The 40,415-nt window shown below is 59.9% G+C and carries 33 protein-coding genes, 1 tRNA gene and 1 pseudogene; 15 read left to right on the top strand and 20 right to left on the bottom strand.

The window, feature by feature from the left end; all coding sequences use genetic code 11:
- Positions 1-160: 160 nt before the first annotated feature.
- Complete coding sequence (locus BN1117_RS19960; RefSeq protein ID WP_280136007.1) at positions 161-295, top strand: hypothetical protein; 135 nt, start codon at positions 161-163, stop codon at positions 293-295.
- A 72-nt stretch (positions 296-367) separates the two neighbouring features.
- On the opposite strand, the gene BN1117_RS16345 is transcribed toward BN1117_RS19960, so the two are convergent.
- A complete protein-coding gene (locus BN1117_RS16345) occupies positions 368-865 on the bottom strand; it encodes a GNAT family N-acetyltransferase (protein ID WP_040099098.1) in 498 nt (165 codons plus the stop codon).
- A 553-nt stretch (positions 866-1,418) separates the two neighbouring features.
- Here BN1117_RS16345 and BN1117_RS16340 point away from each other — a divergent pair.
- Positions 1,419-2,024 (top strand): DUF6338 family protein, encoded by a 606-nt coding sequence (locus BN1117_RS16340; protein ID WP_040099096.1) that lies wholly within the window; start codon positions 1,419-1,421, stop codon positions 2,022-2,024.
- Between the two features lie 276 nt (positions 2,025-2,300).
- Here the strand turns inward: BN1117_RS16340 and recD are convergent, their stop codons facing one another.
- From recD to BN1117_RS16310, 6 genes are all read right to left on the bottom strand, one after another.
- Entirely contained in the window at positions 2,301-4,364 is a 2,064-nt protein-coding gene (recD, locus tag BN1117_RS16335) for an exodeoxyribonuclease V subunit alpha (protein ID WP_040099095.1), read from the bottom strand.
- Positions 4,361-7,969 carry an exodeoxyribonuclease V subunit beta gene (gene recB / locus BN1117_RS16330; RefSeq protein WP_040099093.1) on the bottom strand — a complete coding sequence of 1,203 codons (3,609 nt, stop codon included), beginning with the start codon at positions 7,967-7,969 and terminating at the stop codon, positions 4,361-4,363. The genes recD and recB overlap by 4 nt, the downstream gene beginning before the upstream one ends.
- Positions 7,969-11,349, bottom strand: a complete 3,381-nt coding sequence (recC, locus tag BN1117_RS16325; RefSeq protein WP_040099091.1) for an exodeoxyribonuclease V subunit gamma — start codon at positions 11,347-11,349, stop codon at positions 7,969-7,971. The genes recB and recC overlap by 1 nt, the downstream gene beginning before the upstream one ends.
- Before the next feature lie 257 nt (positions 11,350-11,606).
- Positions 11,607-11,999: a DoxX family protein gene (locus tag BN1117_RS16320; RefSeq protein ID WP_040099089.1), complete on the bottom strand. Its 393-nt coding sequence runs from the start codon at positions 11,997-11,999 to the stop codon at positions 11,607-11,609.
- 39 nt (positions 12,000-12,038) lie between these two features.
- On the bottom strand, positions 12,039-12,725 hold the full coding sequence (locus BN1117_RS16315) for a pirin family protein (protein WP_040099088.1): 687 nt from the start codon (positions 12,723-12,725) through the stop codon (positions 12,039-12,041).
- A gap of 30 nt (positions 12,726-12,755) precedes the next feature.
- Entirely contained in the window at positions 12,756-13,088 is a 333-nt protein-coding gene (locus BN1117_RS16310; protein WP_040099086.1) for a hypothetical protein, read from the bottom strand.
- A gap of 258 nt (positions 13,089-13,346) precedes the next feature.
- On the opposite strand from BN1117_RS16310, the gene BN1117_RS16305 reads away from it, so the two are divergent.
- Both BN1117_RS16305 and BN1117_RS16300 read left to right on the top strand, forming a co-directional pair.
- On the top strand, positions 13,347-14,261 hold the full coding sequence (locus BN1117_RS16305) for a LysR family transcriptional regulator (RefSeq protein ID WP_040099085.1): 915 nt from the start codon (positions 13,347-13,349) through the stop codon (positions 14,259-14,261).
- 106 nt (positions 14,262-14,367) lie between these two features.
- On the top strand, positions 14,368-14,787 hold the full coding sequence (locus BN1117_RS16300; RefSeq protein ID WP_040099083.1) for a hypothetical protein: 420 nt from the start codon (positions 14,368-14,370) through the stop codon (positions 14,785-14,787).
- Positions 14,788-14,975: 188 nt separating this feature from the next.
- Here BN1117_RS16300 and BN1117_RS16295 read toward each other — a convergent pair whose 3' ends face one another.
- On the bottom strand, positions 14,976-15,326 hold the full coding sequence (locus BN1117_RS16295; RefSeq protein WP_040099082.1) for a hypothetical protein: 351 nt from the start codon (positions 15,324-15,326) through the stop codon (positions 14,976-14,978).
- A 199-nt stretch (positions 15,327-15,525) separates the two neighbouring features.
- Here BN1117_RS16295 and BN1117_RS16290 point away from each other — a divergent pair, with 199 nt between their 5' ends.
- The 3 genes from BN1117_RS16290 (at position 15,526) to BN1117_RS16280 (ending at position 19,172) form a co-directional block, all read left to right on the top strand.
- Positions 15,526-16,248 (top strand): response regulator, encoded by a 723-nt coding sequence (locus BN1117_RS16290; RefSeq protein WP_040099080.1) that lies wholly within the window; start codon positions 15,526-15,528, stop codon positions 16,246-16,248.
- A gap of 33 nt (positions 16,249-16,281) precedes the next feature.
- A complete protein-coding gene (locus BN1117_RS16285) occupies positions 16,282-17,643 on the top strand; it encodes an ATP-binding protein (protein WP_040099078.1) in 1,362 nt (453 codons plus the stop codon).
- A 140-nt stretch (positions 17,644-17,783) separates the two neighbouring features.
- Positions 17,784-19,172, top strand: a complete 1,389-nt coding sequence (locus BN1117_RS16280) for a transporter substrate-binding domain-containing diguanylate cyclase (RefSeq protein WP_040099076.1) — start codon at positions 17,784-17,786, stop codon at positions 19,170-19,172.
- Between the two features lie 67 nt (positions 19,173-19,239).
- Here the strand turns inward: BN1117_RS16280 and BN1117_RS16275 are convergent.
- The 10 genes and pseudogenes from BN1117_RS16275 to BN1117_RS16230 all read right to left on the bottom strand — a co-directional run.
- Positions 19,240-20,070, bottom strand: a pseudogene (locus tag BN1117_RS16275) (TonB-dependent receptor domain-containing protein); the annotation flags it as partial.
- Between the two features lie 199 nt (positions 20,071-20,269).
- Positions 20,270-20,346, bottom strand: a tRNA-Pro gene (locus tag BN1117_RS16270).
- A gap of 155 nt (positions 20,347-20,501) precedes the next feature.
- A complete protein-coding gene (locus BN1117_RS16265) occupies positions 20,502-21,206 on the bottom strand; it encodes an MOSC domain-containing protein (RefSeq protein ID WP_040099075.1) in 705 nt (234 codons plus the stop codon).
- 45 nt (positions 21,207-21,251) lie between these two features.
- The gene (locus BN1117_RS16260; RefSeq protein WP_209435250.1) at positions 21,252-22,097 is read right to left on the bottom strand and encodes an ABC transporter permease subunit; all 846 of its coding nucleotides are present in this window, start codon (positions 22,095-22,097) and stop codon (positions 21,252-21,254) included.
- 73 nt (positions 22,098-22,170) lie between these two features.
- Positions 22,171-23,076 (bottom strand): ABC transporter permease subunit, encoded by a 906-nt coding sequence (locus tag BN1117_RS16255; RefSeq protein ID WP_040099073.1) that lies wholly within the window; start codon positions 23,074-23,076, stop codon positions 22,171-22,173.
- Positions 23,073-24,227, bottom strand: a complete 1,155-nt coding sequence (gene potA, locus BN1117_RS16250) for a polyamine ABC transporter ATP-binding protein (protein ID WP_005340704.1) — start codon at positions 24,225-24,227, stop codon at positions 23,073-23,075. Before potA ends, BN1117_RS16255 begins: the two co-directional genes overlap by 4 nt.
- Positions 24,228-24,305: 78 nt before the next feature.
- Positions 24,306-25,391, bottom strand: coding sequence for a polyamine ABC transporter substrate-binding protein (locus BN1117_RS16245; protein ID WP_040099071.1), 1,086 nt, complete (start codon positions 25,389-25,391; stop codon positions 24,306-24,308).
- A 118-nt stretch (positions 25,392-25,509) separates the two neighbouring features.
- The gene (locus BN1117_RS16240; protein ID WP_082032619.1) at positions 25,510-26,607 is read right to left on the bottom strand and encodes an extracellular solute-binding protein; all 1,098 of its coding nucleotides are present in this window, start codon (positions 26,605-26,607) and stop codon (positions 25,510-25,512) included.
- Positions 26,608-26,660: 53 nt separating this feature from the next.
- On the bottom strand, positions 26,661-28,022 hold the full coding sequence (locus tag BN1117_RS16235; RefSeq protein ID WP_040099068.1) for an aspartate aminotransferase family protein: 1,362 nt from the start codon (positions 28,020-28,022) through the stop codon (positions 26,661-26,663).
- A gap of 265 nt (positions 28,023-28,287) precedes the next feature.
- On the bottom strand, positions 28,288-29,619 hold the full coding sequence (locus tag BN1117_RS16230) for a glutamine synthetase family protein (RefSeq protein ID WP_040099066.1): 1,332 nt from the start codon (positions 29,617-29,619) through the stop codon (positions 28,288-28,290).
- A gap of 468 nt (positions 29,620-30,087) precedes the next feature.
- Between BN1117_RS16230 and BN1117_RS16225 the strand changes: the two genes are divergently transcribed.
- The 5 genes from BN1117_RS16225 (at position 30,088) to yegD (ending at position 34,694) form a co-directional block, all read left to right on the top strand.
- Positions 30,088-30,474, top strand: a complete 387-nt coding sequence (locus BN1117_RS16225; RefSeq protein WP_005356952.1) for a TraR/DksA family transcriptional regulator — start codon at positions 30,088-30,090, stop codon at positions 30,472-30,474.
- A gap of 147 nt (positions 30,475-30,621) precedes the next feature.
- Positions 30,622-31,476, top strand: coding sequence for a type 2 periplasmic-binding domain-containing protein (locus BN1117_RS16220; protein WP_040099065.1), 855 nt, complete (start codon positions 30,622-30,624; stop codon positions 31,474-31,476).
- 84 nt (positions 31,477-31,560) lie between these two features.
- Complete coding sequence (locus BN1117_RS16215; protein ID WP_040099063.1) at positions 31,561-32,031, top strand: CreA family protein; 471 nt, start codon at positions 31,561-31,563, stop codon at positions 32,029-32,031.
- Between the two features lie 74 nt (positions 32,032-32,105).
- Positions 32,106-33,095: a 2-hydroxyacid dehydrogenase gene (locus BN1117_RS16210; RefSeq protein ID WP_040099061.1), complete on the top strand. Its 990-nt coding sequence runs from the start codon at positions 32,106-32,108 to the stop codon at positions 33,093-33,095.
- A gap of 174 nt (positions 33,096-33,269) precedes the next feature.
- Positions 33,270-34,694: a molecular chaperone gene (gene yegD, locus BN1117_RS16205; RefSeq protein WP_244463557.1), complete on the top strand. Its 1,425-nt coding sequence runs from the start codon at positions 33,270-33,272 to the stop codon at positions 34,692-34,694.
- A 45-nt stretch (positions 34,695-34,739) separates the two neighbouring features.
- Here the strand turns inward: yegD and BN1117_RS16200 are convergent, their stop codons facing one another.
- Together BN1117_RS16200 and BN1117_RS16195 are read right to left on the bottom strand one after the other, a co-directional pair.
- A complete protein-coding gene (locus tag BN1117_RS16200) occupies positions 34,740-35,558 on the bottom strand; it encodes a formyl transferase (protein ID WP_040099060.1) in 819 nt (272 codons plus the stop codon).
- Positions 35,559-35,569: 11 nt separating this feature from the next.
- Positions 35,570-36,898 carry a DUF4910 domain-containing protein gene (locus BN1117_RS16195; protein ID WP_040099058.1) on the bottom strand — a complete coding sequence of 443 codons (1,329 nt, stop codon included), beginning with the start codon at positions 36,896-36,898 and terminating at the stop codon, positions 35,570-35,572.
- A 268-nt stretch (positions 36,899-37,166) separates the two neighbouring features.
- Between BN1117_RS16195 and BN1117_RS16190 the strand changes: the two genes are divergently transcribed.
- From BN1117_RS16190 to malZ, 3 genes are all read left to right on the top strand, one after another.
- A complete protein-coding gene (locus BN1117_RS16190) occupies positions 37,167-37,583 on the top strand; it encodes an META domain-containing protein (protein WP_040099057.1) in 417 nt (138 codons plus the stop codon).
- Positions 37,584-37,683: 100 nt separating this feature from the next.
- Complete coding sequence (locus BN1117_RS16185; protein WP_040099055.1) at positions 37,684-38,514, top strand: HDOD domain-containing protein; 831 nt, start codon at positions 37,684-37,686, stop codon at positions 38,512-38,514.
- A 5-nt stretch (positions 38,515-38,519) separates the two neighbouring features.
- Positions 38,520-40,349, top strand: coding sequence for a maltodextrin glucosidase (gene malZ, locus BN1117_RS16180; protein ID WP_040099053.1), 1,830 nt, complete (start codon positions 38,520-38,522; stop codon positions 40,347-40,349).
- Positions 40,350-40,415: the final 66 nt, after the last annotated feature.

Raw genomic sequence — 40,415 nt, 5'->3', positions numbered from 1 at the left:
TTAGCGAAGCGTAATCGGACAGCGGTAACGGCATTGTTCCCTTCTCCCGTTTATTAAAAAAGAGGAGAAGGGCTGGGGATGAGGGGGAGGAAAAAAGAGATGACGCGGTAAACGTTGGGCTTCGCTACGCTCAGCCACAACCTACACAATCGGTAGGTTGGTGCTGAGCCTGCGAAGCCCAACATACGAGATGGGGCTGCGCGTCAGCGAAGAGGAAGAGCTGATGGGCGTGGATGTCCACGAGTGCGGCATCGACGCCTACCCCGAGTTCGTCACCGTCAAATCCAGCATCTGACGCAGCACCATCAACAAGCGCGGGGCCGAAGGTTTACCTTCGGCCCCGCTCTTTTTCCGGGTGCGGGGTACTTTACGGGCAGGGTGACGGATCCCCCGCCAGTGCCAGCCGATAAAAATCGGTCTGCGGATGTTTCGGATTGGGGCGCAGAAATACCCAGCCGAAGCGCCGGTAATGGTTCAGCGCCCGCAAATTGGTTCGACTCACGGAGAGCATCGCCCATTTGCAGCCAGCCCCCAGCAACTGCTGGCGGATATAGGCCTGCAACACGTCAGCCAAACCGGTGCCACGATATTCGGGGAACAGATAAATCAGCTGCACATAGCCGGTCTCGGGCTCATCGGAAAAGCTGCGAAATTCCAGCTGGCCCACAAGTTGTTCACCCGCCCAGACATGGAGGTAGTGCCATTGCGCTTGCCCCAGCCTTTCGCGGATCCGCTCCCGATAGCCGTCGATAAAGTCGGCAAAACCGTCATGAGTATGAAAGCTGCAAAAATAGGCATCCCTGCGCGCCAGCACACAGAGCTCGTAATCGCGATCCAGAACGATGGGGTTAAATTCAAGTCTCAAGCAATGACATCCTGTCATGTATGGGTTGGATGTAGGGTGTAATAAGCGCAGCGCATTACACCTTTTGGCAGATAAATAGCAGCGGTGCAATTCACTTCGTTGATTGCACCCTACCGGATTTCACGAAGCGGGCAAAATGGGCATTGTGCCAACCTGCACCCCTCACCCTAGCCCTCTCCCGGAGGGAGAGGGAATAAATCAGCATCGGGGATATGAGATTGGCAATCGCGTGTATATCCACGAAGCCGAATCTCCCTTCTCCCCTTGCGGGAGAAGGGTCGGGGATGAGGGGAAGGAAAAAAGAGAGCACGCGGTAGACGTTGGGCTTTACTACGCTCAGCCACAACCTACACAATCCGTAGGTTGTGTGCTGAGCCTGCGAAGCCCAACATACAAGATATATATAATGCGCAAGTTATTATGTTGACCGCATGTAAGAGAAGGAAAGTTTACATTTCCATCTAAATACGCATTGACTCACTAAGCGTTTTTTGGTGATACTGCCTTATAAATCAATCATAAAAAACCACTATATGGCCAAGAGTTTTAAAATATGGATTTCAGTTCGGAGCTACTAGAGTTATTGAGGCAATTATTACCTGGATTTTTAACTGCTTGGGTTTTCCACGCATTAACTGCATACCCCAAACAGTCTCAGTTCGAAAGAGTAATACAAGCTTTGATTTTCACACTATTGGTTAAGGTTCTTTCAGATTTATTCAAAGAGATAACAATCTACATTGGTGGATTTTATAAATTTTTTGAATGGTCTGCTGGGAAAGAGCTGGCAACATCTATCATCATTGCATTTCTGTTGGGCTTGGTTCTCTCTTATTACACAAACAACTCTAAATTTCATGGACTCCTACAAAAATTAAAGATAACCAACCAGTCATCATTTAATAGTGAGTGGGAAGACATATTTAATAGCGTAACATCTTTTGTAATATTAGATCTAAGGGATGGGCGAAGAATTTTTGGTTGGCCTAGTGTATGGCCATCAGATCCATCCAAAGGTCATATTGTTTTACAAAATCCAGAGTGGATATCAGAACAAGGTGAATATATACCTATGTTGAGCGCACAATACATAGTAATCAAAGCCGAAGAAATAGAATTCGTTGAATTTTTGAAGGAGGGTAATTCTGATGAGCAATGAGAATAAAAAGCCTATTGAAAAGTCCGGAAAAAACCCACCACCACCATTAAATTACGTAAAACCTAAACCAACACCAACCCCTCCAACTCCAACCAAAAAGTGATGGTGATTTATGTCTGATAAGAGAACATATCCAGGCCCAGATACACAAAAGAACAGTAGAAATCCACCACCCCCAACAAGATATGAAAAACCATCGCCAACCCCACCGCCACCACCTAAAAAAAATTAACTTCAATTATGTGTTTAGCAGGCAATTATGCCTGCTAAACACAATCACTCCCCCAACCTCTCAGCCAATCCGGAATAACGCTCGGTCTTTTTCCGCACCGCTTGTGCCAGCAGGGCGCGATCGCCGTAGAGATCGAGGCGGGCCTTGGCGCGGGTGATGCCGGTATAGACCAGCTCGCGGGTGAGCAGCGGGCTGGGGCTGTCGGGCAGCACCAGCACGGTATGGGCAAACTCCGAACCCTGGGATTTGTGGATGGTCATGGCGTAGACCGTCTCGTGAGGTGGCAAGCGGCTGGGCAACAGGGCGCGCAGGGTGCCGTCCGGCTGCTCAAACCATACCTTTAACCGGCCAGTTTCGTCGGGCAGGCAGAGCCCCATATCGCCGTTATAGAGGCCGACCCCGTGGTCATTGCGCACCACCATCACCGGACGACCGGCATACCAGTCGCCATCGCGGGCAATCAGGCCAGCCCGTGACAGGGCCAGTTCGAGCCGCTCGTTTAGCCCCAGCACCCCGAACGGGCCATCGCGCAGGGCGCAGAGGATCTGGAAGCTGTTGAATGCCTTGAATACGGCGGCGGGCGCCTCCCCCGCGCGGGCCGCCTGCAGATAGCTGCCGTAACCGGCCACCCCCTGGGCAATCAGGGCATCGTAGGCCTCCCCCGCCCAGGGGTGCAGGCTGATATCGGCGAATCCTGCGCCCCAGACTGATTCCACCGCCGTGGCATCGCCGCTGTTGCAGGCGCGCGCCAGCTGGCCGATGCCCGAATGCTGATCAAAGCGCCAGCTCTTGGCCAGCAAGCAGAGGCTGTCGCGCACCGGCGCCCCTGCGGGCGAACCCTGCAAGCGGTAGCCGGTCTGGCGGGAGAGCCACTCCGCCTGCGCCGGGCTGATGCCCTGTTCGATAAAGCTGCAGATATCGCCGAGCACGGCCCCCGCCTCCACCGAGGCGAGCTGATCCTTGTCGCCGAGCAGGATCAAGCGGGCGTGGCTCGGCAGCGCATCGAGCAGCCGCGCCATCATCGGCAGGTCGACCATGGAGGCCTCATCCACCACCAGCAAGTCGAGGTGTAGCGGGTTGCCCGCATGGTGGCGGAACTGGCTGCGCCCCGGAATGACCCCGAGCAGCCGGTGCAGGGTGCCCGCTTCGGTGGGGATCGCTTCCACCCACTCGGGGGGCAGATCGAGGGCCTGCAGGGCAGAGCCGATACTCTCGGTGAGGCGCGCCGCCGCCTTGCCGGTGGGGGCCACCAGCCGGATCGCCGGGGCCTTGCCCGCTTGCAGGCCGGTCTCCACCAGAATGGCGAGCAGTTTGGCGACCGTGGTGGTCTTGCCGGTGCCGGGGCCGCCGGAGATCACCGCAAAGGGGCGTGCCGCCGCGGTGGCCGCCGCCAGCTTCTGGCCGTTGCAGCAGAGCGCCTCGGGCACCAGCGTATCCAGCTTGCTCAAATCACTCGCCGCCTGGGCGCTGGCCAGCAGCGCCTCGATGGCGGGCCAATCCACTTCATTGGGGTACACCAGATCGAGATACTTCTCGATAAAGTGGCGGGCCGAGAAGTCGGGGGCGAGGCGGGCCTTGAGCAGCGCAGCGAACACCAACCCGTAGTCGCGGGCAAACAGCCGCGACAGGGCCGGGGCTATCTCCGGCCATTCGGCTCTTTCACTCAAGGCGCGCAGATGGCGGGCCACCCCCAGCTCAAAATCGTGGTAGCGGGTGAGATAGAGCCGCCCGTGCCACAGCCGCAGCGGCCAGCGCGGGGTTAGCCCGTCATCCTGTTCCGTACCCACGAGCGGGCTTGCCGCAAACAGGGCGGGCCAGCGGGCAGGATCCGCCAGATCCAGCAACAGATCCCGGCTCTGCTGGGGATCCAGCCCGAACGGCCGCAGGGATCCGGCAGCGAGCATCTCCAGCGGCAGACAGACATGGCCGCGGCCCAACTCGAAGCAGGTGAGCGCAGCCCCCAGCACCAGCTCGGGGCTACCGCCAAGGTCGGCCACCAGCCTGGCAAATTGCAGATCCAGCTGGCGGATGCGGCCAGCCAGCGCCAGTGTTTTGAGCCGTTCAACCATCATTGCGCTGGTCGCGGTGCTGATCATGGTGCCGCTCATGCTTCTACCTCGTTCAATGCTTGGGATCCCGCTGCGGGCGACTCACTGCCTTCGCGAAACAACTTATCCAGCCCCAGCACCAGTTCACGGCTCGGGCGGGTATGGAAAATGCCCCCCTGCGGCATACCGCGCAGGAACAGATAGAAAACGCCGCCAAAGTGCTGCTCGAAGTCGTAACCCGGCAGGCGCAGGGTGAGCAGCCGGTGCAACGCCAGCGAGTAGAGCTGGTATTGCAGGTCGTAGCGGTGCTCGGCCATCGCCCGCTCCAGCGCCGGGCGGCTGTAATCGGCGGGGCTCATGCCGAGGTGATTCGATTTGTAGTCGAGCAGATACCAGCGCCCCTGCCACTCGAACACCAGGTCGATAAAGCCCTTGAGCATCCCCTGCACGGTGGCAAAGCTGAGGGGCTTGTTGCCCCGCGACAGCGGGTCGTGCTGCTGGCAGAGGGCCGTCAGCGCCGGTGCCGTCACCCGTCCCATGGGTAGGAAGAACTCCAGCTCCACCTGCTTGCGCTCGGGGGCCAGATCCCGCAGCCGCACCGGCTCGCCAAAGCCCGTTTCAAGGGGAGTATCGAGCACCGCCTCCACCTGCTGTTGCAACACAGGGGCCCAGCTCTCGTCGAAGCCGTCTTGCAGCAACAGACTGGCGATATGCTCGGCCAGCGGCTCGCCACCAGCGCTCTGAAAGTCGATAGTCTCGAACAGGCTGTGCAGCAGGGTGCCGGGGCGCGCCCCTTTCGGGAAGGTGAAGATGGAGGGCTGGGGTGCCTCCTCCGGTTGCTCGCCAGCCAGCGCGGCTGCCTCGGTTACCACCTCGTCATCGAAGCCGGGGTTGGCCAAGACACCCTTGCTGTGACCGTGGCCCTGCGCCGCCAGACCAGAGTAGGAGCTGATCCACCAGTCCCGCTCAAGGGAACCGCTAAAGTGGCGCACCTGCGGCTCGCCCAACTGCTCCTCCTCTGGCGGCAGCGGGGCCGGACGGGTGAGCGAGGGCTCACCGACAGCCACCCCGGGCAGCGCCTGCGCCAGCTCGGTCAGAGCTGTCGCCAGTGTCTGCGCATCCCCCTCTTCGCCCTTTTGCAGCAGGTAGCCGATGGCGGTGTGGTGCAGGTCGGTCTTCTCCGACTTGCCCGCCCCCGCCCGCACCGGCGCCAGCCCCAGCCAGGTGGCGTAAACGCCCCGGGTCAGCGCCACATAGAGCAGCCGCAAATCTTCCGCAAGGCGCTCCCGGTCCGCTTCCGCCAAAGACCCTTCGGCGCCGGTCAGATCGAGAATGGTGCGATTACCCGCCTCGTCCGCCTCGTGATAGAGCGGGGTCTCGGCGGTTCTGTGGCTGCAGATAAAGGGCAGGAACACCAGCGGGTACTCCAGCCCCTTGGATTTGTGGATGGTGACGATCTGCACCAGTTTGCGCTCGGATTCGAGGCGCAGTACCTGCTCCGCATCTTGCCCGTTGGGGCGGCTCACCGCCTCCCCCAACCAGCGTAGCAGGGCATACTCCCCGTCCAGCTCGCTGCTCACCTGTTGCAGCAGCTCGCCAAGATGGAGGAAGTTGGTCAGCCGCCGCTCGCCATAGGGGCTCGCCAAAAGCGAAGAGGCGAGATTGCGCCGGTGCAGCAGGGCCCGCAACATCGCCAGCACGCCGCTGCGATGCCAGATCGATCGGTACTCCATAAACTCCTGCACCGCGCTCTCCCACGCTCGCTCGTCGCTGGCCAGCCCATCGAGCGCCTTGGCGTCGAGGTCAAACAGGCCGGTGGCCAGCGCCGCCCGCAGGCTGCGCTCTTCGCTCGGGTTCTGGCAGGCGTGCAAAATCAGCAAAATCTCCCGCGCCTCCGTCTGCTCCAGCACGCTCTCGCGATTCGACAGATAGACGGAGGCGATGGCGAGACGCGCCAGCTCCTGCTGCACCAGCTTGCCCTCGGCGCCGGTGCGCACCAGCACGGCGATATCCCCGGCCTTGACCGCCTTGTCGCCGATCAGCGCCTTGCCCTCGCGGGCCAGCGTCAGCAGACGATGGATCTCGGCGGCGGTGGCGCGCGCCATCTTGCTCTGGTAATCCCCCCGATTGAAGGTGGGTTGGCCGGTCAGCTGCCAGCAGTGGAGCACGGGTGCAGTGGCGCCATCGAGCAGCAGAGCCTTGCTCTTGCCCTGCGCCTCCACCGGCAGAAAGGGGATATCCGCTTCGTAGATAAAGGGATCCTTGGCCCGCTCGAACAGGCCGTTGACCGCCCCCACCAGCGCACTGCTGGAGCGCCAGTTGCGCCCGAGGGTGTAGTGGGCGCTCACATTTCGCCGCGCCTGAATGTAGGTAAAGATGTCGGCGCCGCGAAAGCCGTAGATGGCCTGCTTGGGGTCACCGATCATCAAAAGCGCCGTGTCGCTATGGCCGCCGTAGAGGCGATGGAAGATGCGGTACTGCTGGGGATCGGTATCCTGAAATTCGTCGATCATCGCCACCCGGTAGGTGGCGCGAATGCGCTCGCAGAGCCGCTCACCAAGGCTTGAGCCAAGCGCTCCGTCGAGATCTTTGAGCAGGTCATCGAACGAGAGCTGATGGGCCTGCCGCTTGCTGGCCTGCATCCGGCTGCGCACTACTTTGGCCGCCCGCTGCAGGATCAGATCCCGAATACCGGGGCGACTCGCCAGCAGTTCATCGATCTGACTGAACAGTGGCAGGGTCGGCACTGCGCCCCCCTTCTTGAGGTTCTCCTCCAGCACCCTCTGGCCGAAGCGCTCCAGCTCCTTCGGGATGGCGTAGCCGCTGCTCTCGTCCTGTGCCCAGTCAGCTATCTTGGCAAGCCACCCTTCGTAGTTCTTGCCGGTGTAGCGGCTGATCTGGCCGTCAGTCTGGCGGCGGATCTCGTCCATCTGCGCCAGCCATTCGCCCTTCACCGCCGCGATGCGACTCATGGCAGCCTGATGGCGAGCGGCGAGGGTCTCGTCCCCCAGCGCGGGGTGGATCTCCAGCTCGCTGTTGTCGAGCCAGCTACCCATCTCCCGCAGCAGGGCGGCGGGGCTCGGCCAGAGCGCGCGCACCGCACTGGCGAGGGCTTTATCCACCGGATAGAACTCGGCGCGCCAGTAGTCGCTCACCGCCTGCAACCTGAGCTGGCTGTCGTCGGTAAGAAATTCGGTTTCAAAGAGGGCGCCCGACTCGAAGGCGTTCTGCTTGAGCATCCGCTGGCAGAAGCCGTGGATGGTAAAGACCGCCGCCTCGTCCATCTGGCGCTCGGCGGCCAGCAGGCGGCGGGCCGCCAATTCGTGATCCTCTACCTCTTCCAGCAGTTGGGCCAGCAGGGTGTCACTGCTATGGCCGCGCATAAAGGCGAGCCGTGCCTCGTGGATGCGACCGCGGATCCGCCCGCGCAGCTCGGCGGTGGCCGCTTCGGTAAAGGTCACCACCAGAATTTCGGTCACCGAGAGCGGCCGCTCGTGTGCACTCGGCTGACCGGCATCGGCCCCCTCCTCAATAAGCAGGCCGTGACCCAGCAGCAGGCGCAGGTAGAGACCGGCTATGGTGTAGGTCTTGCCGGTACCGGCAGAGGCTTCGATCAGTCGTTCACCATGGAGGGGAAAACGCAATGTATTGAGCGGGTTAGCCATTATTTCAGCTCCTCCAGGGTGTTGAGCAGCGGGGTCAGGTGTTCGCGGGCCAGCGCCTGCAACTGCCCCAGCACCTCGTCATCGAGTTCGGGGAAGCAGCGGGCAACGTAAGGGTCTGCCCCTTCCCCATTGATCATCCAGCCGCCGTTGAAACGGGTGAGAGCCGCCTTGTCGGCCGCCTCCGGCTTGTCGGGATCCTTCTCGATCGCCTTGAGCCAATCCCAGGCAGTGTTGGGGAAAAACGGCAGCGGCCGCTTCATCCCCTGCGCCCAGCACGCCACCAGCGCCGCCAGCTTGGGCCGCGCCTCGTCGGCAGCGAGCTTGGCTAACCGCAGGCTCTGTTTGGCATCGAACAGCAGGGTGTCGCCGGGGGCGCCGCTCAATGAGAAGCAGAGGTGCTGGATCCAGCCCAGCAGCAGATCCTTGCCGTTGAAGCTGCCGGGTTTGACCACCAGCAAGCGCCCCTTCTGGGTGTCGATCCACCCTTGCAGCTGGCCCTGAGTGAGGGAGATATCGATCTCCACCGCCTGTTTTTCTGACTCATTGGCCGCAACCCATGGCCGTAGCCGATCCGCCAGCTTGCCCATCTCGGCATCCAGATCGTCCAGCAGCAGGCTGCCGAACCACCCTTGGGGCAGCAGGCCGGTGAGCTGCAACCGCTCGCGCCGCTCGGTACTATCCCCCTCTGCCAGATGGGCATCGAGCAGCAGATCTTTCAGCTGATAATGTTGCAGGCCATCCAGCTCGAACGGCTCGCTGTCCTCGATGTTGGCCTCGTTCAGTTCAAACCACACCTTGAGGCGGCGGTTGAGGAAATATTTGGTGGGCTGGCGATAGAAGCGCAGCAGCTCCGCCAGCTCCAGCCCCTGCTCCTTGCCCCATTCGGGAGGGAGCGGCAGCTCGCCGCTCTGGAAGTTGGCCGCACCGCGCTCTGGCTTGAGGGCGGGCAGCCAGTCTGCGGCATAGGTAAAGAGGCGTGAACCTGCCGCCGGGTAGAAGTAGTCGCGACTGTAGGGGGTGAGCGGGTGCGCCACCATCAGGTGGTTGAGCAGCCGCTTGCCGGAGGTTTCGTCGTCGAGGCTCTCATCCCCCGCCAGCACAAAGCCCTGCCGCACATAGTCGATCAACTCTGCCAGCAGCACCGAGGGCACCTTGTCGCTGTTGTCCTGCGCACTGAAACCCTGATAGCTGATATAGAGCCCCTGCTGGGCGCTGAGCAGTGCCTCGAGGAAGAGGTAGCGGTCATCATCACGACGGGAGCGATCCCCCCGCCGCGACGCCACCGCCATCAAGTCGAACCCCATGGGGGCCAGGGTACGCGGGTAGACGCCGTCGTTCATGCCAAGCAGGCAGACCTGCTTGAAGGGGATGGAGCGCATCGGCATCAGGGTACAGAAGTTGACCTGACCGGCGAGGAAGCGCTGGCTGGAGCGGGACTCCCCCAGCACGCTGCCGAGGTAGTCCTGCAACAGATCGGCGGTGATGGGCTGCTCGAAACGGGCTTCGCCAAGCCGGGTCTGCCACTCGGCCAGCTGGCTGCGAATAAGCTGAAGCTGACGCTCTTCATCCTCGTCGGCCAGATAGAAGCGCTCCAGCAGCGCCAGCAGGCAGGCGTTCCACTCGGCCAGCGGCTGGGCCTGTTGCAGACGGGGCAAAAACTCGGCCAGCGAATCGACAAACCAGGCGAGCTTGCCAAGTGCCAGCCCCTGCTGACCCTCGATATCGGCATAGGGCAAGATGCCCGCCACCGGCTCGCCATCCCCCATGGCAAAGCCGAGCAGCATGCGGCGCAGGCCGAACAGCCAGCTGTTGCCGGACATGGGCGGCAGATCGAAACGGACGGGGTAGCCGTCGTCCAGACCCCAGCGGATGCCGCTCTCCTGCACCCAGACCCGCAGCTGGTTGAACTCGTCGTCATCCAGCTCGAAGCGGCGCAGCACGGCGGGCACCTCGAGAATGGCGAGCAGCTCCCCTGCCCCGAAGCGGGCGTTGGGCAGCCTGAGCAGGGCGAGGAAGCTTTGCAGCAGCGGGCTCTCCTGACTCGCCGCCCGATCCGATACCGCAAACGGGATCTGGCCGCGCGCCCCACTCTTTTCTTTACCAAACACGGCCTGAATGTAGGGGCCGTAGCTGTTCACGTCCGGCATCATCACCACCACATCTTTCGGGGTGAGGGTCGGGTCCTGCTCGAACAGCGCCAGCAGCCGATCGTGCAGCACCTCGAGCTCGCGCATCGGGCCGTGACAGGCGTGGATCTGCAAGGATCCATCCGCCGGGCTGATGGGGCTCTTGTGATGGCTGCTGTCGAGATCGAACTGACCGGCGCCCCGTTCTGCCAGCTCCAGCACATCCTTCTGGATGGCGCGCAGCAGGCTGACATTGCCCTTGCCATCCACCTCGTCTATATCGACGAAGGCCTCGATTTGCGGCACCTCCAGCTCCATCAGCTGATGCAGGTAGTCGCGCCCCAGCTTGCCCATGGAGGCGAGCAGCGGGTTGGCGGGGCCCTGCAACGTCTCGATATCGGTACCGGGTTTAAGCTTGTTTTCGAGGCGCGCCAACGTCTTGCGATCCAGCAGATCCCCCCAGTAGTAGCGGCAGGGGTTGGTAACGAACAGGTGCACCTCTACCTCCGGCCGGCTGCCGAGGGCCAACAGCGCCTCCACATAGCGCGGCGGCAGCGCCGAGATGCCGAACACGAAGACCCGCTGCGGCAGCTTGCCCGGCAGCGTGGCGGTACGCGCCAGCTCGTGGATAAACTCCTCGTAGAGGTTGGCGCGGTGGTAGCCGCTCGGAGAGAGCGCCAACGTGCGGGCCACCAGCTCGCGCCACAGCTCGGGCTGCCAATCCTGACCGCTCACCCCAGCCAGCTCCTGACTCAATCCTTCCCCCTCTTCCCAACGGGCGATCCAGTCCGGCCGGTAAACCAGATACTGGTCAAAGAGATCCGCCACCTTCTGGCAGAGCTGCCACAGCCGAACTTGCTCGGGCGCCTGCGCAAGTTCACGGGCAGGATCCTCGCCACCCCCACCGCCCAGATAGGCGGCCAGCGGGGCAAAGGCGGGCCTGCCCAACATCTCGGGAAGAATGGTCATCAGCTGCCAACTCATGGAGCCCTTGTTGTAGGGGCTCTGGCGCGGCACATCCGCCAGCACCCGGGTGAACATCTCCCAGATAAAGCTGGCGGGCAGCGGAAAGTCGATATTGGCGGCGATGCCGAAGGCCTTGGCCAGCTCCAGCTTGAGCCACTGGGCCATGCCCGGACTCTGCACCAGGATCTGCTCCCGATCGAAGGGGTGAGAGAGAGGGGCCTGCCGGATGCGGCTCACCAGCAGCTCTTTGAGCAGATCCAGCTGATTGGAGTGGTAGAGGGTAAACATGAGCAATTCCCGCCTGTGGATGAGAGGGGGCGAGGGAAAAGGCGAGCCATTTCCGTCACTTCACAAGAGAGGGAATTGTCGGGGATCGGGGGATAAGATGCAAAAGGCACTTGTGGCCAGCAGGCGGGCAAACCGCCGAACCATGAGGGGGACCGCAGATTTGTGCCGCCGCCTCACCTATCCGGAAAATACAGACATAAAAAAGCCGGTGCAGTTGCACCGGCCAAAAGGCTTGGAAAACTCAAACTGACTGGCTGTTACCAGTTTTTGCCGAGACGGGCATCCACACTGAAAGCCCCTGCTCCGGCCGCCGCCAGCGCCAGGAAACCACCGGCGATGGAGATATTCTTCATCAACATCAGCATCTGCATCTGGTCGGCAGGCTGATAGTGGAAAATAAAGGCAGCCATCAGGGTGAAGCCAGCCAGCAGCACGGAGAGGCTGCGGGTAAAGAGACCCAGCACGACGGCAAGGCCACCACCCAGCTCAAGCAGGATCACCAGCGGCAACATAAAGCCCGGTACTCCCATCGCTTCCATATAGCCCTGGGTTCCGGCATAGCCGCCGATCTTGGCCCAACCCGCCTTTACGAACATCAGCGCCAGCAGTACACGACCCGCCAGCAGCGCTACATCTTTCATCTTGTCCATTTCATCTTCCTCGTTTGTGTCACATCACCGCTGACGGCTTCAGGGTAGGTCAAATAACAGGGCTTGGCTGGCACTGGTCGCAACCAGCTCCCACCGGTATTCATCACGACTGAGTACCCCGTCGCCGGGTCGGGCAGCCAGACCGTTGGCGGCAAGCGAACCTGAAATCATCTGCAGGTAACCGTGTCGGCCAGCCAGTGCCCATTCGAGCGTCTCGCCCGGGGCCAGTTCCAGCCGCCATACGCGGGCCTGTTGGCGGATCTGCAGCGATCCATCCTCGCCATCCGGTGACGCCACCAGCGTCATGCCCGGTCTGGACTCGATCTTCTTCTGCTGATATCCGGGTGGCGTGCCGAACTCGTTCGGCTCGATCCATATCTGCAACAGGGAGAGAGGCTCCGTCTGCGAGGGGTTGTACTCGCTGTGGCGGATCCCGCTGCCTGCACTCATCAGCTGGAAATCCCCTGCCGGGATCTGCTCGGCATGGCCGAGACTGTCCTTGTGCTCTATGGAGCCTTGCAGCACGCAGGTGAGGATCTCCATATTGGCGTGAGGATGGGTGGCGAATCCGCCACCCGGCGCAACCAGATCCTGATTGATCACCCGCAGTACCGAGTGTCCCATCCACTGTGGGTCATAGTAGTGACCGAAGGAGAAACTGTGGCGCGCGTCCAGCCAGCCAAAGTTGGCCTTGCCCCGCGCTTCTGCGGCTCTCAATTGCATCATGGTCTGCTCCTCATCTAACCGGGGTTCGACTTAGCGTTGGTTGCCACCACCGATGCCGAACGGAATACGGTATTCGCTGCTCTGGCCAGCCAGGCTGACGGTCACTGTACCTTGCGTGCGCAGCGGCATACGCACTTGCTGTGTGCCAGTCAGGTCGGCATGAGCGGAGGTGATCAGGTCACCGGCCTCATCGCGCACTTCCAGCATCGGATTGGCTTTGCCATCCATTGCGGCAGTGGCGTTCCACTTAACAAACAGCACGCCGGGCATGGCATTGAAGTCTGCTGGCACAGAAGCCTGGGCGAAACCTGTGGTCATCAGGGCTGCAACAGCCAGCATCTTGATTACGTTTTTCATGTTCATTCACTCTCTTGTTTTATATGTCATTGCCAAGGCCTTTTCGGCCAGAATCAATGCATCCATGCAAGAGGTTATTCAAATAGTGTGTTGTTCTTTCACCGACGTCAGACAGACCGATTTGGTCTGTCACAGTGCGGAACTTCCCGCATATTTGGCCGCTCGACGTTCCTGCCTAAGCGTTGATTGAATATTAAAGTGACATGACCTAACTTGTTAGCGAGATAAACTGGCAAACATATTCAAAAAAATTGAAGGTGAGCAATGGCCAAGGAATCGAACAGGGAACGGGCGCTGACCCTGGAGGCAATCCGGGTGCTGGACGCCATCGACCGCCGCGGCAGCTTTGCGGCGGCGGCCGACGAGCTGGGCAAGGTGCCCTCGGCATTGAGCTATACGGTGCAGAAGCTGGAAGACGAACTGGATGCCATGCTGTTTGACCGCAGCGGCCACCGCACCAAGTTCACCCCGGCGGGACGCATGCTGCTGGAGCGCGGCCGGGTGCTGCTGGAGGCAGCCGAGCACCTGGTAGGCGAAACCCGGGCGCTGGCCCGCGGCTGGGAGACCGACATCACAATAGCCGTTGATGCCCTGGTGCCGGCACAAACCCTCTACCCCTTGGTGGAGCGGCTAGCCGAGCAGACCGATACCCGGCTGCGACTGCGGGCCGAGGTGCTGGCAGGGAGTTGGGAGTGTCTGGAAGATGGTCGTGCCGATCTGCTGATCTCCTCCATCAACCCGGACATCATGATGACCGGCATCAAGCATCAGGTGCTCAAAGAGGAGGTAATGCTCTACGTTGCCCATCCCGACCACCCTCTCCACCAGGAACCAGAACCCCTGGCAGATGAAACCCTGCGCCGCTATCGCGCCATCGCCGTCGCCGATACCGCCCTGCGCAAGCCGGTGCTCACCTATCGCCTGCTGGACAAGCAGCCGCGCCTCACCGTCAGCACCATGGCGGAGAAACGGGATGCCCTGCTGGCAGGGATTGGGGTCGGCACCATGCCACAGAGCTGGATTGAGGAGGACATCCGCGCCGGGCGGCTCAAGGTGATCAGCCCCGAATATCGTCATCAATTGCAGGTGGTGCTCGCCTGGCGGCGAGACACCATGGGCAAGGCCAAAAGCTGGCTGGTGCGGGAGATCCCCAAACTGTTTGCGGCAGGTGAAAAATGAGATCCAGTTAACAGAAATGTTAATTACGTGCCTCGCTTGACACCTAATATCTTTGCTGATTTCATAGCCAGCTCATTTGCATACCTACCAATGGAATCTGTAAAAAATGAAAAAAAGTTTGCTGGTTGCCCTCACCACCCTGCCCCTGTTTGCCAATGCTGGCCTGATGGATTCGCTGACTAACAGCGTCACCAGCAGCGTCAAGGAAGCGGCCAACACCGCCGTGTCTGGCGCCATTGACAGCGCATCCAACGAAGCCATCAAGCAGGCGCTGGATATCAAGGAAGGCGGCTCCAACAAGCAGGCTATCAAAGAGAAGCTGGGTGCTCCGGCCTCTACCAAGACCGAAGCCGGTCTGGAAGTGTGGACCTATGACCTGGATGCCCTTAACAAGGCGTCTCCCATGCTGGCAGAGACCACCAAGACCCTGCTGAAAGATACCGACGCAGCCAAGAAGAACGTCGTTATCAAGTTCGAAGGCGAAACCGTCAAGAAAGTAGACCTGACCGACAAGGCTCAGGGCTAAGTTCGCTCGTCCGGTGGCGTGGACTGAACGCCCGCACCGGCACAGATAGCAAGAGGGGGGAGCATCAGGCTCCCCCCTCTTTTATTGGACAATCGTCTGCATTCAGCCCAGCGCAACATCGTCAGTGTAGCAAGGGTAACCCCTGCCACCCTTGGGTTTATCACTGTGCCATGCAACCGCCATCGTACTCACTGGTTCGCTTCGGCGAACTGCTTCATCGCGTCAGCATGCTTGGTCATGCCATCCGCCCGCTCGTTGAGCTTTTTGATAAATTCCGCCTTCTTGGCAGGATCCTCGATGCGGTCATAACGTGTTTGCAGGTGGGCCTGGATCTGCTCCGGGGTCATGTTGTGCATCCGGGCCATCTTGTCGTGGCGACCACCGTGGTGCTTGCCACCTTTCATACCACTACCATCCATCGGGCAATCCATCATGGTGCCAGGCTTACCAGTCGGGGCCGCTTCACTGGCTGCATAGGCGCCCAGCGGCAGGCCAAGGATCAGGGTGGCGGTCAGCAGGGTTTTGGTCAGTTTTTTCATGGTTTGTCTCCTGTAGGGATGATGCTGGTTCGGCGCTCTTGCCTTGCCCTCAAGTAAACACCCTATCGGTGTCCGAACTTTGCCAGCATCGCCCTTTTTTGTAGCAGAGTGTGGCATCGTGCGGATCTGGCACACTTTGACACAAACCGCCGGGCGGATTTTCGTATACTCGGGCCAATGCCAAGCAGGGGAGGTATTCATGAACCAGGGCAACACCCACATTCTGGTGGTCGACGACCACAGCGAGATCCGCGATCTCTTGAAACGCTTTCTGGAACAACACGGCCTGCGGGTCAGTTGCGCCCGGGATGGCAAGGAGATGAAGCGACTGCTGGAGGAGCGGGAGTTCGACCTGCTGGTGCTGGATCTGATGATGCCGGGTGAAGATGGCCTGACCCTCTGTCGCGAGCTGCGGGTCAAATCGAACCTGCCCATCATCATGCTCACTGCCATGGGGGAAGAGACCGACCGCATTATAGGGCTGGAGATGGGGGCCGACGACTATCTGGCCAAGCCCTTCAACCCGCGCGAGCTGCTGGCGCGCATCAAGGCGGTGATGCGCCGTACCCAGGCCGACACCCAACCCGCCGCCGAGACTCTGACCCGGGATCTGCGCTTCGATCGCTGGTTGCTCGATATCAACCGCCGCGAGCTGGTCGATGAGGATGGAGTGGGGCTGAGCCTCTCCACCGCCGAATTCGATCTGCTCAAGGTGTTCCTCGAGCGCCCGCAGCGGGTGCTGAGCCGGGATCAACTGCTGGATCTGGCCCGCGGCCGCGAGGCGGTGGCCTTCGATCGCGCCATCGATACCCTGGTGAGCCGCCTGCGTCGCAAGCTGGAGCGGGACCCCAAGAATCCGGAGCTGATCAAGACCATCTGGGGTGGTGGCTATATGTTCTCCGCCGACGTGACGCAGGTTTAAACAGTGGGTGCCTTGCGACGACTGTGGGCACGGATGTGGCCCAAGGGGCTGACCGGCCAGATCATTCTGGTGGCGCTGGCGGGGCTGATCCTGATCCAGCTGCTCAGTATCCAGATTTACCGCTCGGATCGGGAGGAGGCGCTCGGCTTCGTCAACAGCCGCAACGCCATGCAGCGGATCATCTCTGTGGTCAGGCTGCTCTCCCTCTCCCCCCCGTCCCTCTATGACGAGATCCTCAAGGCGAGCCGCAGCGAGACCCTGCTGCTCAGGCTCTCCGACGAGCCAATGCAACCAGACAACCGCAGTCACCGCTTCGAGCAGCTGGTGCGCTCACGCCTCAACTATCCCCCCGGCCTCACCATCGAGATCAGCGCAGAACTCAAGGAGGATGCCCAACGCAGCAAGGCGTGGGAGCATCACGCCCGCATGATGCGGGATCGCAAGGGGCCACCCCCGCCGCGGGATATGCGGCTCTACGGCTCCATCGAACTGCCTCAGGGGGGCTGGCTGCAGTTCAGCTCGCTGGTCGACAAGGAGGCGGGCAGCTGGTCGTGGCAGACCACCCTCAACCTGATGCTGGTCGCCAGTCTGGTGATCGGGCTGATGGTGCTGCTGTTTCGCCGTGCCACCCGCCCGCTCAAGCAGCTGGCAGGCAATGCAGAACGGCTCGGACGGGGCGAGGATATCGAACCCTTGCAAGAAGTGGGGCCGACCGAGATCCGCGAATCGATTCAGGCCTTCAACCGGATGCACACCCGGCTCGACCGCTTCGTGCAAGACAGAACCCGGATGCTGGCGGCTATCTCCCACGATCTGCGCACCCCCATCACCAGCCTGCGGCTGCGCACCGAGTTTCTGGCCGATGGCGAGGACAAGGAGCGGATCCAGCAGACCCTGCAACAGATGGAACAGATGCTGGCGGCAACCCTCAGCTTTGCCCGCGAGGAGGGGCAGCAGGAGGCCACTCGCGAGCTGGATCTGGTCAGCCTGCTGGTCAGCCTGTGCGATGACTATGCCGATACCGGCCAGCCCGTCACCTGTCTGGCGGAGGGCAAAGAGGTCTACGCCTGCCGGGCCAACACCCTGCGTCGGGTGCTGCAAAACCTGATCGGCAACGCCATCAAATATGCCGGCAGCGCCGAAGTGTCGCTGGAGCGACGCAAGGAGGAGCTGTTGATCCGGGTCTGCGACAACGGGCCGGGGATCGATCCGGCGCGGCTGGAGGATGTATTCAAACCCTTCGTGCGGCTCGACGAGGCGCGCAACACCGAGTCGGGCAGCGTGGGGCTGGGGCTCTCCATCGCTCGCACTCTGGTGCATCAGCACGGTGGCGAGCTGACCCTGCTCAATCGGCCACAAGGGGGACTGGAGGCGCGGCTCAGCCTGCCACTGTAAGTAGTCACTCTATCCATAAACCTTGCCATCGCACCATTTGTATCATGCTAACTTCATCATTTGAGCGCTTGTTCTTCGATACGAAAGACAGTGATAATCGGTGGACACAGGACGCTATACGGCAACGGAGTGGAGCAAGGATGGCCTCTTCCAGGACAGGAGTCATAGTCAGTATCGGATGGGGGCTCCTGCTGCTCGCCCTTGCTCTGCCTGCCTGGGCCAAAGCCCCGGAAGAGCCGATCATCATTACCAACTCCAAAGCCTGGCAGCCCTTCTCCTATATCAATGAGTCGGGCCAGCCGGATGGCCTGCTGATCGATTTGTGGCGTGAATATGCCCGGGTGACCGGCCAGAAGATCGAGTTCAGGCTGGTCGACTGGCAAGGCTCCCTCGACCTGCTCCATGAGGGGAAAGCGGACGTTCACGCCGGACTACTCTGGTCACCGGAGCGAAACAAGCTGTTTGACTATGGTCAGCCCCTCACCCAGCTCGACTCCCAGCTCTTCTTCTCTAGCGAACTACGCGGCACCGATGTGCAACATTACTTGCGCCATGAAACCGTCGGGGTAGTAGCCGGTGGCTACGAGGAGTATTACGCCAGACGCTACTTTCCGGGTACCAAACTGCAGACCTTCGATGACAATGACACCCTGCTGGCGGCAGCCTTCAAGGGGAGACTAAAAGCATTTATCGCCGATCTGCAAGTTGCCAACTTCTACATTTATACCTCGGCTGACCCCACTCGCTTTATTCCGGTGCGCCATCTCTATACCAATCAGGTTCGCTTTGCCGTCAAGAAGGGCGATCAGGCCTTGCTGACACAGCTGAAAGAGGGATTCGCCCAAATAAAGGAGAGCGATCGAGAGCGGATCATCCGCAAATGGATGCATGTCGAGACCGTCTACCCTGTCCACCTTGGCCGCTGGCTGTTGTTGGGTGTGGCGCTAATCATGATGGCCTACATAGTGCAGCTGCGCCGCGCCGTTGCCAGCCGTACTGCCGAGCTGATCCGCGCCAACGCCAGACTGGAGAAACTGGCCCATACTGACCCCCTGACCGGCATGCTCAACCGACGGGCATTCATGCCCGCCATGGAGCAACGGCTGGCAAACGGGGAGCCTTGCGCCCTGTTGCTGTTCGACGTGGATCACTTCAAGAAGATCAACGACCGCTTTGGTCATGGCATCGGGGATCTGTTGCTGGAAAAGCTGGCTACCACTGTGACCAGCATGTTGCCCGAGAGTGCCCTGCTGGCCCGCATCGGCGGGGAGGAATTTTGCCTGCTGCTGCCACTGGCCACATTGGCAGAGACAGAACAGTGGGCCGAGCGCATTTGCCTGGAGAGCAACCGGCAAACCCTGCACACCAGCGATGGCGAGGTGACCCTCTCCATCAGTACCGGGGCAGTCTGGGTCGCCGCAGAGAGAGAGACCGATGCCGACCAGCTACTGCGGCAAGCTGACGCCCTCATGTATCAGGCCAAGAGACTGGGGCGCAATACCTGGCAAGCCGCCCCTTATCAGGCATAGCCCCCTGACCGACACGCAATAAAAACGGCCACCATCGGAAGATGGCGGCCCCATGACAGGTTCCCTATCAGAAGTTGTAGGTCACCCCCAGGTTGTAGCGGCGACCATCCAGCACAGTGCCATAGCTGCTGTAATCCACCGTCTTGTCGAACAGGTTGTAGACCCCGGCGGTCAGATCCAGATGCTTGTTGGCCTTGTAGACCAGGCCCATGTCAAAGAAGGTGTAGGAGGGGGTCCCTTCCGCCATCTTGACCCGGCTCAGGTACTCGGAGGTCTCGCCACGGAAGTTGACCCGTGACCAGAGGCTCAGCTGCTCGGTGGTCTGCCACTCTACGCTGCCGTTGAACATGTGGCGGGGCATCTGGTTGAGGGCATGACCCGCCAGCGGGCCACTTTTCTGTTCGGACTGGGTAAAGGTGTAGCTGGAGCTGACCGACCAATCCTCATTGATGGCCCAATCCATCATGCTCTCGACGCCGCGCATGTTCGCCTTGTCGACGTTGACCCGATCACTGATGAAGTCATAACTGTGACCGTTGAGGGTGCAGGCGGGATCACTCTTGCTGGTACAACGACGTACTTCGGAGATCTTGTTCTTGAAGTCGGTGTTGAACAGGGTCACCCCGGCGTTAAAGCCCTGATGACTATTCCACAGCAGGCCGATCTCTTCACTCACGCTGGTCTCGGGTTTGAGGTCCGGGTTACCGACCAGCATGCCATCCAGGCTGCCACCACCGGTGACCTGGCCCCAGTTGGCCGCCGACATCCGCAAGTCAGGGGAGCGGTAACCGGTTGATACGCCCCCTTTCAGGGTCCAGCTCTCATCCAGATGCCAGACGCCATAGAGTCGTGGGCTCCAGTGAGAGCCGTAATTCTGATCCCGATTCATGCGAGCGCCACTGTGGCGCACTATAACCATTGCCCACACTTGCCGCCTTCCACCGACTCTCCCCCTCTATTTTTTCAGCGGAGATCAGAATGGGTCGCCATCGCAATCTGAAAAGGGAGAGCAGGTCAGCAGGTCAGCAGGTCAAGGGGAGGGTGTGACGGAAAGCAAATGCAAAAAGGCCGCTCTGTTGAGCGGCCTTTTTTAAATCTGGTCGGTGTGAGAGGATTCGAACCTCCGACCCCTTCGTCCCGAACGAAGTGCGCTACCAAGCTGCGCTACACACCGATGTCTGCGGGACGGGAATTTACCGAAAGCCCAGACCCGACACAAGCCTTTTTTGCATTTGCCAGGAAAAAAACTTCCGTTCGCTCAACTATTCAACATTATTTTCAGTTATTTACCGAGATGCAGCCAGCGGGTGACATTCCGGTAACCCAGCGTCAGGCCAGGCGCAGGGATGCCGGCCCCAGCAGACGGCGCTGCCAGTCAGCCACAGTGCCATGCTCCAGCCAGTCGGCTGCATGCTGGCGCCAGTTGGGGGAGAGGGCCGGATTTTCCAGCAACAGCAGCAGATCTGCTTCATTGCGCACCTGATTGAACAGGATATCGGCAGTACGCTTCACCGTTAGCTCGGGATAAGGCCGATCCACCAGCTCCATGGTCCGCTCCGGCGACACTATCCCCTCCTCCAGCACCCGCAGCAGCCAGCCACAACGGCCATTTAGCTGCATTACCTGGGACATCTGGCCATAGCCAAAGCGCTGGTTGAGCTTGAAGCAGGGGGATCTCGGCTGGCTGATCTGGATCAGTGCCTCACCGAGTCGATAGACATCGCCGATGCAGGCTTGCGCCTCGGTCAGCCCGATACCGGAGAGGTTCTCACCAAAGGCGGCAGGTTGCCAGGGAGTACGTGGTGCAGGAAGATCCAGCGCGGTTTGCCAGGTCTGCCACCAGAGATAGTGATCGGCAGGATAGTAGTGGAGTGCCCGATCCGGGCCACCATGGTGGCGCTGATCACACTGCTCATCCCCTTCCAGACCGGCAAAGGTACAACGAACTGGCGCAGCGATCGGTTGCTTGTGAATGGCGCTGGTGAGGCCGGGCACCAGCTCGGTGCCACGGCCGCTAAAAAGGGAGATCCGCATACTCATCCTCCAGATTGACGAGAGAATGCGGATCTTATCATGCCGTCAAACGACAGCCTGCATCTGGTTGCTCATGGCGATTTCGGCGCGACGGCGCTTCTCCGCCCTGGCCATCAGATACCAGCTGCCGAAGGTAAAGAGCGATACCGACAGCAGGATCAGGCTGGCCACCGCGTTGATCTCGGGTTTCACGCCGAGCCGCACCGCCGAGAAGACCTCCATCGGCAGGGTGGTGGAGCCCGGGCCGGAGACGAAGCTCGCCAGCACCAGATCATCGAGCGACAGGGCGAACGACATCATGCCGCCAGCCGCCAGCGAGGGGGCGATCATCGGGATGGTGATCAGGAAGAACACCTTCCACGGCTTGGCGCCGAGATCCATTGCCGCCTCCTCGATGGAGAGATCCAGCTCCCGCAACCGCGCCGACACCACGATCGCCACGTAGGCGGTACAGAAGGTAGTGTGGGCGATCCAGATGGTCAGCATGCCCCGCTCGGCGGGCCAGCCCACCAGCTGGGCCATCGCCACGAACAGCAGCAGCAGCGACAGACCGGTGATCACCTCGGGCATCACCAGCGGCGCCGTCACCATGCCGCCGAACAAGGTGCGACCACGGAAGTGGGGAATTCGGGTCAGCACGAAGGCTGCCACCGTCCCCAGCGCCACCGCGGCGATCGCGGTGTAGAAGGCGATCTCCAGCGAGCGGAACACAGACCCGATCAGCTGTTTGTTGTCGAGCAGGCCGAAATACCACTTGAGCGACCAACCACCCCACACCGTCACCAGCTTGGAGGCGTTGAAGGAGTAGATCACCATGATGATCATGGGCAGGTAGATAAACAGCAGCCCCAGCCAGAGCATCAGTTTGGCAAAACCGAAACGCTTTATCATGCCTTACCCTCCAGCGCTCTGAACTGGTTACGGTTGCAGCGGCTGGATACGGGATTGAACAACGCTGTTTTCATCATGCTTTACCCTCCAGCTCTTTGGCCTGGTTACGGTTGAAGAGGATGATCGGAATGATCAGCACCGCCAGCATCACCACCGCCAGCGCAGAGGCGACCGGCCAGTCGCGGTTGTTGAAGAACTCCTGCCACAACACCTTACCGATCATCAGGGTCTCCGGGCCGCCCAGCATTTCCGGGATGACGAACTCCCCCACCACCGGAATGAACACCAGCATGCAGCCGGCGATGATGCCGTTCTTGGAGAGCGGCACCGTGATCTGCCAGAAGCGGGTCAGGTTGCGGGCACCCAGGTCGGAGGCCGCCTCCAGCAGACTCTGATCGTGTTTGACCAGATTGGCGTAGAGCGGCAGCACCATGAAGGGCAGGTAGGAGTAAACGATACCGATATAGACCGCCAGGTTGGTGTTGAGGATCTGCAGCGGTTCGTCGATCAGCCCGATCCCCAGCAAGACGCTGTTGAGCAGGCCGTTGTTGCTGAGGATCCCCATCCATGCATAGACCCGGATCAGAATGGCAGTCCAGGTCGGCATCATGATCAGCAGCAGCAGAACGGTCTGGGTCTCCTTGTTGGCCCGGGCGATGGAGTAGGCCATGGGATAACCGATCAGCAAACAGAGCAGGGTACTGATGAATGCAATCTTGAGGGAACCCAGATAGGCAGCGATATAGAGCTCATCCTCCTGCAGCAGGAGGTAGTTGCCCATGTTAAGCAGGATGGTGAGCTGATTGTCGGCCCAGCTCACCACGTCGGTGTAGGGCGGGATCGCCACATCCGCTTCCGCAAAACTGATCTTCACCACGATGACGAAGGGCAGCAGGAAGAAGAGGAACAGCCAGAAGAAGGGGATGCCAATCACCAGTCGGCGCCCCCCGACCCGCTTCACGTGTTGCAGGAACGTCATGATTGCAGCACCACGCCGCTGTCATCTTCCCAGTAGAGGAACACCTGGTCATCCCAGGTTGGCCGCTTGCCGTGGCGTTCGGCATTGGCGATGAAGGCCTGAACGATTTTGCCCGAGGGCAGCTGGATGTGGTAAACCGAGTGCCCACCCAGATAGGCGATGTCATAGACCTCACCCTTGGTCCAGTTGAAGTCCGGGTGCTCGATCTCCTCCGGTTTTTGCAGACTCATCAGCAGTTTTTCCGGCCGCAGGGCATAGGTCACCTTCTTGTTCTCGGCGCGGGAGCTGATGCCGTGGCCCACATAGATGGGCTGCTCCAGATCGGCGCAGGCGATGGTGGCGTGGTCCTGCTCATCCTCCACCAGCAGGCCGTCGAACAGGTTGACGTTGCCGATAAACTCGCACACCAGCCGGCTGGCCGGGGTTTCGTAAATGTCCATAGGGCTACCGATCTGTTCGATGCAGCCCAGATGCATGATGGCGATCCGCTCCGCCATGGTCATGGCCTCTTCCTGATCGTGAGTCACCATGACGCAGGTCACCCCGACCCGCTCGATGATCTCAACCAGCTCCAACTGCATCTTGGAACGCAACTTCTTGTCGAGCGCCCCCATGGGTTCGTCCAGCAGCAGCAACTTGGGACGCTTGGCCAGGGAACGGGCCAGCGCCACCCGCTGGCGCTGGCCACCGGAGAGCTGATGCGGTTTGCGGCGGGCATACTGGGTCATCTGCACCAGCTTGAGCATCTCTTCGACCCGGGCATCGATCTCGGCCTTGGGTAGCCCATCCTGCTTGAGACCGAAGGCGATATTCTGCGCCACCGTCATATGGGGGAACAGGGCGTAGGACTGGAACATCATGTTGATGGGGCGTTCATAGGGGGGCATATCTGTGATGTCGACCCCGTCGAGGAACAGCCGCCCCTCGGTCGGGCGCTCAAAGCCCGCCAGCATCCGCAGCAGAGTCGATTTGCCGGAACCTGACCCGCCGAGCAGGGCGAAAATCTCCCCCTTGTGAATATTCAGGGAAACATTGTCTACCGCCAGGGTCTCATCGAACTGCTTGCTGACCCTGTCAATTTTTACCAGCACTTCTTTGCGTTGCTGGCTGCCCTCAAGGGCTTTCTTATAGGCACTGGAGGCTATCGCCATTACCAAACTCCCGAACGTGATACCGGCCTCACGGCCAATCCATTAAAGCGATTTGGCGCCCCCGAACGGGCACCAAGGTTAGGTACCGGACTTGATCTTGGTCCAACTCCGGGTGATTTGACGCTGCACTGCACGGGGGTGTGCTTCCTGCACATAGAGCCGCTCCAGCACAGCTTGAGGTGGATAAACTCCCTCATCGTTACGTACTGCCTCATCCATAAACTCGCCCGCCTTGGCGTTGGGATTGGCATAGCCCACATAGTTGCTGACCTTGGCGATCACTTCAGGCTGCAGAACATAGTTGATGAGGGCGTGCGCCTCTTTGACATTGGTGGCATCGGACGGGATGGCCATCATGTCGAACCAGAGGTTGCCCCCCTCTTTCGGAATGCTGTAGGCGATATGCACTCCCTTACCCGCTTCATCGGCGCGAGCTGCTGCTTGCAAGATGTCACCAGAGAATCCTGCCGCCACACAGATGTCGCCATTGGCCAGATCGCCGATGTACTTGGACGAATGGAAATAGGTGACATAGGGGCGCACCTTGAGTAACTGCTCTTCGGCACGCTTGATGTCGTCAGCCTTATGGCTGTTGGGGTCGAGCCCCAAATAATTGAGTACGGCGGGGATCATCTCATCGGCAGAGTCGAGGAAGGCGACGCCGCAGCGAGAGAGTTTTGCCATGTTTTCCGGTTCGAAGATGGTGGCCCAGGAGTCAATCTTGTCGACCCCCAGCACCGCCTTGATCTTGTCGACGTTGTAGCCGATGCCGTTGGTCCCCCACAGATAGGGCACTGCGTACTGGTGACCCGGATCCACCTTGTCGAGCTGCTTGAGCAGCACAGGATCCAGATTGGCCAGATTGGGCAGCAGGCTCTTGTCCAGCTTCTGGAAGGCCCCCGCCTTGATCTGTTTGGAGAGGAAGTTGTTTGAGGGCACCACCAGATCGTAACCGGTACGGCCGGTCAGCAGCTTGCCTTCAAGGGTCTCGTTAGAGTCAAACACGTCATAGACAGTCTTGATTCCGGTCGCCTGCTGGAAATCGCTGAGGGTGGTCTCGCCGATATAGTCAGACCAGTTGTAGAAGTGCAGCACAGGGGCTGCCTGAACTGTATTCGACAATCCAATGGTCAGGGCAATGGCTGCCAGTCTGGTTGTATGCACGGTGTCAGTTCTCCTGTTCAGTGGTTGACCGTCTGCGCATCCTGTCGCGCGGCCCATCCGGATGGATGGCATCACTCACCTCCCGGCCGAACTGCGGACCGGGAGGGGCATTCGTTACTTACTTGCCGGACTTGATCTTGGTCCAGCTACGGGTCATCACTCGCTGCACCTTGGCCGGCAGATCCGGGAAGGTGTAGATCTTCTGCAAGGTCGCGGAGTCCGGATAAACACCCGGATCGGTACGGATCGCTTCGTCAACCAGCGGGGTGGCCGCCTTGTTGCCGTTGGGAGCGTGTACCTGGTTGGTGATATTGGCGATCACCTCGGGCTTCATCAGATAGTTGATAAAGGTGTGGGCGGCCTCGACGTTCTTGGCGTCCGCCGGAATGGCGATCATGTCAAAGAAGCTGCCCGCCCCCTCTTGCGGAATGATGTAGGTCAGTGCCACGCCATTTTTGGCTTCCTCCGCCCGCGCTTTGGACTGTTGCAAATCCATGGAGTAACCGACCGCCACGCAGATGTTGCCGTTGGCCAGATCCGAGATGTACTTGGAGGAGTGGAAATAAGCGGTATAGGGGCGGATGGAGAGGAACAGCTCCTCAGCCTTCTTCAGCTCGTCCGGCTTCTGGCTATCCGGTTTGAAGCCCAGATATTGCAGGGCGGCCGGCAGCATTTCGGTCGGCGAGTCGAGGAAAGAGACGCCGCACTCTTTCAGCTTGGCCATGTTCTCCGGCTTGAATACCAGATCCCAGGAGTTGACCGGCGCATCGGCCCCCAGTACAGCCTTTACCTTATCGATGTTGTAGGCATAACCGATGGTGCCCCACAGGTAAGGGATAGAGTACTGGTTACCCGGATCACTCTGGTCGAGCGCCTTGAGCAGGTCGGTATCCATGTTTTGCCAGTTGGAGAGTTTGGACTTGTCCAGCTTCTGGAACACACCCGCCCGGATCTGTTTGGCCAGGAAGGGGTTGGACGGCACCACGATGTCGTAGCCAGACTTGCCCGCCAGCAGCTTGGCTTCCAGCACCTCGTTGCTGTCGAACACGTCATACACCACCTTGATGCCCGTCTCTTTCTGGAAGTTATCCAGAGTATCCGGGGCGATATAGTCGCTCCAGTTGTAGACGTGCAGCACCTTATCGTCAGCCATTGCTCCGGCACTTGCCATGACCAGCGCCACAGAGGCAGCGATCACTCCTGTTTTGAAAGACATCATCCTTGTCTCCTAAGCAAATTGTATGCGCATGCCAACCTGCCCGACCCACCTTAACCCTTCAGCTTTTCGGCTGTCAGATCCAGACTGAGCCTGGCGAGCTTGACCAATTCATCAACCTGTTCCTCGGTGATGACCAAGGGGGGCGATATGATCATGGTATCGCCTACCGCCCTCATCACCAAGCCATTGTTAAAGCAGAACTCCCGGCACGTCATCCCGGCATTTGCCTCGGCCGGAAAACGCCGGTTGGTCTGCTTGTCCTCAACGATTTCCAGCGCGGCGACCAATCCTTTGCCTCGGGTTTCTCCCACCAGCGGGTGATCGGCCAGCTCGGCCCAGCGGCGCTGCAAATAGGGGCCGATGTTATCATGGACGCGCTTAACTATGCTCTGCTTTTGCATAAGCTGGATATTGGCAACCGCCACCGCACAGGAGACCGGGTGACCCGAATAGGTGAAGCCATGGTTGAACTCGCCCCCCTCCTCCACCAGCCCTTTGGCAACCCGGTCACTGACCATCACTGCGCCGAGCGGCAAATAGCCGGAGGTGATCCCCTTGGCCAGACACATCAGGTCCGGCTTGATGCCAAACCCTTCGCTGGCAAACCAGTGGCCGGTGCGACCAAAGCCGCAGATCACCTCGTCAGCGATGAGCAGGATGCCGTATTGATCGCAGATGCGCTGGATCTCCGGCCAGTAGCTGTCAGGCGGAATAATGACGCCGCCCGCCCCCTGGATCGGCTCGCCGATAAAGGCGGCCACCTTGTCCACCCCCAGCGCCAGAATCTTCTGCTCCAGCTGACGGGCCCGCTCCAGCCCGAACTCGTGGGCGCTCATCCCTTGCCCTTCACCGAAGTGATAGGGCTGGTCGATGTGCACTATGCCGGGAATGGGCAGGCCACCCTGGGCATGCATCCCCTTCATGCCGCCCAGGCTCGCCCCCGCCACGGTAGAGCCGTGGTAGGCGTTGTGGCGGCTGATGATCACCTGTTTGTCGGGCTGCCCCTTGCTGGCCCAGTAGTGGCGCACCATCCGCAACACGGTATCGTTGCACTCGGAGCCGGAGCCGGTGAAGAAGACGTGGTTAAGATGGGCGGGTGTCACCTCGGCCAGCAGGGTAGCCAGCTCGATCACCGGCGGGTGAGCGGTCTGGAAGAAGAGGTTGTAGTAGGGCAACTGCTGCATCTGGCGGGTAGCGGCATCCACCAGCTCTTGTCGGCCATAGCCCATATTGACGCACCAAAGCCCCGCCATACCGTCGAGAATACGGTGGCCGTCGGAATCTTCCAGATAGACGCCGCTGGCGTTGGTAATGATGCGCGAGCCCTTCTTGTTCAGGGCCTGAAAGTCGGTAAAGGGGTGCAGGTGGTGGCTGGCATCCAGCTGTTGCCACTCACGGGTTGTCTGCTGCATGTGTTGCTCCTCGGTTCCTTCGATTTAGCAGGATTATTTTCTCAATTCATCAGGAGGGCTGGCACATTCGCAGCCACTCCCCCCACGGGCAGCCATCTGCATTCGTTGCTCCCCTGTGCCTTCGATTTTCGTCAAATAGTCAGGCGGGCTGGCATACTCGCAGCCACAACCACTCACAGGTGACTGCCGCCACCTGACTCGCGTTCCGGTCTCTTCGATACAGGAAGCGGAGAGGCCGACTCCGGCCTCTCCGTTACAGAGGGGGTCAGACGTTAAGCAGCAGGAACTCCCGCTCCCAGCGACTGATCACCCCGAAGTAGGTCTCGTACTCTTTGCGCTTGACCGCGACGAAGGCGCGGGTGAAGCGCTCCCCCAGCATCTCTTTGATGGGTTCGCACTGCTCCAGATGGCTGAGGGCCTCCTCCAGCGAACGGGGCAAACTGTAGGGCAGGTCATAGGCGCTCGATTTCATCTCCTGCATGGGATCCAGCTTCTCCATCATGCCGAGGTAGCCACAGGCCAGGGTGGCGGCCAGCGCCAGATAGGGGTTGGCATCAGCACCGGCGAAGCGGTTCTCCACCCGGCGCGCACCCGGCTCGGAAAAGGGGACACGCAAGCCACAGGTGCGGTTCTCGACCCCCCACTGCACGTTACGCGGCGCGCTATCACCAAACGCAAGACGACGGTATGAGTTGACATTGGGGGCCAGCAGGGCGGTCACCGCCGGGGTGTATTTTTGCAAGCCGGCGATAAAGTGCATAAACAGCTCGGAGTTGCCCCCTTCCGCAGTGCCGAACAGGTTGTGGCCATTCATGTCTTCCAGACTCTGGTGGATATGCATGGCTGAGCCCGGTTCATTACTCATCGGCTTGGCCATAAAGGTGGCATAGATACCGTGCTTGTGGGCCGCTTCACGCATGGTGCGCTTGAACAGGAACACCTGATCCGCCAGATCGATGGCATCACCATGCAGGAAGTTGATCTCCATCTGGGCGGCACCCGACTCGTGGATCAGGGTATCGACCTCCAGCTCCTGCGCCTCGCAGTAGTCATACATATCTTCGAAAATGGGGTCGAATTCGTTGACCGCATCGATACTGAACGACTGGCGGGCGGTCTCAGGGCGCCCGTTGCGCCCCACTGGCGGCATCAGCGGATAGTCGGGATCTTCGTTGCGGGTAACCAGATAGAACTCCAGCTCGGGAGCGACTACCGGCTTCCAGCCCTGCTTCTCGTAAAATGACAGAACCCGACGCAGCACGGAGCGCGGCGCGATGTCGATCAGCTTGCCATTGACGTCATAGCAGTCATGGATTACCTGAGCAGTGGGCTCCAGTGCCCAGGGGACAAAACGGATGGTATTGGGGTCGGGATAGAGCTGCATGTCCCGCTCCAGCGGGTCGATCATGCTGTCATCGTCCGGATAGTCGCCGGTCACCGTCTGGGTGAAAATCACCTCGGGCAGACGCATGCCCCCTTCGCGCAAAAACTTGTTGGCTGGAATGATCTTGCCCCGGGCGTTGCCGGTGAAATCCGGGAACAGACACTCCACTTCCGTGATGCGATTGCTCTCCATCCAGCCTTTGATACTGTCCATGTTAAACCCCGACTTTACGGTTGCCGTTGACAAGGGTGTCTAATATATGGAACACCCTTGTTATAAAATTGTAATCAACACCACCATAAAAGCCCGCTATCAAGGGCAATGTCAAGCGGGTGTGTTTAAAAAATTATAAATAACGGCGCATATAATGACCAACCCGACACCAAATACTAAACACTCAAATCCGGACTAAGAGCACTGCAAAGGCGATGCCAACAGAGGGGGATGCGGGCGCCAGATCCCGACCAATCCCCCGCAGGAACGGGCCATTTTTTTGCAAAGGCGCACAATCCTTATCCTATTTGCTTTGCTTGGCTGCATTTTTTTGGTACAAGGCCCGCCCTGATTTGCACTCTCTTGCATGAAACTGGTGCAAATCTGGATACAAGGGCTTGGTCTGTAGGCAGACAGCCCCCATAAACAGGGATAATTGGGTTAGTAAACTGACTGGTAGTTAATCGTATGTGTGATTTCATGACTGAAGACCAACTGGCCTTTTACAAGGGGCAGATCGAGCGACAGATCGTCGAGCTCGAAGAGCGCCTGAACTCCCAGGCCAGCCAGGCCATCGCCACCGACACCAACGAGATGGCTGATGAAATTGACCGTGCCAGTATCGAGGAGGCCCGCCGTCTGGAGCTGAACCGCATCGAGCACGACAAGCTGCATCTGCGCAAGCTGCGGGGCGCATTGAAGCGCATCAGCGAAGGGGATTTTGGTTACTGCGAATCCTGTGGTGACGAGATCTCCCTCAAGCGGCTACATGCCCGTCCAGAGTCCCGTTTCTGCGTCGAATGCCAGAGCACCAAGGAATTTAACGATACCCACGTGTTCCGGCGCGTCGCCTGACGCTTCGAAGAACCGTCACCATTCTGGTGCAACAGGTGCCAGCAAGGCAGGGCCCCGCGCTCAAACCTTGTACAACACCTCGCAGCAAGATGGTGACAACTTCTGTTAGACTCCGGACACCTTGCGGAATCTACAGGAGAACAGAGAGTGAAATGGCTCATCAAGCTGTGCTTGTGCCTGCCGCTGCTGGCACAAGCACAGGTTTTGACGGTCAAGGTTCCCAGCCGACCCGTCAACAATCTTGACCAGGAGTACCAGTACAAGCTGCTGGAACTGGCCCTGACCCGATCCGGGCAACCCTTTCGTATCCAGCCTGTCGAACTCGACCTCAACCAGTTCACCCTCCAGCAGCAGCTGAGCAAGGGCAAGACCATCAACGTCTTCTGGATGGGTACCTCCAGCGCCCTCGAATCCTCCCTGATTGCCATCCCCATTCCGCTGTTTCGCGGGCTGGAAGGATTACGGCTGTCGTTCATCCACGGGAATGATCAGGAGAAGTTCAATCAGATCAATACCCTGGCTGACCTAAAACAGCTGAAGGCGGCGCAAGGGGTGGGATGGGCTGACAACAAGATCCTGGAAAATGCCGGCATCCCGACCTATTCAGGCCGCTACAGCAGTCTGTTTCGCCTTATCAACGATGGCGACAAGCTGGACTTCTTTCCCCGTGGTCTGGTGGAGATCTTCGCCGAGCGCAGTGAGCTGGTGGCACAATATCCCAACCTCGCCATCGAGCAGCATCTGCTGATCCGCTACCCCTTCGCCCAGTTCTTCTTCGTCAGCCCCGAATACCCCAAGCTGGCCAAAGCGCTCCAGACCGGGCTGGAGCGGGCCTATGCCGATGGCAGTTTTATGACGTTTTTCAACGAAAACCCCAAGATCCGCGAGGCCCTTGCCAGCGCCAACCTCGATCAGCGGGTCACCATCAATCTGCCCAATCCTGACACGACCCCATTGCTAAAGAGCATTCCGGCCCAATATTGGCAATATCCGCCCCAATAAGCGCCAGCTTGGTGGCCAGAGAGGGTTGCCCATCGGATAGCCCTGCGCCAGATTGCGCATCTCGGGGTATAACAAGGAACCGATATGAAAACACAGAACACGGCACTGCTGCTGGCAACCTCACTGCTGGCCATGCCGGTACTGGCCGACAAAGCAGACAATGTTGGTGAGGTAAGCACCGCCTTCAAGCTGTTTGGCCCCAACCACAAAATCCTGGTGGAGGCGTTCGACGACCCGCGCATCGACGGCGTCGCCTGCTATCTGGCGCGCCCCAAGACCGGTGGTGTAAAAGGCGGGCTGGGGCTGGCGGAAGATCCCTCTCACGCCTCCCTGTCGTGCCACCAGATCGGCCCCATCACCCTGCCCGAAAAGCTGAAGGCGGGGGAAGAGGTGTTCGATGTCAGCACCTCGCTGGTGTTCAAGGAGCAGAAGGTGGTGCGCTTTTACGACCAGAAGCGCAACGCGCTGGTTTACCTGACCTACAGCACCAAGTTGGTAGATGGTTCGTACAAGAGTGCAGTCAGCGCGGTGCCCATCATGCCATGGGGACAATAACCAGCCGGTTTGTCCGGTGATAGTTAACAAGCTTTGTTGTAATTTAACGACAAATTATCTGCGGAGAGCACACCATGAAAGTCGCCGTATTCAGCACCAAGAGCTATGACAAAGAGCATTTCAGCCAGACCAACAGCCAGTACGGCTTCGATCTGGAGTTTTTCGATGTGCGGCTGGAGGCCAAGACAGCCCGGCTGGCTCATGGCTTCCCGGTGGTCTGTCTGTTCGTCAATGACGATGCCGACCGCGAGGTATTGACCGAGCTGGCTGCCAACGGCACCCAGATCATCGCCCTGCGCTGCGCCGGTTACAACAACGTGGATCTGGTTGCCGCCAAAGAGCTGGGGCTGAAGGTGGTGCGAGTGCCCGCCTACTCCCCCGAGGCGACGGCCGAACATGCGGTGGGCATGATGATGTGCCTCAACCGCCGCATCCATAAGGCTTATCAGCGCACTCGCGACGCCAACTTCTCGCTGGAAGGGCTGGTCGGCTTCAACATGCATGGCAAGACGGTCGGCGTCATCGGCACCGGCAAGATCGGTCTGGCAGCCCTGCGCATTCTCAAGGGCTTCGGGGTTCGCCTGCTGGTGAACGATCCTTACCAGAATCCGGCCGCCATCGAGCTGGGGGCCGAGTATGTGGATCTCGATACCCTGTTCCGCCAGTCCGATATCATCAGCCTGCACTGCCCGCTGTTCAAAGAGAACTACCACCTGTTGAACAAGGAGGCATTCGCCAAGATGAAGGATGGGGTGATGATCATCAACACCAGCCGTGGCGGCCTGCTCGACTCCAACGCCGCCATCGAGGCGCTCAAGAGCTCCCGCATCGGCGCACTGGGGCTGGATGTCTACGAGGAGGAAGAGGATCTCTTCTTCTCTGACAAGTCCAACGAGGTGATCACCGATGACGTGTTCCGCCGCCTGTCCGCCTGCCACAACGTGCTGTTTACCGGGCATCAGGCGTTCCTGACCCGCGAGGCACTGCACGCCATCGCCGATACCACCCTCGGCAATATCCAGGCCATCACCAACCAGGGTCGCTGCGATAACGAAGTGGAGTAATCCTCTCGCACCCGTAGCCATGAACGACAGAGGGAGCCATTCCCTCTGTTTTCCACACCAATATGCTCCCCCTGTGTATTTTCCCCTGCGCCCTCAATATCCGGGGTGCCGGGTTGTGAGACCCGGCGCCTTCGGGTAGGCTAGCACCCCTTTTTATTCAGGAGTCTGGCGCCCATGTTTATCGGATTTGATTACGGCACCTCCAACTGTGCCGTGGCCGTGATGGAACAAGGTAGCCCCAGGCTGCTCAATCTCGGCGCATCCCGCTATCTCCCCTCCACCCTGCACGCCCCCCACCGGGATGCTATCGCCGGTCTGTTGGCCGAAGGGCTGGCCCCCACCCAGCAGGCGGAGTACCTCAAGCTGCGTGGCCCCGTGGTCACCCGCGCCCAAGCCGTTCGCCGCCAGATGCGCGAAGAGGGGCTGATCGACGAGCTGAGCTTTGGCGCTGCCGCGCTGGAGCGCTATCTGGAAGAGCCGGACGACGGCTACTACATCAAATCGCCGAAATCCTTCCTCGGCGCCTATGGCCTCAAGGCCCCCCAGATCGCCCTGTTTGAAGATATCGTCTGCGCCATGATGCTCCACGTTCGCCAGCAGGCGGAGCAGCAGCTCGGCGCCCCGATCCGCCAGGCGGTGATCGGCCGGCCGGTCAACTTCCAGGGGCTGGCGGGGGAGGAGAGCAACCAGCAAGCTATCGCCATCCTGACCGAGGCAGCCCGTCTGGCCGGTTTCGAGCAGGTGGAGTTCCTCTATGAGCCGGTAGCTGCCGGGTTTGAATTCGAGGCGCGCCTGACCGAAGACGCCGTGGTACTGGTGGTGGATATCGGCGGCGGTACCACCGACTGCTCCATGCTGCGGATGGGCCCCAGCTACCGCGATCAGCTGGATCGCAGCGGCGATCTGCTCGGCCACAGCGGCCAGCGGATCGGCGGCAACGACTTCGATATCCGCCTGACGGTGGAGGGGATGATGCCGCTGCTCGGCATGCACGAGACCCTCAAGACCGGCAAGCCGCTGCCCCACCCGCTGTTCTGGGATGCGGCCGCCATCAACGACGTCAGCGCCCAGAGCCGCTTCTACAGCCTCGACACCGCCCGCCAGCTGCAGGATCTTCAGCTCGACAGCCAACCCGGCAGCAAGCTGGGTCGTCTGGCCAGCCTGCGGGCCCACAAGCTGAGCCACCAGCTGGTATGGCGTGCCGAGCAGGGCAAGATCGCCCTCTCGGAGCAGGATCTCACTCGCCAGTCGCTGGCCGAGCTGGAAAAAGGGCTGGAAGCTGAGCTGACCCGCGAACAGCTGGCCAACGCCTCGGCTCTGCTGCTGGAGAAGATTGGCGAGCTGATGGACGAAGCGATCGCCGCTGCCGGTGTGCAGCCGGACCGCATCTTCGTCACCGGCGGTAGCGCCCGCTCGCCGCTGATCGCCAGTTTTATCCGCCAGAAGCTCCCCTCCATCCCGCTTGAGGGTGGCGATGACTTCGGCTCGGTGGCTGCCGGCCTTGCCCGTTATGCCGAACGGTTGTTCTTTTCGGTAAATCAGGCCGAAATAGCCGCTTCAGGCACAGGCACACTAGGAGCCCCTTCCACGGAGCCCTAAAACAACAGGGAGGCCATCGGCCTCCCTGTTGTTGATCCTGCGCCCTCAGCGCGAAGCAGTTATGTCGAGCCCATCGACACAAAGCAATTTGGCTGGCGGCATAGTAATACCTGAGTCGAAACAGTAATCGACTATCTTGTCCTCGAACTGGCCGTATACCACCTCAAGATGCTGAGGCTGCCACATGCGCGCAGTCCAGATACGCCCCGAACTGATGGGCACTATGCCTGATACCGGTTGCTCATGAGCCAGCAGGGTTCCCAGCACTGTGGGCAACGTGTCACAAAACTCCCTTACGGCCCGACAGGCTAGATCATGCAGCCGATCACCACGTCGTGGTGTAACTGCCGTCTGGTAGAGCACATTACCGCCATCGATGGCCTCGGTCGTTTCGTGCAGCGTCATCCCCGTCATCTGGGGTTCAAGCATGTAACTGGGCCAGAAGTGAGTGATGCAGCCACGGTACCAGGGCGAAAGGCCACCGTGTACGTTCCACGCCATACCGCCAAAACAGCGCAGCAGCTCAGGGGAAAGTTTGTGGCAGCCATAAGATAGCAGCAGAGTAGGCTGTAACTGACTAATCCGACAAATCATCTCGGGGCTGTTCAGCTCGCTCGGCCCGATGCTGATGGCCATATCCAGCGGCGCACCCTGAGTCGCAAAGTAGTGCTGTTCGCACTCGTCACGCAAATTGAAATGGTGTTGCCACAGCGTGGTCAGACGGCCATTGAGTTGAGCCGGTGGCGTCGGGGTAAAGTGTTCCCGCCGTTCGGCAAACCAGGTCACCGGCAAACCGCAAGCCATCACCTGACGCGCCAGATAACGGTGGCGGGGATGATCTCCGGTAATCAGAACTATCGACATATTTTCTCCTGTCAGCGGCACTGCGGGGCCGTAAATCGGATCAATTCAGCCTCTTCTAGTAAGGGAATGACGGCCAACAAGGTCGCCAGTGGCATCCGGGCACGACGAGCCATCTCCAGTAGCGTGTGCTGGCCGTCAGCCAGATTCAGGATCCACTGCATCGCCATCAACTGGGTACGCCCATCCAGCAGTTGATCACTTGACTTGCCATAGCTCGTGGGCGAATTCAGATTTGGGTAAAGGCCCCGCTTGCCTAGCTGAGGTTCTCCATAGGGGTTGGTACGTTCGAAGACGCCGGCATTTTCGTGCTGTAACAATAACTGTTCGAGCTGATCAATGGCTTCGATCAGGCGTGATATCTGCATAAATGCCTTGGTGTCACCGCTGGTATGGTATTCGGCAAAGTTGCCATAGACGGTGCGAGCCGCCTGTGCCACCGGCAGGTTAAAACCCGGCGAGCAGTACTGGCGCTCGTCAGAGCCATTACAGGGGGTAAACTCACGGATTGCCCAACGCTCCGGCTGCTCGTTGGCCAGCTGACGGACCAACTGGTTGAGCAGACACTCTTCCTGCCTAGCCAACTTGATGGAGAGGGCACTGGCCGGCCCCCCCAGACAAGTCAACACCAGACCACCGATACAGTGAGACTTCAGATATTCACCATAACGATGCAAGTAACAGAGGCTCCCTATGGTCTCGGGTGCCAGCACAAAACGGTAACTAAAGCGACGCTTCGGCCAACGAGCCAACCTGTGATACAAGCCAAGTAGCACCAGCGGACCGCTCAACTCGTTATTCGCCATGCTGGGATGACACAGATAGCTCGAGAGCAAAAACTCCTGCCGACTTTCACCCTCCAGTAAGGCCGTACCGTAATTTATCTCGCCAGCCTGAAAGCGGCTATCAATGCGCACCTGATAGTCACCCGGGAGCAACTGCGCCAGCTCATTGTGGCTCAGACAGAACCCCCAATTGGACTGATAATAAGAGGTAACGTAGGGGATCAAATCTGGCAGATGCGGCAGGGTATGAAGCCTGGAGCGTAATGCTTCAAGCGAATAGACACCTTCAACAGGAGCCGAATAATTGACCACCCTCAGATTGTGCTCGGCAAAATCGGCTACCACGTGGCCATCAGGCGCGGTCAGGGTGGCCGAATCGATATGCCACTCGTGCGGGACAGTCCAATCAAAAACCTGAGTGCCGGACGGTGTCCCTTCCAGCAGCAGAGGCATATGTTCGGCGAAGATGGCCAGACTTTCACGCAATCCGGCCCCCGAGATACTGCGACAAATGGGGTACAGACGGTCAAACAGTGAGTCCAGCTGCTCGGTGGTCATTTTATGCTTTTCATCCAGGGGTCAATCGGTGCTGCATTTTATCACACTCAACATTGATGACACCAAGCGGGCAGCGAGACAGCCTTTCGACTTGCCGAACCCAAGGTTGCTTGACTGACACATCACCGGCGCCAAAACTCCACGTCGCGTTTTAGCGACACAGGGTGCCGGTCAAGGGCGACAGAAGCGGTCGGTCGCCCCCTCTCGCGCCCTGCTCCGGGATGCCCAAACAGGGTATTCTTGCTGCTCCCCCAACCGGAGCCCCCTCATGCCCAGATTGCCCTTGCTGCTGATCCCCCTGTTACTGCTCGCTGGCTGTAGTTCAACCACCTTTGTTCAGCAAGATCTGCAACACCACCACTGGGTACTGAGCAAACTGGATGGCCAACCGATCAAGGCTCCCCGCGACAATCCCCCCGATTTCGAGATCGGCGAGCACTTCACCGTCAACGGCATCGCCGGCTGTAACCGTTACTTCGGTCAGGGCCATATGAAAGGGGACAGGTTCTGGGTCACCAGCCTTGGTAGTACCGAAATGGCCTGCATGCCGCCACTGGACACCATCGAACAGGCCGTGTTGACCACCCTTGCCGAAGGGGCAACCTTGAGCGGCACCCGCCAGAGCCTGATCCTGCAGGGCAAACAGCACCGTTTGGAATACACCTTGCGCGACTGGGTGTTCTAGCACCCGCAATTCCCATCACAAAGCCACATCACAGACAGGAACATGTTGTCTGGCTGTGGCACAATATGAAGCAGAGTTCGCAACGGAGGCTGCCTCAGCCATGTCGATGGATCGCCTGTTTGACAAGATCAAACAACTCCCCACTATTCCCAAGCTGCTGCACGAGTTGATGCAGAGCTTTAACGACGAGAATGCCCGCATCGACGAGATTGCGGCCAAGATCGCCATGGATCAGGTGATCAGCGTCAAGGTGCTGCGGATGGCCAACTCGGCCGCCCTGCGTCGGGGCAACGAAGTGACCTCCATCGACCAGGCGGTGATCCGGCTCGGCTTCAACCGGCTGCGCTCCGTAGTGGTCGCCTCCGGCATCATCGGCACCTTCAAGGCCCCGCCCAGCTTCGACAAAAACAAGTTCTGGACCGAGACCTTCCAGGTCGCCACCATCGCCAAAACCCTGGCCCAGGAGGCCAAGGTGATGGATCCCGAGACCGCCTTCACCTGCGCCCTGATCCACAACATCGGCGAGCTGCTTATTCAAAGCACCTTGCCGGAAGAGGCCGAGCTCATCAACATGGCGATCCAGAACGGCAGCAGCCGGGTCGAGGCCCAGCGGGAGATGCTGGGCTACGACTATGCCCAGCTCGGCGCCGAGCTGGCACGGCGCTGGAACCTCTCCGAGGCCTTCGTCGATGCCATCTCCCAGCAGCTCGACCCGCTCTCCCACGATCCGGTCAGCAAGGAGGCGGTGCTGATCCGCCTCGCCGTCTTTATCTCTTTCGCCTGGAATGCGGGCGTACCTGCCCAGGCCATCATCGCCCGTTTCCCCAAACCGCTCGCCGATCAGTTGGGACTGGATCCCAAGTCGCTGGCAGGCCAGCTTGAAACACTGCATGAACAGGGCAATGCCCTCGCCGACCTTCTGACTCAATAAGCATCATGACCTATCCGTTTCTGTTTCATCCCCAGGTGGCGCCCTGGTTCAAAGAGAGCGCCGATGCCCTGCAACTGACCCTGTTTACCGAGCTGGCGGCCCCCATCCGCGAGGTGTGGTTGCGCCACGAGCCGGATAACGAGGAGTACCTGATCCCGATGACGGCGGTCTCTACCCGTGACCGGTTGCAGGTGTGGCAAGGAACCCTGCCACTGCTCAAGGGGCAGGATATTCACCTCTACTGCTTCAAATGCTTGACCGATGAAGAGCAGTGGTGGTTGCACGGCGCCGGTGTCAGCGCGTCCATGCCGCCACGGGAGCAGCATTTTCGCTTCAACAGCCTGCACCAGCCGCCTGCCTGGGTGCAGGATCAGGTGTTCTATCAGATCTTCCCCGACCGCTTCTGCAACGGCGATCCCTCGCTGAGCGTCAAGCATCACGAGTACGAGTACCGCGGCAAGGCGGTGATCAGTAAGGCGTGGGGCGAACCGGTCAGTCGTCACGAAGAGGGTCACGGCGCCTGCGAATTTTATGGTGGGGACCTGGCGGGCATCGATGCCAAGCTGCACTACCTGCAATCTCTCGGGGTGACGGCGCTCTACCTCAACCCCATCTTCGATTCGCCGAGCAACCACAAGTACGACACCCAGGACTACTTCAAGGTGGATGCCCATCTCGGCAACAACGAGCAGTTCGCCGAGCTGACCCGCAACCTGCACCAGCGCGGCATGAAGATTATCCTCGATGCGGTGGTCAACCACACCTCGACCGAGCACCCCTGGTTCTGCCCGCCGCTGGGGGCCAACAGCAACCCGGACTCCCCGTGGCGCAGCTTTTACACCTTTGATAACGAAGGGGATTACGTCAGCTGGAAGGGCATTCGCAGCCTGCCCAAGCTCGACTTCTCCTGCGAGAAGGTGCAGGACGCCGTCTATCGGGCCGACGACGCCATCCTCCGTTACTGGATGCGCGCCCCCTATCAGATCGACGGCTGGCGCTTTGACGTCATCCACATGCTGGGTGAGCGCGGCACCGCCGAGGGCAACCGTAGCCATGTGCGCGCCATTCGCGGGGCAGTGAAGCAGGAGAATCCGGACGCCTACGTGCTCGGCGAGCACTTCTTCGAGGCGAGCCAGTGGCTGCAAGGGGATCAGGAGGATGGTGCCATGAACTACTACGGCTTCGCCCACCCGATCCGCGCCTTCCTGGCAGGGCAGGATATCGCCTACCACCCTATCAAGATCAGCGCCGAAGAGCTGGATCGCTGGCTCAAGCTGGCACGTGCCCACATCCCGTTCAAGAACCAGCTGGCCCAGTTCAACCTGCTGGACAGCCACGATACCGCCCGCTTCCTCCATCTGCTGGGTGAAGACAAGCAGCGGATGCAGCTGGCCGCCACCCTGCTGCTCACCTATATCGGCGCCCCCTCCATCTACTACGGTGATGAAGTGGGGCTCTCTGGCGGCAACGATCCGGACTGCCGCCGCTGCTTCCCGTGGGATACCACAGACTGGGATCATGTGCTGCACGACCACTATCGCCGGCTGATCCAGATCCGCCGCCAGCGCCCCTCCCTGCGCCGCGGTGATATCCAGACCCTCTATGCCGGGCCACACAGCTATGTGTTCGCCCGCACCCTGCAAAGCGATCAGGTGGTAGTGGCCTGCAACCGCCATCCGAGCGAGCCGCGCACCATCAGCCTGCCCCTGTGGCAGACCGCCAGCCCCGCCAGCCGTTTCACCGATGCCTTCAACGGCGAGAAGTTTGAAGTGGTGCAGGGCGAGGTGCAGCTGACCATCCCCGCCAACTCGGCCAGAGTGCTGCTCTCCAGCTGAGCGCGCCGTTCGCGGACGAAAATGCAAAACCGGAGCCCCAGGCTCCGCAGACTGCTGACAAACCCC

Source organism: Aeromonas australiensis (assembly GCF_000819725.1).
In the GTDB taxonomy this organism is placed as follows: Bacteria; Pseudomonadota; Gammaproteobacteria; order Enterobacterales; family Aeromonadaceae; genus Aeromonas; species Aeromonas australiensis.
This window is presented reverse-complemented; position numbering and strand designations above follow the sequence as displayed.

What these genes read in the sequence shown, in the direction of transcription:
- BN1117_RS16340 (WP_040099096.1), top strand. Translation starts at nt 1,419, where the DNA reads ATGGATTTCAGTTCGGAGCTACTAGAGTTATTGAGGCAATTATTACCT.
- recD (WP_040099095.1), bottom strand. Translation starts at nt 4,364, where the DNA reads ATGAGCGGCACCATGATCAGCACCGCGACCAGCGCAATGATGGTTGAA.
- recB (WP_040099093.1), bottom strand. Translation starts at nt 7,969, where the DNA reads ATGGCTAACCCGCTCAATACATTGCGTTTTCCCCTCCATGGTGAACGA.
- recC (WP_040099091.1), bottom strand. Translation starts at nt 11,349, where the DNA reads ATGTTTACCCTCTACCACTCCAATCAGCTGGATCTGCTCAAAGAGCTG.
- BN1117_RS16320 (WP_040099089.1), bottom strand. Translation starts at nt 11,999, where the DNA reads ATGGACAAGATGAAAGATGTAGCGCTGCTGGCGGGTCGTGTACTGCTG.
- BN1117_RS16315 (WP_040099088.1), bottom strand. Translation starts at nt 12,725, where the DNA reads ATGATGCAATTGAGAGCCGCAGAAGCGCGGGGCAAGGCCAACTTTGGC.
- BN1117_RS16310 (WP_040099086.1), bottom strand. Translation starts at nt 13,088, where the DNA reads ATGAACATGAAAAACGTAATCAAGATGCTGGCTGTTGCAGCCCTGATG.
- BN1117_RS16305 (WP_040099085.1), top strand. Translation starts at nt 13,347, where the DNA reads ATGGCCAAGGAATCGAACAGGGAACGGGCGCTGACCCTGGAGGCAATC.
- BN1117_RS16300 (WP_040099083.1), top strand. Translation starts at nt 14,368, where the DNA reads ATGAAAAAAAGTTTGCTGGTTGCCCTCACCACCCTGCCCCTGTTTGCC.
- BN1117_RS16295 (WP_040099082.1), bottom strand. Translation starts at nt 15,326, where the DNA reads ATGAAAAAACTGACCAAAACCCTGCTGACCGCCACCCTGATCCTTGGC.
- BN1117_RS16290 (WP_040099080.1), top strand. Translation starts at nt 15,526, where the DNA reads ATGAACCAGGGCAACACCCACATTCTGGTGGTCGACGACCACAGCGAG.
- BN1117_RS16285 (WP_040099078.1), top strand. Translation starts at nt 16,282, where the DNA reads ATGTGGCCCAAGGGGCTGACCGGCCAGATCATTCTGGTGGCGCTGGCG.
- BN1117_RS16280 (WP_040099076.1), top strand. Translation starts at nt 17,784, where the DNA reads ATGGCCTCTTCCAGGACAGGAGTCATAGTCAGTATCGGATGGGGGCTC.
- BN1117_RS16265 (WP_040099075.1), bottom strand. Translation starts at nt 21,206, where the DNA reads ATGCGGATCTCCCTTTTTAGCGGCCGTGGCACCGAGCTGGTGCCCGGC.
- BN1117_RS16260 (WP_209435250.1), bottom strand. Translation starts at nt 22,097, where the DNA reads ATGATAAAGCGTTTCGGTTTTGCCAAACTGATGCTCTGGCTGGGGCTG.
- BN1117_RS16255 (WP_040099073.1), bottom strand. Translation starts at nt 23,076, where the DNA reads ATGACGTTCCTGCAACACGTGAAGCGGGTCGGGGGGCGCCGACTGGTG.
- potA (WP_005340704.1), bottom strand. Translation starts at nt 24,227, where the DNA reads ATGGCGATAGCCTCCAGTGCCTATAAGAAAGCCCTTGAGGGCAGCCAG.
- BN1117_RS16240 (WP_082032619.1), bottom strand. Translation starts at nt 26,607, where the DNA reads ATGTCTTTCAAAACAGGAGTGATCGCTGCCTCTGTGGCGCTGGTCATG.
- BN1117_RS16235 (WP_040099068.1), bottom strand. Translation starts at nt 28,022, where the DNA reads ATGCAGCAGACAACCCGTGAGTGGCAACAGCTGGATGCCAGCCACCAC.
- BN1117_RS16230 (WP_040099066.1), bottom strand. Translation starts at nt 29,619, where the DNA reads ATGGACAGTATCAAAGGCTGGATGGAGAGCAATCGCATCACGGAAGTG.
- BN1117_RS16225 (WP_005356952.1), top strand. Translation starts at nt 30,088, where the DNA reads ATGTGTGATTTCATGACTGAAGACCAACTGGCCTTTTACAAGGGGCAG.
- BN1117_RS16215 (WP_040099063.1), top strand. Translation starts at nt 31,561, where the DNA reads ATGAAAACACAGAACACGGCACTGCTGCTGGCAACCTCACTGCTGGCC.
- BN1117_RS16210 (WP_040099061.1), top strand. Translation starts at nt 32,106, where the DNA reads ATGAAAGTCGCCGTATTCAGCACCAAGAGCTATGACAAAGAGCATTTC.
- yegD (WP_244463557.1), top strand. Translation starts at nt 33,270, where the DNA reads ATGTTTATCGGATTTGATTACGGCACCTCCAACTGTGCCGTGGCCGTG.
- BN1117_RS16200 (WP_040099060.1), bottom strand. Translation starts at nt 35,558, where the DNA reads ATGTCGATAGTTCTGATTACCGGAGATCATCCCCGCCACCGTTATCTG.
- BN1117_RS16195 (WP_040099058.1), bottom strand. Translation starts at nt 36,898, where the DNA reads ATGACCACCGAGCAGCTGGACTCACTGTTTGACCGTCTGTACCCCATT.
- BN1117_RS16190 (WP_040099057.1), top strand. Translation starts at nt 37,167, where the DNA reads ATGCCCAGATTGCCCTTGCTGCTGATCCCCCTGTTACTGCTCGCTGGC.
- BN1117_RS16185 (WP_040099055.1), top strand. Translation starts at nt 37,684, where the DNA reads ATGTCGATGGATCGCCTGTTTGACAAGATCAAACAACTCCCCACTATT.
- malZ (WP_040099053.1), top strand. Translation starts at nt 38,520, where the DNA reads ATGACCTATCCGTTTCTGTTTCATCCCCAGGTGGCGCCCTGGTTCAAA.